Origin of the sequence: Lysobacter firmicutimachus (assembly GCF_037027445.1) — a bacterium.
Classification (GTDB): domain Bacteria; phylum Pseudomonadota; class Gammaproteobacteria; order Xanthomonadales; family Xanthomonadaceae; genus Lysobacter; species Lysobacter firmicutimachus.
On record NZ_JBANDL010000002.1, the window covers coordinates 2,640,824 to 2,695,382 of the forward strand.

Annotated in this window: 59 protein-coding genes (2 of these 59 cut by a window edge); 28 read left to right on the forward strand and 31 right to left on the reverse strand. The window is 67.6% G+C overall.

Annotation, left to right across the window (positions count from 1 at the left end; genetic code table 11):
* From V2J18_RS11590 to V2J18_RS11600, 3 genes are all read left to right on the forward strand, one after another.
* Window positions 1–2,085: the 3' portion of an eCIS core domain-containing protein gene (locus tag V2J18_RS11590; protein ID WP_141233579.1), read on the forward strand. It extends 1,644 nt beyond the left edge of the window; 2,085 of the gene's 3,729 nt are visible here — the last part of the coding sequence; the start codon falls outside the window, past its left edge; the stop codon is at window positions 2,083–2,085.
* 130 nt (window positions 2,086–2,215) lie between these two features.
* Window positions 2,216–3,619: an ATP-binding protein gene (locus V2J18_RS11595; RefSeq protein ID WP_079248330.1), complete on the forward strand. Its 1,404-nt coding sequence runs from the start codon at window positions 2,216–2,218 to the stop codon at window positions 3,617–3,619.
* A 266-nt stretch (window positions 3,620–3,885) separates the two neighbouring features.
* On the forward strand, window positions 3,886–4,296 hold the full coding sequence (locus tag V2J18_RS11600; RefSeq protein ID WP_075575269.1) for a DUF4124 domain-containing protein: 411 nt from the start codon (window positions 3,886–3,888) through the stop codon (window positions 4,294–4,296).
* Window positions 4,297–4,344: 48 nt separating this feature from the next.
* Here the strand turns inward: V2J18_RS11600 and V2J18_RS11605 are convergent, their stop codons facing one another.
* Window positions 4,345–5,130, reverse strand: a complete 786-nt coding sequence (locus V2J18_RS11605) for a DUF3693 domain-containing protein (RefSeq protein WP_336131854.1) — start codon at window positions 5,128–5,130, stop codon at window positions 4,345–4,347.
* 152 nt (window positions 5,131–5,282) lie between these two features.
* Here V2J18_RS11605 and V2J18_RS11610 point away from each other — a divergent pair, with 152 nt between their 5' ends.
* Window positions 5,283–5,543 (forward strand): hypothetical protein, encoded by a 261-nt coding sequence (locus V2J18_RS11610; RefSeq protein ID WP_336131855.1) that lies wholly within the window; start codon window positions 5,283–5,285, stop codon window positions 5,541–5,543.
* A gap of 35 nt (window positions 5,544–5,578) precedes the next feature.
* Here V2J18_RS11610 and V2J18_RS11615 read toward each other — a convergent pair whose 3' ends face one another.
* The gene (locus V2J18_RS11615) at window positions 5,579–5,875 is read right to left on the reverse strand and encodes a hypothetical protein (protein ID WP_336131856.1); all 297 of its coding nucleotides are present in this window, start codon (window positions 5,873–5,875) and stop codon (window positions 5,579–5,581) included.
* Window positions 5,876–5,911: 36 nt separating this feature from the next.
* Here V2J18_RS11615 and V2J18_RS11620 point away from each other — a divergent pair, with 36 nt between their 5' ends.
* From V2J18_RS11620 to V2J18_RS11650, 7 genes are all read left to right on the forward strand, one after another.
* On the forward strand, window positions 5,912–7,102 hold the full coding sequence (locus tag V2J18_RS11620; RefSeq protein ID WP_336131857.1) for a replication initiation factor domain-containing protein: 1,191 nt from the start codon (window positions 5,912–5,914) through the stop codon (window positions 7,100–7,102).
* 29 nt (window positions 7,103–7,131) lie between these two features.
* On the forward strand, window positions 7,132–7,401 hold the full coding sequence (locus V2J18_RS11625) for a single-stranded DNA-binding protein (protein ID WP_336131858.1): 270 nt from the start codon (window positions 7,132–7,134) through the stop codon (window positions 7,399–7,401).
* 3 nt (window positions 7,402–7,404) lie between these two features.
* Complete coding sequence (locus tag V2J18_RS11630) at window positions 7,405–7,611, forward strand: hypothetical protein (protein ID WP_336131859.1); 207 nt, start codon at window positions 7,405–7,407, stop codon at window positions 7,609–7,611.
* Between the two features lie 49 nt (window positions 7,612–7,660).
* Entirely contained in the window at window positions 7,661–7,867 is a 207-nt protein-coding gene (locus tag V2J18_RS11635) for a major capsid protein (protein ID WP_336131860.1), read from the forward strand.
* A gap of 128 nt (window positions 7,868–7,995) precedes the next feature.
* Complete coding sequence (locus tag V2J18_RS11640) at window positions 7,996–9,351, forward strand: virulence factor TspB C-terminal domain-related protein (RefSeq protein WP_336131861.1); 1,356 nt, start codon at window positions 7,996–7,998, stop codon at window positions 9,349–9,351.
* Window positions 9,352–9,396: 45 nt separating this feature from the next.
* Window positions 9,397–9,645 carry a hypothetical protein gene (locus tag V2J18_RS11645; RefSeq protein ID WP_336131862.1) on the forward strand — a complete coding sequence of 83 codons (249 nt, stop codon included), beginning with the start codon at window positions 9,397–9,399 and terminating at the stop codon, window positions 9,643–9,645.
* Window positions 9,646–9,647: 2 nt separating this feature from the next.
* Complete coding sequence (locus V2J18_RS11650; protein WP_336131863.1) at window positions 9,648–10,913, forward strand: zonular occludens toxin domain-containing protein; 1,266 nt, start codon at window positions 9,648–9,650, stop codon at window positions 10,911–10,913.
* A 599-nt stretch (window positions 10,914–11,512) separates the two neighbouring features.
* Here the strand turns inward: V2J18_RS11650 and V2J18_RS11655 are convergent.
* Entirely contained in the window at window positions 11,513–11,845 is a 333-nt protein-coding gene (locus tag V2J18_RS11655) for a DUF3653 domain-containing protein (protein ID WP_336131864.1), read from the reverse strand.
* Between the two features lie 205 nt (window positions 11,846–12,050).
* On the opposite strand from V2J18_RS11655, the gene V2J18_RS11660 reads away from it, so the two are divergent.
* The gene (locus V2J18_RS11660) at window positions 12,051–12,308 is read left to right on the forward strand and encodes a DUF3653 domain-containing protein (protein WP_336131865.1); all 258 of its coding nucleotides are present in this window, start codon (window positions 12,051–12,053) and stop codon (window positions 12,306–12,308) included.
* Window positions 12,309–12,389: 81 nt separating this feature from the next.
* The gene (locus tag V2J18_RS11665; RefSeq protein ID WP_336131866.1) at window positions 12,390–12,779 is read left to right on the forward strand and encodes a hypothetical protein; all 390 of its coding nucleotides are present in this window, start codon (window positions 12,390–12,392) and stop codon (window positions 12,777–12,779) included.
* A 224-nt stretch (window positions 12,780–13,003) separates the two neighbouring features.
* Here V2J18_RS11665 and V2J18_RS11670 read toward each other — a convergent pair whose 3' ends face one another.
* The 9 genes from V2J18_RS11670 to V2J18_RS11710 all read right to left on the reverse strand — a co-directional run bounded on the left by V2J18_RS11670 (window position 13,004) and on the right by V2J18_RS11710 (window position 18,335).
* The gene (locus V2J18_RS11670) at window positions 13,004–14,146 is read right to left on the reverse strand and encodes a zonular occludens toxin domain-containing protein (protein ID WP_336131867.1); all 1,143 of its coding nucleotides are present in this window, start codon (window positions 14,144–14,146) and stop codon (window positions 13,004–13,006) included.
* 6 nt (window positions 14,147–14,152) lie between these two features.
* A complete protein-coding gene (locus V2J18_RS11675) occupies window positions 14,153–14,437 on the reverse strand; it encodes a DUF2523 family protein (protein WP_336131868.1) in 285 nt (94 codons plus the stop codon).
* 2 nt (window positions 14,438–14,439) lie between these two features.
* Window positions 14,440–15,819, reverse strand: coding sequence for a hypothetical protein (locus V2J18_RS11680; RefSeq protein WP_336131869.1), 1,380 nt, complete (start codon window positions 15,817–15,819; stop codon window positions 14,440–14,442).
* A 112-nt stretch (window positions 15,820–15,931) separates the two neighbouring features.
* Entirely contained in the window at window positions 15,932–16,138 is a 207-nt protein-coding gene (locus V2J18_RS11685; RefSeq protein WP_336131870.1) for a hypothetical protein, read from the reverse strand.
* An 11-nt stretch (window positions 16,139–16,149) separates the two neighbouring features.
* A complete protein-coding gene (locus V2J18_RS11690) occupies window positions 16,150–16,365 on the reverse strand; it encodes a hypothetical protein (RefSeq protein WP_336131871.1) in 216 nt (71 codons plus the stop codon).
* A 54-nt stretch (window positions 16,366–16,419) separates the two neighbouring features.
* Window positions 16,420–16,689, reverse strand: a complete 270-nt coding sequence (locus V2J18_RS11695; RefSeq protein ID WP_336131872.1) for a single-stranded DNA-binding protein — start codon at window positions 16,687–16,689, stop codon at window positions 16,420–16,422.
* Window positions 16,690–16,719: 30 nt separating this feature from the next.
* Entirely contained in the window at window positions 16,720–17,910 is a 1,191-nt protein-coding gene (locus V2J18_RS11700; protein WP_336131873.1) for a replication initiation factor domain-containing protein, read from the reverse strand.
* Window positions 17,903–18,049: a hypothetical protein gene (locus V2J18_RS11705; RefSeq protein ID WP_336131874.1), complete on the reverse strand. Its 147-nt coding sequence runs from the start codon at window positions 18,047–18,049 to the stop codon at window positions 17,903–17,905. The genes V2J18_RS11700 and V2J18_RS11705 overlap by 8 nt, the downstream gene beginning before the upstream one ends.
* A complete protein-coding gene (locus tag V2J18_RS11710) occupies window positions 18,042–18,335 on the reverse strand; it encodes a hypothetical protein (RefSeq protein WP_336131875.1) in 294 nt (97 codons plus the stop codon). The genes V2J18_RS11705 and V2J18_RS11710 overlap by 8 nt, the downstream gene beginning before the upstream one ends.
* Window positions 18,336–18,505: 170 nt before the next feature.
* Between V2J18_RS11710 and V2J18_RS11715 the strand changes: the two genes are divergently transcribed.
* From V2J18_RS11715 to V2J18_RS11735, 5 genes are all read left to right on the forward strand, one after another.
* Complete coding sequence (locus tag V2J18_RS11715; RefSeq protein ID WP_336131876.1) at window positions 18,506–18,919, forward strand: DUF3693 domain-containing protein; 414 nt, start codon at window positions 18,506–18,508, stop codon at window positions 18,917–18,919.
* Window positions 18,920–19,651: 732 nt separating this feature from the next.
* Window positions 19,652–20,131 carry an OsmC family protein gene (locus V2J18_RS11720; RefSeq protein ID WP_336131877.1) on the forward strand — a complete coding sequence of 160 codons (480 nt, stop codon included), beginning with the start codon at window positions 19,652–19,654 and terminating at the stop codon, window positions 20,129–20,131.
* Window positions 20,128–20,580: a thioredoxin TrxC gene (trxC, locus tag V2J18_RS11725; RefSeq protein WP_064748333.1), complete on the forward strand. Its 453-nt coding sequence runs from the start codon at window positions 20,128–20,130 to the stop codon at window positions 20,578–20,580. The genes V2J18_RS11720 and trxC overlap by 4 nt, the downstream gene beginning before the upstream one ends.
* Before the next feature lie 204 nt (window positions 20,581–20,784).
* Window positions 20,785–21,036, forward strand: coding sequence for a DUF6868 family protein (locus V2J18_RS11730; protein ID WP_064748334.1), 252 nt, complete (start codon window positions 20,785–20,787; stop codon window positions 21,034–21,036).
* Window positions 21,037–21,145: 109 nt separating this feature from the next.
* On the forward strand, window positions 21,146–21,655 hold the full coding sequence (locus V2J18_RS11735) for a CDP-archaeol synthase (RefSeq protein WP_079248210.1): 510 nt from the start codon (window positions 21,146–21,148) through the stop codon (window positions 21,653–21,655).
* Between the two features lie 113 nt (window positions 21,656–21,768).
* Here V2J18_RS11735 and V2J18_RS11740 read toward each other — a convergent pair whose 3' ends face one another.
* On the reverse strand, window positions 21,769–22,323 hold the full coding sequence (locus V2J18_RS11740; RefSeq protein WP_064748337.1) for a GNAT family N-acetyltransferase: 555 nt from the start codon (window positions 22,321–22,323) through the stop codon (window positions 21,769–21,771).
* A gap of 192 nt (window positions 22,324–22,515) precedes the next feature.
* On the opposite strand from V2J18_RS11740, the gene V2J18_RS11745 reads away from it, so the two are divergent.
* Window positions 22,516–22,956, forward strand: a complete 441-nt coding sequence (locus V2J18_RS11745) for an Hsp20/alpha crystallin family protein (RefSeq protein ID WP_064748338.1) — start codon at window positions 22,516–22,518, stop codon at window positions 22,954–22,956.
* A 144-nt stretch (window positions 22,957–23,100) separates the two neighbouring features.
* Here V2J18_RS11745 and V2J18_RS11750 read toward each other — a convergent pair whose 3' ends face one another.
* Window positions 23,101–23,499 carry a hypothetical protein gene (locus tag V2J18_RS11750; protein WP_261370124.1) on the reverse strand — a complete coding sequence of 133 codons (399 nt, stop codon included), beginning with the start codon at window positions 23,497–23,499 and terminating at the stop codon, window positions 23,101–23,103.
* Window positions 23,500–23,591: 92 nt separating this feature from the next.
* Window positions 23,592–23,894: a hypothetical protein gene (locus V2J18_RS11755; RefSeq protein WP_064748340.1), complete on the reverse strand. Its 303-nt coding sequence runs from the start codon at window positions 23,892–23,894 to the stop codon at window positions 23,592–23,594.
* A gap of 194 nt (window positions 23,895–24,088) precedes the next feature.
* On the opposite strand from V2J18_RS11755, the gene V2J18_RS11760 reads away from it, so the two are divergent.
* Complete coding sequence (locus V2J18_RS11760) at window positions 24,089–25,675, forward strand: alkaline phosphatase D family protein (RefSeq protein ID WP_064748341.1); 1,587 nt, start codon at window positions 24,089–24,091, stop codon at window positions 25,673–25,675.
* Between the two features lie 126 nt (window positions 25,676–25,801).
* On the opposite strand, the gene V2J18_RS11765 is transcribed toward V2J18_RS11760, so the two are convergent.
* A complete protein-coding gene (locus V2J18_RS11765; protein ID WP_064748342.1) occupies window positions 25,802–26,302 on the reverse strand; it encodes a pyridoxamine 5'-phosphate oxidase family protein in 501 nt (166 codons plus the stop codon).
* A 60-nt stretch (window positions 26,303–26,362) separates the two neighbouring features.
* Window positions 26,363–26,704, reverse strand: a complete 342-nt coding sequence (locus V2J18_RS11770; RefSeq protein ID WP_064748343.1) for a cupin domain-containing protein — start codon at window positions 26,702–26,704, stop codon at window positions 26,363–26,365.
* A gap of 140 nt (window positions 26,705–26,844) precedes the next feature.
* Between V2J18_RS11770 and V2J18_RS11775 the strand changes: the two genes are divergently transcribed.
* On the forward strand, window positions 26,845–27,609 hold the full coding sequence (locus tag V2J18_RS11775; RefSeq protein ID WP_336131878.1) for a DUF72 domain-containing protein: 765 nt from the start codon (window positions 26,845–26,847) through the stop codon (window positions 27,607–27,609).
* Window positions 27,610–27,621: 12 nt separating this feature from the next.
* Here the strand turns inward: V2J18_RS11775 and V2J18_RS11780 are convergent, their stop codons facing one another.
* The 9 genes from V2J18_RS11780 to V2J18_RS11820 form a co-directional block, all read right to left on the reverse strand.
* Window positions 27,622–29,211: an ATP-dependent DNA ligase gene (locus V2J18_RS11780; RefSeq protein WP_336131879.1), complete on the reverse strand. Its 1,590-nt coding sequence runs from the start codon at window positions 29,209–29,211 to the stop codon at window positions 27,622–27,624.
* Window positions 29,208–30,221 (reverse strand): ligase-associated DNA damage response exonuclease, encoded by a 1,014-nt coding sequence (locus V2J18_RS11785; protein ID WP_336131880.1) that lies wholly within the window; start codon window positions 30,219–30,221, stop codon window positions 29,208–29,210. Before V2J18_RS11785 ends, V2J18_RS11780 begins: the two co-directional genes overlap by 4 nt.
* Before the next feature lie 186 nt (window positions 30,222–30,407).
* Window positions 30,408–31,214 carry a 2,3-dihydro-2,3-dihydroxybenzoate dehydrogenase gene (locus V2J18_RS11790; protein WP_336131881.1) on the reverse strand — a complete coding sequence of 269 codons (807 nt, stop codon included), beginning with the start codon at window positions 31,212–31,214 and terminating at the stop codon, window positions 30,408–30,410.
* Window positions 31,211–32,038: a siderophore-interacting protein gene (locus V2J18_RS11795; RefSeq protein WP_336131882.1), complete on the reverse strand. Its 828-nt coding sequence runs from the start codon at window positions 32,036–32,038 to the stop codon at window positions 31,211–31,213. Before V2J18_RS11795 ends, V2J18_RS11790 begins: the two co-directional genes overlap by 4 nt.
* The gene (locus V2J18_RS11800) at window positions 32,035–33,357 is read right to left on the reverse strand and encodes a condensation domain-containing protein (RefSeq protein WP_064748237.1); all 1,323 of its coding nucleotides are present in this window, start codon (window positions 33,355–33,357) and stop codon (window positions 32,035–32,037) included. The genes V2J18_RS11795 and V2J18_RS11800 overlap by 4 nt, the downstream gene beginning before the upstream one ends.
* Complete coding sequence (locus V2J18_RS11805) at window positions 33,357–34,235, reverse strand: isochorismatase (RefSeq protein WP_186442588.1); 879 nt, start codon at window positions 34,233–34,235, stop codon at window positions 33,357–33,359. The genes V2J18_RS11800 and V2J18_RS11805 overlap by 1 nt, the downstream gene beginning before the upstream one ends.
* Entirely contained in the window at window positions 34,232–35,935 is a 1,704-nt protein-coding gene (locus tag V2J18_RS11810; protein WP_064748239.1) for a (2,3-dihydroxybenzoyl)adenylate synthase, read from the reverse strand. The genes V2J18_RS11805 and V2J18_RS11810 overlap by 4 nt, the downstream gene beginning before the upstream one ends.
* Window positions 35,932–37,182 (reverse strand): isochorismate synthase, encoded by a 1,251-nt coding sequence (locus V2J18_RS11815; RefSeq protein ID WP_075575138.1) that lies wholly within the window; start codon window positions 37,180–37,182, stop codon window positions 35,932–35,934. Before V2J18_RS11815 ends, V2J18_RS11810 begins: the two co-directional genes overlap by 4 nt.
* Window positions 37,183–37,508: 326 nt before the next feature.
* Complete coding sequence (locus V2J18_RS11820; protein WP_064748241.1) at window positions 37,509–38,858, reverse strand: glycoside hydrolase family 16 protein; 1,350 nt, start codon at window positions 38,856–38,858, stop codon at window positions 37,509–37,511.
* 263 nt (window positions 38,859–39,121) lie between these two features.
* On the opposite strand from V2J18_RS11820, the gene V2J18_RS11825 reads away from it, so the two are divergent.
* From V2J18_RS11825 to V2J18_RS11855, 7 genes are all read left to right on the forward strand, one after another.
* A complete protein-coding gene (locus V2J18_RS11825) occupies window positions 39,122–40,618 on the forward strand; it encodes an MBL fold metallo-hydrolase (RefSeq protein WP_064748242.1) in 1,497 nt (498 codons plus the stop codon).
* Between the two features lie 157 nt (window positions 40,619–40,775).
* Entirely contained in the window at window positions 40,776–41,174 is a 399-nt protein-coding gene (locus V2J18_RS11830) for a CopL family metal-binding regulatory protein (protein WP_261370123.1), read from the forward strand.
* A 164-nt stretch (window positions 41,175–41,338) separates the two neighbouring features.
* Window positions 41,339–43,162, forward strand: coding sequence for a copper resistance system multicopper oxidase (locus V2J18_RS11835; RefSeq protein WP_064748244.1), 1,824 nt, complete (start codon window positions 41,339–41,341; stop codon window positions 43,160–43,162).
* A complete protein-coding gene (locus V2J18_RS11840; protein WP_064748245.1) occupies window positions 43,159–44,172 on the forward strand; it encodes a copper resistance protein B in 1,014 nt (337 codons plus the stop codon). The genes V2J18_RS11835 and V2J18_RS11840 overlap by 4 nt, the downstream gene beginning before the upstream one ends.
* A 10-nt stretch (window positions 44,173–44,182) precedes the next feature.
* On the forward strand, window positions 44,183–45,094 hold the full coding sequence (locus tag V2J18_RS11845) for a c-type cytochrome (RefSeq protein ID WP_064748246.1): 912 nt from the start codon (window positions 44,183–44,185) through the stop codon (window positions 45,092–45,094).
* Between the two features lie 141 nt (window positions 45,095–45,235).
* Window positions 45,236–45,664, forward strand: a complete 429-nt coding sequence (locus tag V2J18_RS11850) for a hypothetical protein (protein ID WP_064748247.1) — start codon at window positions 45,236–45,238, stop codon at window positions 45,662–45,664.
* 103 nt (window positions 45,665–45,767) lie between these two features.
* Complete coding sequence (locus V2J18_RS11855) at window positions 45,768–46,979, forward strand: NAD(P)/FAD-dependent oxidoreductase (protein WP_064748291.1); 1,212 nt, start codon at window positions 45,768–45,770, stop codon at window positions 46,977–46,979.
* Window positions 46,980–47,590: 611 nt separating this feature from the next.
* Here V2J18_RS11855 and V2J18_RS11860 read toward each other — a convergent pair.
* The 5 genes from V2J18_RS11860 to alr form a co-directional block, all read right to left on the reverse strand.
* Complete coding sequence (locus V2J18_RS11860; protein WP_064748248.1) at window positions 47,591–48,328, reverse strand: YiaD family glycine zipper/OmpA-like lipoprotein; 738 nt, start codon at window positions 48,326–48,328, stop codon at window positions 47,591–47,593.
* A 126-nt stretch (window positions 48,329–48,454) separates the two neighbouring features.
* On the reverse strand, window positions 48,455–49,876 hold the full coding sequence (locus V2J18_RS11865; protein WP_186442590.1) for a WS/DGAT/MGAT family O-acyltransferase: 1,422 nt from the start codon (window positions 49,874–49,876) through the stop codon (window positions 48,455–48,457).
* 206 nt (window positions 49,877–50,082) lie between these two features.
* Window positions 50,083–51,513, reverse strand: coding sequence for a cryptochrome/photolyase family protein (locus V2J18_RS11870; RefSeq protein ID WP_064748250.1), 1,431 nt, complete (start codon window positions 51,511–51,513; stop codon window positions 50,083–50,085).
* 204 nt (window positions 51,514–51,717) lie between these two features.
* Window positions 51,718–53,283, reverse strand: coding sequence for a S8 family serine peptidase (locus V2J18_RS11875; RefSeq protein WP_064748251.1), 1,566 nt, complete (start codon window positions 53,281–53,283; stop codon window positions 51,718–51,720).
* A 502-nt stretch (window positions 53,284–53,785) separates the two neighbouring features.
* On the reverse strand, window positions 53,786–54,559 hold the 3' portion of the coding sequence (gene alr / locus V2J18_RS11880) for an alanine racemase (RefSeq protein WP_064748252.1). The gene runs 318 nt beyond the window's last position; only the last 774 of its 1,092 coding nucleotides appear in the window; its start codon lies off the right edge, out of view — the gene reads right to left on this strand; the stop codon is at window positions 53,786–53,788.

Here is a 54,559-nt window from a genome sequence, read left to right on the forward strand (position 1 = left end):
CCCGCTCCGGTCGTCTCGCGTGCGCCATCGGGTGCCGCCACGCGGCATATCCAGCGCCACACCAAGGACCGGCCCGATAGCTACTGGAAAGAGCGCGGGGCGGCCTGGGAGAAGAAGCGCGGCGCCTGGGGCGGCGACTTCCGGAAGTTCTTGGATTCCAAGCTCTCCGGCCATCGCGACAAGGTCAAGTTCGAAAAGCGCATAGGCAAGGCGGGCGGCAAGCTTTCCGGCACGGGCGAAAAGGAGGTCAGGGAATACAAGCAACTGATGTTCTGGAGCGGTCGCGCGGGGAAGTACCTCGGAAAAGTGCGATTCATGCTGGGAAGTGCGTGGGACAAGGTGATCGGCGTCTTCGAGCGCAAGAAGAAGCCCATGGAAGACGTGCGCACCAAGGTCCAGGGAGTCAAGGCGGGCGGCATGACCAAGATCGGTTGGGCCAGCAAGCTGCTGACTGTTGTCGTGAGCGCGTGCAAAGTAGCATTCACAGCGTTCATCACGGAGAGCTTCAACTTCTTCGCGGATTGCTTCCACAGCGCAATGGACAAGCTTGTCGAGAGGTTCAATGAAGAACTCAACGAAAGCTTCGGCGACGAGATCTGCCGCGCCCGCAAGTCGTTCGAGGAGAGCAAGGAGAAGCTCGAGACCGAATGGGGCGATGTGATCAGGCAGCTCGAAGCGCTCGTCACCGCCGTCCAGGACGCCAAGCGCTGGATGGATATCGCGACCACAGCGGTCGACCTCATCCGCATCGGCGTTCAGATAGTTTCCTGCGTCTCTCCGCCGGCGCTGGGCTGCCTGTGGGGCCTCGTTGCCCAACTGGGCATCGGCGCCATGGTGAGCATCGTCATCGGCACGGATTGGTTCAATCGGGAAATCGTTACGCCGAATGTCCGCGAGCTGCTACGCACCCACATCGCTCCCACCTACCAGAAGCTCATCAATAACGTGCTGGGCCCCAATCTGTCCAAATATCACTGCCACATCGCCGACGACGCGATTCCCGCCATGAAGTTCGAGGCCAAGGGCGGAATCGCCGACAATTCGGATGCGATGCGCGCCCATCGCGACCAGTGGGAGAAGGAATTCGAGCCGCAGATCCTGAAGGACCTTCAGACCGTATTCGGAAAACCGGGCGGCAAAGCGGTCACCAAGGAGGAAATGCTGGACTTGCTCAAGCGCATCAAGGATAGCGGGCTCTCGATGCAAGAGTTCAAGGACCGGCAGACAGCGAGGGCGCTGCTCGAACAGGCGCGCGAAAGCAAGACGGGAAAGCTCAATCTCGAGGACGCCAAGCGGGAGGCCGTCAAGAAGGACCCTCCCTCTCCGAAGCCAGAAGTCGAGAGAAAGATCGACTACCCGCATGCTCGCGAGCAGAACGTCGTCTACAAGAAGATTCGCGGGTGGGAGCCGACATTGTTCATCGCGAAACCCGGCATCAAGGCGGATTCGGATGAATTCGCGAACGCAATCTATGACATGCAGGGAAAACTGGGCATGAAGCAGGACGGCATCGCCGGTGATGCCACCCTGCTGGCGTTCTACGACAAGAATGGAAAGAAGAAGGATTTCTTCTATAAAGAAACCGTCGCAGCCCTGGAGAAACAGAAGGCCGACCGGGAAAAGGCGGCCAAGGAAAGAGCAGCGAAGGAAAAGGCTGCACAGGACAAGGTCGACGCGGACAAGCAGTACGCCCAAGCCACCAAGGGGCTGGACCCGTCGGTCAAGGTCGTGAAAGCGCACGAAGTCGTTCCCGCCAACAAGGACTGGATCGTCCCCAAGGGCATCGGCGTCCAGATCGTCAACTTCTGGTCGTACATCGAGTGGTCGAAGAACCCGCTCAACTTCGACGTTCCGAAGCCGCCTGCCTTCGTCGATCTGGATATCGTGGTCGACGGCAAGCACGTGTACCGGGTATTGAATGTCGCAGTGAATAGACTCTATGTAACGAAAGGATTTGGCGTTGGACTTTGCCGTTGGAACGCCAACCTGGAACTGCTCGACGGCATCCGCCTCGACACGAGCAATGGCGTTGTGCAGCTGTACCATACGCTGTGGTGCCTTAGCGATGACTACAGTGTTCCGTGACCAATCAACGATAAGCGCAGGGAGCTGAGCCGGGCACCGACGGATTAGCTGCCTTCCGGGAATATCACACGTCTCTGCCCACCATCACGCCGGACGCCGACATGCAAGCCATGGCGCAGAAGGAGACTCAATGAACGCTGGAGCCGGCACCTTAGCAAGACACATCGAGCCCTTGCGGATTCCGACAAAGGCGCGCGACACAGAGGGGCGCGCCTATCTTCACCGGGCGTTCGAACAATTCGAGGCGTTGCTCGAGCGTCATCTGCGCGCGCACCTTCAGCGAGACATCGACTGCGTCCTGATGCCGACCGTGATCGACCCGCCCGATCCCGATGATGATGCGCCCTATGCCCGCCTGGTGAGGGAGCAGCGCCTCGATAGCGAGTCGCAGGCCCTGCTGTTGCTTGCACTCGCCCCATTGGTCAGGTCGGACTTTCTCGATCGCCTGGTCCAGAATCTCGCACCCGGCGCGGGGGATTACCCGCTCCTCGGCGGCATCCGCGGCAAACAACACCGCGGTTTTTTGCCAACGGGCGACACGGCGTTATTCGTCATGGCGGGCGACGACCTGGGCGAGCGACTACGCTGGCAGAAGTTACTGGGTGGCGATCACCCGCTGATACAGAGGCGCATCGTCTATCTCGAAGAGTCGGTCGACGGCGATCCGCCGATGAGTGGCCGTTTGTTGGTCGATGAGGAAACCGCGGATCGCATCATCAACGGCAAGCCGCGCCCGCCGCGATCTTCATCCAAGTTTCCCGCGCAGAAGCTGTCCACGGACATGGAGTGGGACGATCTGGTTCTCCAGCCGCGTACGCTCGCCGAAATCCGCGACCTCGAGACCTGGGTGCGTCACGGGCAGGTGCTGCTCGACGACTGGCAGATGCGCCGCAAGTTGCGCCCGGGCTGCCGCGCACTGTTCCACGGCCCGCCAGGCACGGGCAAGACGGTCACGGCGATGCTGTTGGGAAAAGTCACGGGACGCGAGGTTTATCGCGTCGATCTTTCCATGGTGGTGTCCAAGTACATCGGCGAAACCGAGAAGAACCTGGCCGGACTGTTCGACCGAGCGGAGCGCAAGGATTGGATCCTGTTCTTCGACGAAGCCGATGCGCTGTTCGGAAAGCGCACGCAGGTTCGCGATGCACATGATCGCTACGCCAACCAGGAAGTCTCGTTCCTGCTGCAGCGGATCGAGACCTTCGAAGGCCTGGCCATTCTCGCCTCGAATCTCGCGGGGAATGTCGACGAAGCCTTCGCGCGCCGCTTCGAACACATCGTCAACTTTCCGATGCCGCGCCAAGGCGAGCGCCTGCTCATCTGGCAGAAAGGGCTGCCGCCCGCCGCCTCGCTGGAGCCCGGCATTGACCTTGCGCGCATCGCCACTCGTTATGAGCTGAGCGGCGGAATGATCATGAACGTCATTCGCTACGTTTCGATGCAGGCCATTTCCCGTGATGAGCGCGTGCTGCGCCTGCAGGATTTCCTTGACGGCATTCGCCGCGAATACGCAAAAGAGAACAAACTCGAATGAAAGTTTCTTTTGGCGCCGTAGCCCGAAGCATCGCCAAGATGGCCCGCCACCTCACCCGGGGCGTAGGGCAGGGGACCGCATTCGGCGATATAACCGGTGTCCACGATTAAACCGGTCGGTAATTCCAGTCAAACGCATCACCCGCGCCTGCTCCGGCATTGCGTGGAACGCCAAGCGGACCACTCGCGCCAGGTCAAACCAGGCGCGCTACCACTCCCGCTGACCCGCTTTTCCCGGCTATTCTTTCCGTACAGGGAGGAACCGTCATGAAGACATGGATTTGCTATGCCGTACTGCTGTTGTCGCCCGCTGCGTCCGCACAGATGGTGTACAAATGCATAGGCAAGGGCGGGGCGGTCTCGTACCAAAGCGACCCCTGCGCGGGTACCAAAACTGCCAAGTCCTGGACGGCCACACCCGAAGCGCCTCCTACGAACGAAGAGCTTTGGCGGCGACATCGAGCCCAAAAGAAGGCCGATGCTGACTCGCGCTATTTGTCTCGGATCGCCGGCCGATCTCGGTCGGGGGCAGCCGCCGGGGCAGCCGTCACCACAGGTTCGTTTGGCACTAGCCAATGCGAAAACATGAAACGCATGCGCGATGCCAACGTTACCAATGACACCGGTTATGACGGTCGCCGGGCTTGGGCCGATCAGGTTTACGACGCCTGCAAATGAAAAAGGCCCCTGACAGGGCCTCGTTCATTTCTGGCGATCGCCAGTGTCTCAGCCGGCAGTGACGCCGCCGACCCGGAAGTCGGCCAACTCGATCACTACGACCTTGACCGGCTGACGGCCTCGGGCGGCCGGGGTGGCTTCCCGGCGGTTCCGGGCAGAGCTGGCCCGATCTGTACCGGCCTCGCGCCACAACAGCCCACGCAAGCGCTCAGGGCTCACGCGTTCGCCGCCGGGGCCGACCAGATCACGCCCGCGCAAGCGCCAGCCGGACCAGGGCCCGGTGAGGTTGAAGTGGTTGTGGGCCTGTTGCTGCAGCAACGCGGCGGCGCAGTCGTTCGGGCATTTCTGGCCCTCAGACCAGCACGGGGGACGAGTCGTCACGGTGACCTCCTGTCGGTGTGAGTACCGCCAGGAGGCCACGCAGGAAGCGCAGGAGCCGCGACCACGTACGGCACCCATAATTTCGCATAATGCATAGCCCGTGCCGCGCTCCACGCCCTGGGAGGCGGCCTTAGCAGGGGCGGGCAGCGACAGCACGCACAGCACTAGCGCGAACGCCGCCGCAGCCCCAAGTTGGCGCGCCAGGGCGGCCCATACCTTCCGATCCTCGTTGGATCGCGCACGCTCCGACTCGATCAGAGCCAGCCACCCGCCAGGTTCTTGCCCGATGGCTTTCGCCATTGCCGCGATCACATGAGCTTCCGCCTGTTTGCCTTGCTTCCGCCAGCCACTTACGGTTGCGCGGTGGATGCCCAGCGCGATCGCCGCAGCGTTGTCTGACGGGATTCCGCGCGCCTCGCGGTACTTGTCGAGTAGTTTCAGGGTTGCGCTCATGTCTCCGCCCGGTTGACAGTCGATGTCTCCGGGGAATATACATGCCTCCGATGTCTCCGCGATGGAGACGGACGGGCGCCAGCGGGGACGGCCGCTCGGCCTCCCCCTAGACCCGGGGCGGCCGTCCCCGCAACTAGGGAGGGGTAGGGGACATGGCACAGCACATCAGCACCACGCTCGCCGAGCTGGCTTGGGATCAATACGAGGTCGCTAGCGCCGCAGCATCGCGCTACCTCAAGGGCGATCAACTCGACTTCATCACCACCACCGACGAACGCGCGGTGTGTGCCTTCTGGTTCGACACCTTCGTAGCGTGCGAGCGCGAGTCGCTTGCGCACGTCGCGACCACCGCGACGCCGATGCGCAAAGCTCGCTGCACTGGTAACGCCAAGGACGGCATGCGCCATGACTGAAAACGTCATCTACGTAGATTTCCGCCGGCAGGCAGCTACGGCACAGACTCGGGTGTCTTCTCGCTTTCTGCTATCTCCGGCCACGCTACGCGAAGTGCATGAGCGATTTCAGCACGCCACGCCTCACGAAATTGATGCGTGGCTCCGGAGCCTTCTGACAGAAGGGTGTCACTCATGAGATGCATGGCCGACACCACACCTTTGCGCGTCTCCGCGCTATCGCGGCTGGCATATAGCAGCCCGAGAACCAGTGTTTCCAGGGCAAGGATTCTGGCCTCGATTTCTTTTTGGTACGACAGCGGCTTTTCCGGCTTGGGGCTATTGCTGCGCATCGTGCTTGCTCCGGTCAGTGTTGCGGGGATTGTGGCATGACGGTGACTACTAACCTTGTCGGGGTCAGCAATGACTACTGCTGGCGCTGCGGCATGGCGTCCGATCACTATTTCGGTGACGGCTGCTGTTGGGCGTGTACCGAATATGCCCCCAGCGACCGGGGGGCGAAAAGCCCGTGTAGTAACACGGGCCAAAATGCACTGATCCCCAAGCGCCGAGGAAGCCTCACGAAGCCGAGGCGTTCTATTCCCAAGGGCGATCCCGGTGTCGGCGCCTTGGTGGACTACCTGTCGTTGACCCTGAGCGACGCAACGGGCTTGCTTGAGCTGGTCGGCGAAGAGGATTTTGCCGCGAAGCTGATCGCGATGCTGTTCGGCCGTGCCTGCGGCTTGACCGCCACCGAGCTTTCGGGCGCAGGTTTCCAGGGCTACACGAACAGTGCCCTTGTGATCGGGCCTGGCGGCGAAGTCGCCGGCAAAGTCGGCATCGGCGGGAACAACGACACGGCACACGTGTCGTTGACCGGTGCAGGCACCGCATGCATTACCGACTGGCAACGCGCCGTGCACGGCCTGCTGCAACTGGGGGCGCGCATCACGCGCTGCGACCTGGCGTTCGATGACTACCTCGGCCAGTACTTCGATCCGCGCGACATGCACGAAGCCGTACAAGCCGGCGAACTGGTCGTGCGCGCCAACGGACCAGGGAAACCGCCAAAAACCCGCTACCTCACCGACCACGGCAGCGGGGCGGGGTGCACGTTCTACGCCGGCCAAAAGGGGCACAAAGAGCTGTGCGTCTACCACAAGGGCAGGGAGCAGGGCGACCCCGATAGCCCGTGGGTTCGCGTTGAAGTGCGCTTCTACTCCAAGCGTCAGCAGCTTCCGCCCGAGATGCTCTTGCAGCCGCTCGCGTACCTGCGCGCTGCTTACAACGTGTGCGAAGCGATTCCGGCTGACGTGACCGAACGGCTGCGCACTGTGCGCGCGAAGGTCGAGGCGACGGCGGTCGCGTGGGCGCGCTTCATCAAGAACCAGGTGGGCCGCTCGCTGGCCCTGGTGCACCAAGTCTTCGGCGACGACGCGGACGCCTATATCCGCGAAGCCCTCTGCCGACCGGGTGTTCCCGGCAGATTCAAGGGATTCAGCAGCGAACACCTCATGCAGTACCTACGAGAAGGGCTCGGTCATGTTGACCGCCGCGATCCGGTGGGCGCTCTGGCTTGAGCGCAACCGCCCCAACCAGGAGAAAAGCCATGCACGTTGAATTCAAGAGCAAGACCAGCGCCAACCATCGCGAATACAAGAACAAGTGGTACGGCGAACAGCAGGCGGCACTGCACGTTGCCGGCGCGGACTACCCGCTGCCGTTCAAGGTCAACGTCGAGCGCGGCCATGAGTACGAACCGGGCCAGTACAACCTTGCCGGGGACAGCTTCGGCACCGATCAGCACGGCAATCTGCGGTTGAACCGTGTCCGCATTGGCTCGCGCATCAGCGCGCCGCCGTCGCTGCCGAAGGGCTAACCCATGCCCGAGACCGTGCTGATCCAGGCCTGCAAGGCCTCCGATTTCGATGCCGCCACGCAGACGTGCGCGCATCCGATTTGGGCCACCTATGAGCCTTCGCCGTTCCCGGCGCTCTCGGTGGAAGAGGGCGCGGTCATCGGTGCCGCCATCGTCGCCTGCTGGGCGGTTGGTGCCGGCTTCAAAGCGATTTACCGCGTCGTGCGTTGAACGAGGCAACGCGCCACGCCACCTCCCCAACCTCGTAGGAGAAACCGCAATGCAGAAGATCACCGCCAAGACTACCGCTCTCGCCACTATCGCCGCCGCTTCGCTCGTCGCCTCGCCGGCCTTCGCCGCCATCGACGTGAGCGAGGCCAAGACCGCCATCGGCGAGGCCGCCGTTGCCGGCGCCGTGATCGGCCTCGCCGTGCTGGTGATGCTGGTCGGCATCAAGGTCTTCAAGTGGGTGCGCGGCGGCATGTAAGTGCCGCCCCGTATCGGACCGCAACCGAGACAGGGCAGGGCATTCCTGCCCTTTCTCGTTCCAGGGGAACGACATGGGTTACTTCGTCCTAATCGCGATTCTCGGCCTCGGGTGGCTGGCCCTCAACCATGACTAAGTTCACCGTCATCCTCGCTCTGCTGCTCGCCGCCATCGCGCCATCGGCACATGCAGAGACCGACGCGACTTGTTCGCGCTCGGCCGACGTCAACCCGGGCATCGGCTGCAAAGATCAAGGCATGGCGACGACAGCAGCACTCGCGGCATTGCAGGACAGCATTAAGCGCTATCCGAGCCCGAGCTATCCGGACATGGTGGCGTGCGGCATATCGCCCGACAACGAGCAGCCGCCGAACGGTGTGCGCGTCCAGGCCTGCGCATCGGGGTCCAATCCGCTGCCGGTCCGCACCTATATTCGCTATTACGATCAGTCGTGCGCGACGCGTCCGAACCTGTATCAGGGCGGCGACGTTGAAATCACCAGGGGCGACACCTTTTGTGGCAACGGCTGTGAGTACAAGATCGAGCCGACCAAGAAACAAACCCTCGACACGCCGGGCAAAGATGACGTTGTTTTCGCTCGCGGCACGCTCAAGCCGAGTGGCAAAGCCTGCGCGTCGCCGAACCCGCCACCGCTGACGCCGCCGAAGGGGCAGGTGTGCGTCGAAACGCTGGGCGGGCACACGGTGTGCTATCGCGATGACGGCAAGACCTGCGTGACCAGCGGTACGACCGGCCGCACTTACTGCGCGCCAGACGGGCACGGAACCAACGCGACCAATCCGAACCGTACCGAGAACGTGACCATTTCGCCGCCGGTGCCCGGGCAGACGCCGCCGCCTGCAAAGCCACCGACCCCGCGCCCCGGCGAGGACTGGAAGCCCAATGGCACGGCCAACATCACCAATCACACCGGCGGCAACGTCAGCAACATCACGATCAACAACAACGCCGGCACGCCAAACACGAATCCGAACGACGGCAACCCGGACGACGGTTCCGGCAATCCTGGCTTACCGGGTGGCGGTGGCGGGACGGGGACCAGTCAGGGCGACGGAGACGGTGGTCTCAAGCCGAATTCCGTTGGCGGCGGCGGTTCGTGCGGCTCTGGCTACTCTTGCAGCGGCGGCGATCAAGCGCTGTGCGCGATCTTGCGCGAACAGCATCAAGCACGCTGCAACGCCGAGAAGGGCGCAGGCGAGGGTGACTTGGGCGGCGCTGAGGGCGGCATGGGCGAGGGCATCGGCAAGCTCTTCGGCGGCGAAGGCCCTTCCACCAGCGTTCTCGACGTCCTGGGTAACTACATCGGCTCGCAGCCCGGTTGCCCGAGCAATCCGCAGGTCGATGCCGGCTCCTGGGGCTCGTTCGAACTGCCGCTCGACAAGATTTGCCCGCACTTGAAGCTGCTCGGCACGCTGCTGCTCGGCTTTGCTTACCTGCTCGCCGTCAAAATCATGTTGGAGTGACCGACCATGTTTAGTGTTCTACGTGATGCAGTGTTGGCCGGTGGGATGACCCTCATCGGCAAGTTCGTCGCCAAGATCGCGCTTGCGCTGGGCGGCTCGTTCGTGATCGCGGAATACGTGCTGACCCCGGTCTATACCGCCATCATGGCGGCGATCACGTCCGCCGGCTCCGGTGGCGACATGGCCGCATGGTTGGAGCTGGCTCGTATTCCCGACGTCGTATCGGTGCTTTTCGCCGCCTACGGCGTGCGCAGCGCGCAGAAATTCGTGTTCCGTCGCGGCGCGGGGGGCTGACGATGCCAATCAAGGCCATCACCGGCACACCGGGTGCCGGTAAAACGCTCTCCATGCTGGAAGAGCTGTGCAAGGCGGTCGGCATCGACCCGCGCAAGTTCCGCACGTCGGATGAGTTGATCGACGCGCTGCGCAACCGCAGCGACCCACGCTTGATCTTCGTCTGCAACGTCGAAGGCTTGCAGCCCGGCATCTTCGAAACGCTCGATGATCCGCTCGACTGGGAGAACTGCCCGGATGGTTCGCTGATCGCGATCGATGAGGTTTGGCAGTTCCTTGGCTCGCATCTGCCGGCCGCCAAGAACGATTCGCGCGTGCTGAATCTGGCTAAGCACCGTCATCGCGGCTTCGACTTCATTTTCACCATGCAACAGCCGGGGCAGCTGTCGTCGTTCGTGCGTGGCCTGGTCGGCGAACACGTCCACGTGTCGCGCCGCTTCGGCACGCAGATCACTGAGCGCTTTCAGTGGCCGGCGATGTGCGACGACCCGAACAGCGTGCAGCAGCGCAAGCGCGGCAGCGGCGGCATCCCCTGGACGTATCCGCCGACCGTGATGGGCCTGTATCAGTCCGCCACGGTGCACACGGTCAAGCGCAAGCTGCCGCTGCGCGTGGTCGCGCTTCCGCTGCTGGCGTTGGCGTTCGTCGCATTGATGGGCCTGGGTGCGTGGAAGGTCTACAAGATGGTGACGCCGAAAGAGGCGGCGCCGGCGGCCGCAGCGCAGCGGAGCGAGCAGGGGGCGCCGGCGGTGCCGACCTCGCCGCAACCGCAATCGACTCCCAAGCTCACAGCGGCGGAATGGGCCGAACGCCAGACACCACGCGTTGCGGAAATGCCGTGGTCCGCGCCGATCTTCGACGGCCGCCAGGCGCACGCCGAGCCCCGCTTGCTGTGCTACATCAGCTACCGGGACAGCGACGACGGCGAGTGCAAATGCTTCACCGAGCAGGCGACGCGCTACTACATCGCCGACGAGTCGTGCCGGCGAGTGGCCCGCGACGGCGAGCCCTACAACCCGTACCGCCGACCAGGTCGAATCCTGACGACCGACTCCGGCCAGCCGGCGGAGAACATCGGCGGCTCGCCTGGCCTACGCCGCACCCGGGAGCCGAGCGGTCGACCTGGCGCCGTGGACGCCGCAGCCACGCCAGGCGCCGTCATCGCCGGCGACCAGGTCACCGCCTACGGTGATATCGGCGTGGGCGCCACAGCGCGGCCCACCGCGCCAGAGAGCTACGCAGGGAGCGGGGAGGGGGATTCCAGCTAAACGCCCCACCCGCGCCTGCGCCGGCATTGCACAAAACGCCAGGCGGACCACCCGCGCAAGGCCGACGCCAGGCGCGCCACAGCTCCCGCTGACCCCGCTTTTGCTGTTAGCCTCCGCGCATCTCGACAAGGATGTTGTTATGCGCCACCTACCTTTGCTGCTCTGCTTGGCCGGTTTTAACGCGTCGGCGCAGGACATTCACAAGTGCGTGAACGGCAAGGAAATCACCTATCAGTCAGAGCCGTGCGGCCCTGATCAAACCTATGTCAAGACGTGGGGGACGGAGGGCAGCAGCAGCCCTGCTTACGGAAAGGTGCGGTCTTTGCCGCCGCCCGCCGTTGACTCTGGATACCTCGCAAGGCAGGCCAGGCGGGCGCGGAACGGAGCAGGGCCAGGCACGGTGATCCGACCGACTGGCAGCTCACAAACGAGCTGCGAGGATATGAAGCGCATGCGGGACGCCTATCTCGAAAGCGACTATGGCAGGAATACGGGGTACGACGGCCGTCGAGCTTGGCAGGATCGGGTCTACGACGCCTGTAAATAAATGAAAAAGGCCCCTCGCGGGGCCTCGTTCATTTCTGGCGATCGCCAGCGTCTCAGCCGACAGTGACGCCGCCGACCCGGAAGTCGGCCAACTCGATCACCACGACCTTCACCGGCTGACGGCCTCGGGCGGCCTGGGCGGCTTCCCGGCGGTTCCGGGCAGAGCTGGCCCGATCCGTACCGGCTTCCCGCCACAACAGCCCGCGCAAGCGCTCCGGGCTCACGCGTTCGCCACCGGGCCCGACCAGATCACGGCCACGTAAGCGCCAACCGGACCAGGGGCCAGTGAGGTTGAAATGGTTGTGGGCCTGTTGCTGCAGCAACGCGGCGGCGCAGTCGTTCGGGCATTTCTGGCCCTCAGACCAGCACGGGGGACGATTCGTCACGGTGACCTCCTGTCGGTGTGAGTACCGCCAGGAGAGCACGCAGGAAACGCACCAATCGCGACCAGATGCCCAGGCATCTAATTTCGCATAATGCATATTATGTTCTCGTGCGTTGCGATCCTGGGCCGCTTCTTTGCTGGTCTCGTTCCGTGCGTCTTTCGCGCGCTACCGTTGGCAACACAGGCAACCACAAGGAGTGTGACGCGTGAACCATGACTTCACGGACGAATGGTACGGATGGCGGCTGCGAGGTCGCCATCTCGTTTCAGAGGACGGCCAACGCATGACGGTCGAGCGCCTGCGCGGTCTGATGTGGCGCGATCAGATGGAACTGCGGCTAGCGGGCTTTGCCTCGCGGAACGCGGCTGAGCGCGCCAAGCGTGCGCCGGGCCGGGGCTTCAAGGTCAAGGTCGTCGTGATCGAGCTGGCCGACTTCCGTGTAGGCGGCGTCACGGCCGGCTGAGACGCTGGCGATCGCCAGAAATGAACGAGGCCCCCAACCGGGGGCCTTTTTCTTATCCTAGCTTCGACTACCGGGGGGCTTATGGAAGAGAGACGACACATCATCAGAAGCGATGAAGCCACAAAATGGGGCTGGCTTGGCCCCGGCCTGACCGTCTTTGTATTGATCGGGCTGGTCGGAACCGCAATAGCGACCGCTTACATCATCGGAAAGCAGCAGGCAGCCGCCAAGGACAGACAGGCCGCCCTACTGGCTTCACGTGCCCTGGCGGAAAAGCAAGGTGTCCGAAAGCAGTTCGACGCACTACGAGCCGAGCGCGACACGCTTCGCGCTGACGTAGCTCGACTCTACGCCGAGCTGGAAAAGCTTAGGCGGCAGCAACAGCCCGAGCCTAGCGCCGCCTCCCGATGCATCAACGGCCAACGGCTGATAAAGCGCGGCGCCGAATGGTCCGATAGCGGCCCCTGCTAGACACGACGAAAAGGCCTCCAATCGGGGGCCTTCTCGTTGGTGTTGTCGATCGGCGACCCTCGGAAAGCATTACGGGGCAAGGCTTTCAGCGGACCACTCCCCGCGGTCGAGCTCTCGGCGCCGAAAAGCGGGTCAGCGGGAGCGGTGGCGCGCCTGGTGCCGCACTGACGCGGGTGGTCCGTCTGGCGTTTCGTGCAATGCCGGCGCAGGCGCGGGTGAGGCGTTTAGCTGGAATTCCCGGCCGGCTCCGACGCGGGCACGGCAAGGTCGCCATACGTGCTGATCTGCCCTGCCCTCAGAACGGCGCCCGCGCTCGCCTGGGGCGCGTTCGGCGCTGACGGTGGCGACGGTGCGGGCTCATCCTGCCGCGCAGCCTGGGGCGCGGCGGCGAGCTGCCTGTAAGGGTTATAGACCGGGCCATCCCGAGCGATGCGCCGGCACTCGCCCTGACTAATGTCGTAGCGCGTGCCCTGCTCCGTCAGGCAGGTGCAACTCGCGTCGCGGTGGCCGCCGTCCGCATCGGTGCCGGCCTCCGCGGACATGCAGAGCAACTGAGGATCGGCCGTGGGCTGGCGCTGGTCAAAAACGGGCGCGGTCCAGGGCATGGTGGCGAAACGCGGAAGATGCGCCTTGGCGTAGTCGCCGGGGGTGTCGTAGTGGACGCCGGCCGCGTCCGGCGCGCCCCCACGCGTGCCGCGCGGAGCCGCGCCAGCCACGCCCGCCGAGGCGGACTTATTCTCGGCGGCGAACTTCTCGATCTTCGACTCATAGCTGTGCTTGAGGTAGAGCGAGCCGCAGAGCAGCAGAAAGAGCAGAACTGCAATCCAGCGCAGCCACATCGGCACGTGCAGCCGGCTCGTATTGAGAACCGTAGACGTGTAGTACTGAAAAACATCGTTGGGGCGAATCCACTGCGACTCATCGGAGCAGGCCGCCTTAACGTTCCCCTGGTACGAACTCCAGCGCTTGAGCGTGGTGGCCTTCCCGAAGCGGCGCTTAACGTGCACGTGTTCTTCGTAGAGGCCACGGAGGAACGGATCGAGCTGCAAGCCCTGTTGCGCGATCAGGATGAAGTCGAAGCCGCGATGACGATGCCGCGCCATCGCATCCACGTGACCGGGGACCTTCGATCCCGCATTTCGGTTCGGAAACGTCCCATAGCACTCGTCCAGCACGACGACAGAGCCATCGGGCAAAGACTGCCAGTCCTGCGGGTTGTCGATCGGCTTGAAGCCAAGCTGATCATAGGCAAGGTCTTTGATGCCGTGCGCGTAGACCTCACGCCCTTCCTTCTTGAGCTTCATCGCGCGCCAAAGCGCATAAGCCGTTTTTCCGTGGCCCGGCTGGCCGGTGACGAGCATCAGCATGTTCTGTTACCCCAGCTTGGCAAGCATGACTTTTTGCGTGGCCTTGGCCGCCATCGCCGAGAGAATCAGCGTAATGGCGATATCGAGTTTCAAGGCGCCGAAATAGGCGATTAGTAGCGAAGGCAGCGTGCCAACCTTGACTTGAATCAGGCCGATCAAGGCGGGGAACGCAATCTCTTTGACCGCCGCGCCGATGCCGATAGCGAGAAGGACGCGGCCAACGATTCCAGGCAGATAGGTTCGAAGTGCGTTGAGTAGCGCGGAGACGAGCGCGCCGATAATCAAAGGCATGGTCAGGGCCTCGCGAGAATGAAAATGGCGGTGACGAGCGCAAATACGTTGAACACGATTCCGGCCCAGCTAATGAGGGTGCACCACGACGCAGGAGGCGACGCCAGTTCACTCATGAATCCGCCAGTGAGAGCGCTACCGCCCGACGTAACGCCGAAGCCCGGACAAGTGCCGCCACCACCGACGAAGCCGGATGCATTAAGGCCACTCCCGTCGAGGCGCTGAGAAGGCGCCCATATATTCGTGTCGCCGGGTGCGCCGCCGGCGCCGGGGTCTTGGCTCATGCCTGGAACTTTCGTCCAGTCGGGTTGCTGCCCTGCACCGCCAACTGTGCCGCCCGCGTTGGCCTCCATCCGCTCAAGCGCGCAGCGCATGCGCCACGTTTGCAGGAGGCTGGCGTATTCCATTGCGTTGCACTTTTCACCCGTGCAAACCGGCATCGCATTGCAGGCGCCGCCTGTGATGTTCTCGTTTCGCCGCGTGTTGCAGTCTATGCGCCATTGGATGCGCGCCTGACCGCAGAGGATGTTGTCGCCGGAACACTGCGGCGGGTTCTTACAATCGTCGCCGCCAGAGAACTTGCCGTCGTCCTCGCCGGGGTCGGGATCGCCGTCGCCGTCGCCGTCTTTCTTGCAACTGCCGTCCTGGCCGCGCACCTGTCCGGCCGGGCATTTGCCGTCATCGACGCAACTTCCGTCCGGCCCCTTGGTCTGGCCGGCGGGACACTCTTCTTTGTTCGGGGTGCACTTGCCTTGAGAGTCCATATGCTGGCCGTTCGGGCACTGCTGGTCCGGAACGCACTTGCCTTCCTCCAGCCTCGTACCTGTAGGACACTCGGGCGGGCCGTCCGGCAAACAGTTCACGGACATGAGAGAGGACGCAACGCCACCGCCGGGCACGTAGCCGGGCGGACACTTATAGTCCCACACGTCGCACGACCGACCGGTCGCAACTTTCTTTGGTGGATTTTTTCCATCGTTGAAAAAGCGATGCTCGCACCCCGCGTCGCACCTCATGGTGCCGTTGATCGCGACGCTGTTAGATAGCCTTTCACCCAGCGACGAGCAGGTGTTGTTGTAGTAACGGGTATACGCGGCAACGCCAGTGCTATTAGTAGGCGATAGGCAAATCTTGACCGCAACAGCGGACGGCGGAGGATCATTGGTGAGGCCGCAAACCACCCAGTCGGGATAGCTCGGGTTCCCGGCATCCACGCGTCCACGCGCGGCGGCGAACGCCGCCGCTGCGGCATCGCCTTCATTTGCGCAACCGTCATCCACGCTCAATGAATACGACTTAGAACAGGTTCCGGTGGTCGCGAATGCGGCAGGCGCAGCGAGAACGGAAAGAAGGGCGAGAAAGATCAGGAGCGCTTGGCGCATGACTAGCCCTCAAATGCGAGCCAAGCGAATCCGAGAAGCGCGAGCATCACGAAATAGCCTGCGTATTCCATAACGAACACAGGGGCGGTTGCCCGCCCCTGCCCTATGTCGATTAGTTGGCGACTCGCTTGCCGGAGCGAACCATGAGGACGATGCCGGCGATGCCGAGGACAATGCCGCCGATCAGCAGCAGCTCGGGCTTATCGACGCCGGAACTGACGGCCTCGGCCATTGCGCCGGCGTTGGCGGCGGCGGCGAAAGCGGTCAGGGACAGCGCGGTCAGGCCCTGCTTGACGCGGGTGGCGATCTTGGTGTGCATGGTGGTATCTCCTAAACATTGGCAGTGCGACGAGCCTGCTTGATGTAGAACCCGATAGCCCAAGCGCCGATGATCACAGCGGACACTTGGATGCCTTCGACAACGTCGAGCGCAGGCGGAAAACTCGACGCAGGACCGTAGAAGGGCGCTGCGCACTCACCGGTTGCGGCGTTGTAGTCCGCTGCCTTGCAGTACTGGACTAGGAACTGTGCGGGTTGCTCTTCCATGATCGTTCTCGGTATCAGGCCGCCCGCCGCGAGCGACGGTCGGCCTACTGGCGGTTACTTGGTGGTCGGGACCGGCGGCGGCGTATCGACGCGCTTGCCGAGGCGAACGCGGGAAAGGATCAGGTTGCCGTGCTTGTCGTTGCCGAACGAATCGCCAGCCAGCTCATAACGACCCGGCTGGAATTCCTTGCCGACCTCGACATTAAGCTTGAACGGGCGCGGATAGTCGGACCCGGTATCGAGCGCGGCCTGCTGATCTCCGTACATGCGATCGCGGTACGGCCGCTGGTTGGTAACGGTGGTGCTCTTCACGACGACGTGCATGGCTTTATCTCCTGGTTGTGGCGGTTGCGCTCAAGCCAGAGCGCCCACCGGATCGCGGCGGTCAACATGACCGAGCCCTTCTCGTAGGTATTGCATGAGGTGTTCACTACCGAATCCCTTGAATATGCCGGGAACACCTGGGCGGCAGAGGGCTTCGCGGATGTAGGCGTCCGCGTCATCGCCAAAGACTTGGTGCACCAGGGTCAACGACCGACCCACCTGATTTTTGATAAAGCGCACCCAAGCGACCGCCGTCGCCTCGACCTTCGCGCGCACAGTGCGTAGTCGTTCGGTCACGTCAGCAGGAATCGCTTCGCACACGTTGTACGCAGCGCGCAGGTACGCGAGCGGCTGCAAGAGCATCTCGGGCGGAAGCTGCTGACGCTTGGAGTAGAAGCGCACTTCCACGCGAACCCACGGGCTATCGGGGTCGCCCTGCTCCCTGCCCTTGTGGTAAACGCAAAGCTCTTTGTGCCCCTTCTGGCCGGCGTAGAACGTGCACCCTGCTCCGCTGCCGTGGTCAGTGAGGTAACGGGTTTTGGGTGGTTTCCCTGGCCCATTGGCGCGCACGACCAGTTCGCCGGCTTGCACGGCCTCATGCATATCGCGCGGGTCGAAGTACTGGCCGAGGTAGTCATCGAACGCTAGATCGCAACGCGTGATGCGCGCGCCCAGTTGCAGCAGGCCGTGCACGGCGCGCTGCCAGTCGGTGATGCACGCGGTGCCCGCACCGGTCAACGACACGTGCGCGGTGTCGTTGTTGCCGCCGATGCCAACCTTGCCGGCGACTTCGCCACCAGGGCCGATGACCAGGGCGCTGTTGGTGTAGCCCTGGAAGCCTGCGCCGGAAAGCTCTGTAGCGGTCAGGCCACAGGCACGCCCGAACAGCATGGCGATCAGCTTCGCGGCGAATTCCTCTTCGCCGACCAACTCAAGCAGTCCCGTTGCGTCGCTTAGCGTCAACGACAGGTAGTCCACCAAAGCGCCGACACCGGGATCACCCTTGGGAATAGAACGCCTCGGCTTCGTGAGGCTGCCTCGGCGCTTGGGGATCAGTGCATTTTGGCCCGTGTTACTACACGGGCTTTTCGCCCCCCGGTCGCTGGGGGCATATTCGGTACACGCCCAACAGCAGCCGTCGCCGAAGTAGTGGTCGGCAGTCATGCCGCAGCGCCAGCAATAGTCATTGCTCACCGCAACGAGCCCCGAGCCGTCAGCCATGACGAATCTTCCCGTTACAGCGGTGCAGGCGGTCGCCGCAGCGATAACAGATGACACCGGGGACCCGGCCGGCGTCGGACGCATCGCCGTAGTGATGGCCGAACAGCTCGCAGAGAACTCGGCGGAACAGGTTACGCATGGCGCTTGCCCTCCTTGGCGCTACCAGTGCGGTGAGCATTGCGCATCGGCGTCGCGGCGGTCGCGACGTGCACGAGCGACTCGCGCTCGCAGGCGATGAACGTGTCGCGCCAGAAGTCGCGCAATGCGCGCTCATCGGCGACGGTGACGAAGTCGAGTTGGTCGCCCTTGAGGTAGCGCGATGCTGCGGCGCTAGCGACCTCGTATTGATCCCACGCCAGCTCGGCGAGCGTGGTGCTGATGTGCTGCATCCCGTTCGCGGGATAGCCATTGCGCGAAAAGATCATCTCCCCTGCCCCTCCATAGAGGCAGGAACGGCGGCACCGACTGGGGAGGGCGCCGGGCCCCGTCCCTGCCGGCAGCCCATTTAGCTACGGGTGTAGACGCTAGCCGGCTACAGCCGTAGCCGTCAACGGGTGTAGGCTACGGCCGTCATCTCACTCGCGGAGACAGTCTTATGGATTGGGTCGCTTTTTTTGAGGCCACCAGAGTGGCCGCTCGCGTGAAGAACTTCGCCGAACTGGCTCCGCTCCTGGGGATCAGCGATGGGGCTATTTCCCACTATCGCACCGGCAAAAGGCTACCAACGGCCTGGATCATCGCCGATTGCCTGAGAATCCAAGGGCATTCCTCCCCCGAAAAAGAGGCGGCCAAAATCCTCAAAGTGGCCGCGCACACATCGGAAGAGCGTGCCTTTTGGCGGCGTCTATCAGCGACGGCGGCGGCCCTGATGCTATGCGCAATGCCGTTCTCCGCCCCGACCTCTACTATCAATCACTTAGCGTCGGCGGCGTCCGAGCAATGCATATTATGTTATCAGGCCCGGCACCACCCAGACTTCGCTCGATTTACCCAACCACCCCGGACATGAGCTGCCCAGCTCGCCGTCTTGCGGCCACGGGAAACGGTGCCCCCCCCCAGCTACGCGGCCTGCGTCGGCACCTCCAACGTCAACGGCAACATCCAGAACGCCATCGACCGTCGACCCGACTCGGTCACCCAGGCAGCACAGTCGACTTCTAGGCCCCAGCGCGCCGGCGCAGCGCGGAATCTCGATCTGGTCGGTGCGCCGGGCTGCGCTCACGCATAACCGTACCCAAAGGTCCGCACTCGGACTCACCATCCCGATGATTTCGCCCCGAACGTCAACGGCAACATCCAGAACGCCATCGACCGTCGACCCGACTCGGTCACCCAGGCAGCACAGTCGACTTCTAGGCCCCAGCGCGCCGGCGCAGCGCGGAATCTCGATCTGGTCGGTGCGCCGGGCTGCGCTCACGCATGACCGTACCCAAAGGTCCGCACTCGGACTCACCATCCCGATGATTTCGCCCCGAATGCGTTCGCCCCGAATGCACGGGCGACACGCCTTTAACTGGCGATGGATCGCCGGGTGGCCGGCCGATCACTCCAGGCTCCGCAGGCAGCGGATACCGATTCGTTACGCGTCACGGCCCGTGCCGATCCTTACCCTCCGCATTGCCAACGCCGAACAAAACTTCGCATAATGTTTCCAGGTCGACCGCGTTGATGGCGAGCATCCGGCCTAGGTTGCAGCACCATCGGCGACTGCCGCAGCACGATCAGCAGACAGGGTGACGATATGACCGGAGAACACCCGATCCGGGTCCGACTCGAGCAGGACGAGGACTATGCTTTCCGTGTGGAGTTCGACGAGGCCGGGCTGGATGCCCTGCTCGTCGACGAACAACCCCCGCTCGGCGAAGGACGCGGCCCCAACCCTGCCCACCTGTTGCTCACCGGCATCGCCCATTGCCTCGCCGCAAGCCTGCTGTTCTCGCTGCGCAAGTACGGCAATGGGCCAGACAAGTTGCGCGGGGAAATCAGCGCCACCCTGATCCGAAACGCCCAAGGGCGCTGGCGTATCCCCCGCATTTCGGCGGAACTCTATTTGCCGGATGGCAACGAGCAGTACCTCCATCTCGAACGGATTCTGCAGCAGTTCGAGGAGTTCTGCATCGTCACTCAAAGCGTTCGCCAAGGCATCAACGTCGACGTCACCGTGTACGATGCGCATCGTCATCGCCTGCTCGGCGACAAGAGTTTCGAGGCCGGCTCATGAGCGACGCTGCGACGATCGCCTGTCCGCATTGCCACGCGCTGAACCGCGTTCCGCGTTCGCGTCTGCGCGACGCGCCCGGGTGCGGCCGCTGCCATAAACCGCTGTTCGCAGGCCAACCGGTCGCGCTCGATCCGCACAGTTTCGCCGTGCACGCGGAGCGGAGCGATTTGCCCTTGCTGGTCGACTTTTGGGCCCCGTGGTGCGGCCCGTGCCGGGCAATGGCGCCCCAGTTCGAGGCCGCTGCGGCGCAGCTCGAGCCCATGCTGCGCCTGGCCAAGATCGACACCGAGGCGCAGCCGGGCCTCGGTGCGAGCCACGCGGTGCGCAGCATCCCTACCCTGGCGCTGTTCCACCATGGAAAGGAACTTGCCCGGCGCTCGGGCGCGGTGTCGACCGCCGACATCGTACGCTGGGCGAGCGCCGAACTCGCCCGCGGCATGTCGCGATGAAGACCGACGCCGGAAAGGGCCGCGTGCGCTGCATTGGCGGACGCATGCTTGAGACACGCATGCTTGAGAACAGCCCGGCGCGCTGACGAACGGCCTCCCGAACGAATCCCTACCGGCTGGAGCGATCTTCGCCTGCGTTGACCCGGATCAATTCGCCCGCGCCGAGAAAACGGCACGATCGCAGCGACGACGGGAGGTGCATCGATGATGACACTGCCGCAACTGCAATCCTTCCTGCTGCTCGGTGCCTCGCTCAACTACGCGATATTGCTGCTCGGCTTCTTGGCCTGGGTGCTGATCGGCGACGCCCTTTGCCGCTTGCACGCGCGTTGGTTCACACTGGATCGCGCCCAGATTCATCAGGCGGCCTATTTGCTCTTCGGCGCATACAAGCTGGCGATCTGGCTGTTCTTCATCGTCCCTTGGCTGACCTTGTACCTGCTGCGCCAGGGCTGAGGTTCGCCCGCCTCGACCGGCGGTCTGATTTGTCCCAGCCGCCCGCCACCGCGAACGTTGAGGCCTCCTGCAGAGTCGGTACCGCTGCGAATCGCCGATGGCGACCTTTATGTCCGAACTCATCGATCGCGCACTGCAACTGCTCTACTTCATGGCCCCGGCCTATGTCGCCAACATGGCGCCGCCTTTCGTGCGCTACTGGCGGGGCTGGAATCGACCGATCCACGCGCCGAGCCTGGGCGAGCACAAGACCGTGCTCGGCTTCGCGTTCGGGGTACTGGCCGCGGTACCCATCGCGGCCGTGCAGAAAGCGCTCGCCCTTCCCGCTCCTCTCGTCGACTACACGCACTGGCCCTGGATCGGACTGGGCTTCGGTATCGGCGCGATGATCGGGGACTGCGTCAAGAGCTATTTCAAGCGGCGACGGAAGATCGCTCCCGGTGCGCCTTGGATACCGTTCGACCAGTTGGACTTCGTGCTGGGATCGCTGTTGCTGGTCGGCCCGTTCGCCGCATTGTCGGTCGCAGACGCGGTCTTCCTTCTGGCGATCTCGCTGATCGGCGACATTCTCGTCAACCGGATCGCTTTTCGGTTGGGCATCAAGACCAGTCCCTGGTGAACCGCGCCAGAAACTGGACGAAGCGGAACCGGGACAGGTCCGAGATGCCTACTTTGGCAGAGCCCTTTCCCGGCCCGCGGGTTTTCGCCGCTGGGGACGCGGCGCTCCGCCCGCTACAGGGACAGTTCGTAGATCACCTGGCTGGCGTCGTCGGGATCGACCCGGCTCTGGAAACCCAAATAGCGCGCCAGATCCCGCATCTGCACATTCTCGGCGGAATCGATCGAGCTCATGCGTCGGATTCCGCGAGCGCGGGCGACCTCGATCAAGTGGCGCATCAGCAGTGTGCCCAACCCCTTGTGCTGCCATGCGTCGCTGACTGTCACCGCGCATTCGCATTGCGTGCCTTCCTGATCGGTGCTGTAGCGGCTGACGCCGACGATGCGGTCGTGGCCGTCTTCGGCGACCACCGCAACGAAAGCGACTTCGTGCACGTAATCGACGTGGGTAAACCGCTCGAGCATCGCGTCGCTGGGGCATTTGACCTGCCCCAGAAAACGATAGCGCCTGGCCTCGGCGGACAATCCCTCGATGAACGCGCGCTCGGCCTCCTTGTCCTGCGGCAGGATCGGACGGATCAGAACATGGCTGCGATCGCGCAGCGTCTCCGACCAACGCGGATACTCCGGCCCGGCGGAAGGGGTGAACAGCAAAGGACCATGGCTCATGACGATTCTCCTGCGGTCGTGTCCGTCAAGCTAGACCCGGTGTTTCGCCGGCCGCTTGATCCAGGTCAAGCAGCGACCGGTCGGTTGCCGCCGCGCCTTGACCCGGGTCAAGCTCCACATCGATCGCCGATCCACACTGACGTCGCCGCCGGCGATTCGCGCCGGCCGGCATCGCCAATCAGGAGACGCGCCATGGCACTGCCCACCACTTGGAATCCGGTCGGCCCGCTCGCCCGGATCGATCCCTTCTTCGACGAATGGCTCAACGGACTCGGCGTCCGTCCCGCCCTGGCCAAGGAGTACGAGCGGGCGATGGAAATGCGCCTGGACGTGCGCGAGGACGAGGACCATTACAGCGTCCTCATCGACCTGCCCGGCGTCAAGAAAACCGACATCGACGTGTCCGTCGAAGGCCACCAGGTCAGCATCCGGGCGGAAGTGAACCGCGACAAGTCGGACAAAAAGGGCAAGCAGATCCATAGCGAGCGCTTCAGCGGCCAAGCGTATCGCTCGTTCCGACTGCCGCTGGAAATCGACGGCGAAAAGGCGACGGCGGCCTACGACGGCGGCGTGCTGAGCCTCAATCTGCCCAAGAAGAACGCAGCGTCCGGCAAGCGGATCTCGGTCGGCTGAACGCCGGATGCCGACGGGCCAAGCCGGGGGCGGCGAGCGCAACGCCGCTGCCGGCCCGGCGCCCGCACCGATGCGAACGGACCCGCCGCCGAGCCTGCCGTATCGCCGGATCCGTTCTGCAACGGCGCGATTTCGCTCCTGCGCCTAAAGGTCGCGGCAACGCTGATAGCGCCCCTCGCGATCGCGCAGTTGTTCCCAGCCGTTGTCGAGCCGCTTCATGGCCAACTGGCCGATGCAGGCCAGGCCGTACTGCCGCGCCGGCGCCGAGCCGTGCGCCGGCAGGCCGATCACGCTCGGCGACGGATGCGGCCGTCCCAGGCCGCGGGCCAGCACCATCGAGGCGTTGTAGTCGGTGTTCTCGCAAACCTGGCGCAGCCACGGCTGTGCCGGGTGGTGTTCGGTCAAGCGCTTGCAGTCCACCGGCCGGTAGCTGACCGTGATGGCGCGTGCCGGCGCCGCGGGACGCGGTTTCGGCGCGGACACGTGCAATTGCGCCGTCGCCAGCGCCGGCCACAAGGCCAAGACCAAGATCGGAATTCGCATCCCTGCCCCCTCAGGCGTTCTCCATCGGACCTACCGTTCCGGCGCGAGCATCCAGCCTACGACGGCGCTCGCATCTCACCGGTGCCGCGCCGTCAACGGCATTCGGCCTTGCCCGGCTGAATGCGGAATTTCTGCGGCCCCGGCATGGTCGACTTCTCGTAGATCACCTTCACCAGCACCGAACAGGTCTGCGACGACACGCGATAGCCGCCCTGGGCCCGCTCGATGCGCTCGATCGGCGCCTGCTTCAACGCTGCGGCCACGTCCTGGCTGCCGGTGACGGCCTGGATTTCGCGGCTGCTTTGCCAAAACGGCGGCAGCGCGGCCCAGGCCGGCACCGCCGAGGCCAGCAGTAGGGTCGCGATCGCCAGGCGATGAATCGTCGTGCTGCGCATGGCCCTGTCCCTCCGCCGGGCGTCGTCGTGCGCCCTCGCCCGCCGATCCTAGCGCGCTTGCGCACGCTTTGCTGCGCGCACCGCGATCCAGGATGAGCAATCGGTCGCATTCGGTCCGGCCCCGACGCAACGAGGCTGCCACATCGGCTCGCTACGGTGACGTTTCCCCCAGCCCTACGTGCCGAGCCGCCGCCATGCACGATCGCGACGATACCGCCCTGCCCCGCCGCCGTTTTCTAGGTCAAAGCGCCGCTGCCCTCGGGTGGGGCGCCGCTCGTCTCGCCCTGCCCACCCTGGCCGCGCCGGCGGTGATCGCATCGGAGACAGCGCGGCCGCGCCTGGATTACGGCATCCAATTCGGCGATGTCGGCGCACAAGGAGCCACTGTCTGGGCACGCAGCGACCGTGTTTCGCGCATGTGGGTGGAGATCGACCGCGACGAACGCTTCCGCCGCCCACTGCGCCTGTGCGGTCCTTGGGCCACCGCGGGCAGCGACTTCACCGCCCGCCTGGACCTGCCCTTGCGGCCCGACGGTGCCGCACGCCATGTGCGGGTCGCGTTCGAGGACGCCGATAGCGGCTTGCGCAGCGCATGGAGCGAAGGCCGTTTGCGCGCCGCGCCGGATCGTTCGCGGCCGGTGCGATTCGTATGGGGCGGCGACGTCGCCGGCCAGGGCTGGGGCATCAATCCGGAGATCGGCGGCATGCGCATCTTCGAGGCCATGCGCCGGCGGGACCCCGACTTCTTCCTGCACTCCGGCGACAGCGTCTATGCCGACGGGCCGATCGCCGCCGAGCAGGCCGCCGAAGACGGGCGGATCTGGCGCAACCTGGTCGCCGAAGGCGTGCATAAGGTCGCCGAAACCTTGGACGAGTACCGCGGCCGCTACCGTTACAACCTGCGCGATGCGCACCTGCGCCGATTCGCCGCGCAGGTGCCGCAGCTGTGGCAGTGGGACGATCACGAAGTGGTCAACAACTGGTCGCCGGGCAAGGATCTGAACGCCGATCCGCGTTATGCGGTGAAGGATGTCGACCTGCTGGTGCGGCGTGCGCGCCAGGCCTTTCTCGAGTACTCGCCGCAGCGTCGGCTGCGCGATGCTGCGGCGACGCGGATCGACCGGGTCGTGCACTACGGCCCGCTGCTGGACGTGTTCATGCTCGACATGCGCAGCTATCGCGGCCCCAATACGCACAATCTGCAGACTGCGCCGGATGCCGATACCGTCTTCCTCGGCCGTCGCCAACTGCGCGAACTGATCCACAACCTGCGCCGCTCGCGCGCGACCTGGAAGATCGTCGCCGCCGATATGCCGCTGGGCCTGCAGGTGCCGGACGGCAGCGACACCGCCGGTCGCAAGCGCTGGGAAGCGGTCGCCAATGCCGATCCGGGTCTGCCGCGCGGGCGCGAGCTGGAGTTCGCCGAATTGCTGCGGGCGATCCGCGACGTACCCAACGTGGTCTGGCTGACCGCCGACGTGCATTACTGCGCCGCGCACTATTACGACCCGAACCGGGCGGCATTCCAGGATTTCGCGCCGTTCTGGGAGTTCGTCGCCGGGCCGCTCAATGCCGGTTCGTTCGGGCCGAACGCGTTGGATGCGACTTTCGGCCCGCAGGTGGTGTTCCAGAAGGCGCCGCCGCATGCCAACGCCTCGCCGCTGGCGGGCTATCAGTTCTTCGGCGAGGTCAATATCGATCCGTTGACCCGCGAGTTGCGGGTGGACTTGCGCGATCTCGACGGGCGCAGCGTGTATGCCAAGAGCTTGGCGGCGGCTTGAGGGTTAGCGGCTTGGGGAACTGGCGGCGCAACGGCCGCTGGGTTGCAGGTCGCGGCGTAGCGACCGGGACGGGACGCGGTCGCGGCTCGTGCCGCTCCTACTCCCTGAAACCGGATTCGCTGGGGCTCAATGCTTGAGATCCAGCCTGGCGGTCTTGTCGCGGTAGCTGCGCTTGGGATCGGCGCCGAGCAGCAGCTTCACCCCGGCCAGCAGGCTGTTCTCGTTGAGCCAGACTTCGGCCTGGTCCGGATCAAACCGCAGCAGGGCGAGCTTGGGATCGTCCTTGCCGCCCTCGTACCAGGCGGCGATGAAGGGATTCCACAGCCGCTCGATCACCGCACGGTCGAGCCGGCGATGCAGTTGACCGGTCACGGTCGCGAACAGTGCATGGTCTTTCGAGGCCAGGGTCATCACCGCCGCAGCCGAGTCGCCGTCCTGGGCCTGCACCAGCCCGTTGTCGGTCGCGGTGAAAAACCATATCGGCCCGTGCGCGTGCTCGTACAGCGCGGTCATCGGCCGCGGCAAACCGAGGCGGCCGCCTGCGCTCTCCAAGCCCAGCATCACGGTGCGGTCGGACTCCAGTGCCTTCCAGAATTTCTGCTCGAGTTCCTGCGGGGTATGCGACATGTACGGTCTCCTGAACGCTGGGTCGAAGTCGAGCGATCGATAGCCGGTGGGCCGGGCAGCTCAACGTTTGCCGGCCGGGAGCGGGTCTTGGTCCGGGTCGTAAGCCGGCGGCGTATAGAAATTGACGGTCTTGAGCAGACTGCGGCCGGTATTGCGGATTTCGTGGCGCTCGCCGCGTTCGATCGCGATCAGGCTGCCGGCGCGCAAGGTCCGCCGCACGCCCTCGACGATCGCCACGCCGGTGCCGGACACGACGTACAGCCATTGGTCGGCGCCGCGATGGCGATTGTCCGGACCGCCCTCGCTGTCGCCGGGCGCGATCACCATCTCGGCGGCCTGGGCGCGGCGCAACGTGAACGCGACCCGAAACCCTTTGCCGAAGCGAAAATGCTTGTATTGCATCTGGGTTCTCCCTTGCGATGGCCACAGCCTCGCGGTTGCGGCGTTAAGCGCGCACAGCGGCGGCGTGAAGAAACCCGCATTCACGCCGCGACAACGAAGCGAGCCCAAGCATCGACCCACCCTCTACCCGGAATCGCAGCTTGCCTACCGCGCATCGATCCGCCGCCTCGCCCCAGCGCCTGCGCATCGGCTGCGCAGGCTGGTCGCTGCCGGCCGCATCCCGATCGCACTTCGGCGCCGGCGACAGCGTCCTGCAGCGCTACGCCAGCCGTTTCGATGCGGTCGAGATCAACTCCTCGTTCTATCGCCCGCACCGGCGTGCGACCTACGAACGCTGGGCGGCCAGCGTGCCCGACGGCTTCCGCTTCAGCGTGAAGCTGCCGCGCAGCATCACCCACGAGGCCGGCTTGCGCAGCGTCGGCGAACCGCTCGCCGAGTTCGTCGGCCAGGTCGAAGGGCTAGGCGCCAAGCTCGGCGTGCTGCTGGTGCAGTTGCCGCCGCGGCTGGCCTTCGATGCCGCGGTCGCGGCGCACTTCTTCGCCATGCTCGGCCGGCGCAGCGCTGCGCCGGCGGTGTGCGAGCCACGCCACCGCAGTTGGTTCGAACCGGCCGCGCAGGCGCTGCTGCAGCGGCACCGGATCGGCCGCGCCGGGGTAGATCCGGCGCTACCGCTCGCCGCCGCCGCGACGCCTGGCGCCGCTGGCGGCGTGCGCTACTGGCGCTGGCACGGCTCGCCGCAGGTCTACTACAGCGCCTACGGGTCGCAGCGCCTGCGGGCGATGGCGCAGGCGGCGCTGGCATCGTCCGGCGATGCCGAGGCCTGGTGCATCTTCGACAATACCGCGGCCGGACATGCGGTCGAGGACGCGCTCGCCCTGCAGGCGCTGTGTGCGGATGCGGACTGAGACGCGCGGGATCTAGGGCGCCAGCGCCCGCAGCGTGTCCAACCGGTCGGCTTCCGCCGCGGGTTTGTCGTGGCGCCAGCGCAGGATGCGCGGAAAGCGCACCGCAACGCCCGATTTGTGCCGGCCGGAACGATTGACGGCTTCGAAAGCGAGCTCGAACACCTGCTGCGGCTCGACCGACCGCACCGGCCCGAATCGCTCCAGGGTGTGGGCGCGAATCCATCGGTCCAGCGCTAGGATCTCGGTATCGTCCAATCCCGAGTACGCCTTGGCCACCGGCACCAGCGCGCCCTCGTCCCACAGCGCGAAGGTGTAATCGGTGTAAAGACTGCTGCGCCGGCCGTGGCCGGACTGGGCATAGACCAGCACCGCATCGATGCTCAGCGGATCGATCTTCCATTTCCACCAGTCGCCGCGACGGCGGCCGCGCTGGTAAGTCGATTCGCGGCGCTTGAGCATCAGTCCTTCGACTCCGCGTTCGCGCGCCTGCTCGCGGCAGGCCGCCGCTTGCTGCCAACTCCGCGCCGGCACCTGCGGCGATACGGCGATGCACGGCTCGCCGATCTGCTGCAGCAACTCGGCCAGGGCGGCGCGGCGCAGCGACAGCGGGCGCGCGCGCCAGTCTTCGCCGTCGAGTTCGAGCAGATCGTAGGCCAGCACCCGCGCCGGCGCTTCGGCCAGGGTCTTGGCGCCGGGCTTGCGACGCTGGATCCGAGTCTGCAGCGCGGCGAACGGCCGCGGCGTCTCGTCGCCCTCGCGCCAGACCAGCAGCTCGCCGTCGATCACGCAGTCGCGGCGCAGCCGTTGCGCCGCCGCCTCGATCTCGGGGAAACGCCCGTCCAGACGTTCCTCGCCGCGCGACCACAGCACCGCCTCGCCGCGCCGGCGCAACAACTGCAATCGGATGCCGTCCCATTTCCATTCCAGCAGCCAGTCCTCGACCGCGCCGAGGCGCTCGACCGGCGTCTCCAGCGGCGAGGCGAGGAAGAACGGGTACGGCTGCTGCCGGTCCTCGACCCGCGCCTGCGGCTCGAGCAGGCCGGCGACGAACTGCGGCGACGGCGCCCAGTCGCCGAGCATGCGCTGGGCGATCAGGGCGATGTCGACCCGCGACCATTCCGCCAACGCCTGCTGTACGAGTTTCTGCGACACGCCGACCCGCAGCGCGCCGGTCAACAGCTTGTTGAACACGAAACGCTGCGCGAACGGCAGCGAACGCCAACCGGCGACCACGGCTTCGCGACGAGTGATCGGGTCGGCGCCTGCACACGGCGCCAGCCGCTGATCGATCCATACATGCAGCGGCAGGTCCAGATTGCGTTCGGGGTCGTCCAGCAGCAGGGTCAAGGTTTCGGCCAGGTCGCCGACCTGGTCGTAGCTCTCGTCGACCAGCCACACCGGCAAAGCCGCCTCGGCGGCGATCCATTCGCGCAATTCGCGGGTATTGGCGATGCGCGCCAGCTTGGCGCCGGACAGCAGCCACAGGGCCCAGGCCAGGTCCTGCGTCGACGCCTGTTCGAAATAGGCGCGCAGGGCGGCGCGTTTGTCGCCGGTCGCGGTGCTGCGGTCGAGCTGCTGGTACAGGGCGGCGAGGCGCTTCATGTCGCCGGGCTTTCGAATTCGGCGCTGCGCCACGCCTCGGTGCGCAGGCCGCGTTCGGCCAGGCTACGCAGCAGCGCGTCGCTGCGCCCGTGCGTCGCGATCACGCGACCGGCACCGCTGTCCTCGACGCTGCGCAACAACGCCGGCCAGTCGGCGTGGTCGGAAACCACAAAGCCGCGGTCGATGTTGCGCCGGCGGCGATTGCCGCGCACTCGCATCCAACCCGAGGCGAAGCCGGTCTGGACCCGGCGGAACCGGCGCATCCAGGCCGAGCCGGCCGCCGAGGGCGGCGCCAGCACCAGTTCGCCCGCGTAGTCGTCGCGTCCGCCCTGCTCGGCCACGTGCGCGGTCTCGACCATGGCGATGCCGGCCCGGCGATAGACCTCGACTCCCGCGGCGATCGCGCCGTGCAGCCAGACCCTGCGCGGATCGATCCGAGCCAGTTCGGCCAGCAGGCGCTGCGCTTTGCCCAACGCATAGCAGAACAGCACCGCGGCCTCGCCGCGCGCCGCGCAGTCGAGACGCCATTGCACGATCTCGGCCACCACCTCGGCGGTGTCGGGCCAGCGGTAGACCGGCAGGGCGAAGGTCGACTCGGTGACGAAGACGTCGCAGCGCTGCGGCCGGAACGGTGCGCAGGTCGGGTCGTGCTGGCGCTTGTAGTCGCCCGACACCACCCAGACCCGGCCGCCGGCCTCGATCCGCACCTGCGCCGAACCGAGCACATGCCCGGCCGGATGCAGCGACACGCTCGCGTCGCCGAGCGCGAAGACCTCGGCGTAGTCGTAGCTGCGATAGTCCTGTTCGCCCAGGCGCCAGCGTAGGATCGGCAAACCGTCGCGAGTGCCGTGGTACTCCCCCATGCCGTGCCGCGCATGATCGCCATGGCCGTGAGTGATGACCGCCCGCGGCACCGGCCGCCACGGGTCGACGTAGAACTTCCCGTGCGGGCAGTACAGCCCTTCCGGGCGAACCACGATCAGATCGTCGCGGGCGGCGTCGGCGCTCATGCGGGCAGCCTAGCGCGGCGCCCCGGCGCCACGCTTCACACCGTTTAGACCGCGCCGCTGCAGCATTCTGCCCCGCACCGCCCGGACCGCGTGGTGTCGGGCTTCGCGCTATGCGGGCGGCGGCGCGCCCTGGCGGCGCTCGGCATCTTGCGGGCGACCGTCGTGCGCAGGGTTTCGACCGTGCGCTCAGGCGTCGAGGGTCGCGCCGCCGTCGATGCGCAGATCGTGCAGGGTGATGTGGCGGGCGCGGTCGGACAGCAGGAAGCAGACCGCTTCGGCGATGTCGTCGGGTTCGGCGATGCGCCGCAGCGGGATGCCGAGCCGATAGGACGCCGGCACGCCGTAGAGGATGTCGCGCCGCGCCTGCTCGTCGGCGGCGAAGGCGCGCTGCATCGCGGTGTCGGTCGAGCCGGGCGAGACGATATTGCAGCGGATGCCGAACGGCGCCAGCTCCAGCGCCAGACAGCGCAGGTACTGGTGCGCGGCGGCCTTGGAGGCGGCATAGGCGGCCATGCCGATCCGCGGCGCGGCGGCGGCGTTGGAGCCGACGGCGACGATGCTGCCGCGGCCGCGTTCGCGCATGCGCCGGGCGACCGCGCGGGTGGTCGCGAACACCGCCCGTGCGTTGACCGCCATGCAGGCGTCCCAGTCTTCGAGATCGAGCTCCAGGCTGGCGCCGACGCGCAGGATGCCGGCGACATGGGCCAGGTGCTCGATCGGGCCGCGCTCGCGCTCGATCGCCGCGACCACCGAATCCACCGCTGCGGCGTCGGCCAGGTCGAGCGCGGTCGCGCCGACTTCGGCGCCGCAGTCGCGCAACCTCGCGGCGGTCGCCGCGAGCGTGTCGCCGTCGCGATCGATCAGCGCCAGCCGCGCCCCCTCGCCCGCCAAGCGCTCCGCGGTGGCGGCGCCGATGCCCCGGGCGGCGCCCGTGACCAGCACCAAGCGGCCGGCGAATTCGCCGGCGCTCGCGCTCGCAGCGCCGGCGTTCATGCCGCCGCTTCCTCGAACGCATCCATGATCCGATGCCGCTCTTCGTGATACCGGTCCTCATCCCAAGTTTCTTTCCAGTACGGCACGGCGTACATCATCGAGCGCGGCACCTCGCGCTCGCGGGCGAGGAAGTCGCGGATCGCCACCACTTGAGCGGTTTCGCCGGCCAAGGTCACCGACAGCCTCTGCCCGGTCGGCCATGGCATGGCCCGCAGCGCATCCAGCAGCCGCCGGCTCGGCGCCGCCGGCGCCCCGTCGCGCGAGAACCAGCGCGCATGCAGGCACGGGTGCGGCGGCAGGTCGAGTATCTCGCCGGCATCGGGCACTTCCAGCAACGCGTCCACCCGGGCCTGCGCCGGCAGTTGCGCGATCACTGCGCACAGCAATGCGTAACTGCTCGGGTCGCCGATCAGCACAAAGCGTTCGGCTTGCGGCTGGAACAACGGCGGACCGGCCGGACCGGCCAGGCCGAGCGGGTCGCCCGGGCGTGCAGTCGCCGCCCAGCGCGAGGCCGGACCGTCGTCGCCGTGCAGGACGATATCGACATCCAGCTCGCAGGCCTGCGGGTCGTGGCGCGCCACGGTGTAGGTGCGCACGTGCGGACGCGGCGCATCGGCCGGCCACACCGGCCCGCGCTCGCCCATGCCGGGCAGCGCCGGCGCCTCGCCGGCCACGGCCGGGAACAACAGTTTGATGTGGGCGCCCTCGCAACCGCCCGGAAACCCGGCCAGGTCCGCGCCCGACAAAGTAATGCGGCGCATCTGCGGACTGCGTTGGACGATGCGCGCGACCCGCAGCAACCGCGGCCGCGACGGCGCGCTCATGCGGCCTCCGCGGCGGTGCCGCCGCAGTGCGCCGCCAGCGTCGCCAGACTGGTGTCCGGGCGGGCGATGACCGCATCGAGCAAGTTCAGCAGGGCCGCTTGGTGCGCTTCCAGCACCTCAGCCGGATAGGCCTGCGGGTTCGCCTCCAGGTCCAGGCGCAGGCCGTCGGGCAAAGGCGAGACGGTGATATCGAGGTCTTCGACCGAGCCGACCGAAATCGGATGGGCGCGGCTGCGCAAGCCGTCGAAGACGAAGCCGCGGTCGAACGGCATCAGGTTCAGCACCGGCCCATACAATTGCGCGTGGCTGTCGGCCAGGCCGAGGTCGCCGCGCAGCCACTCGTAGTTGTAGCGTTGGTGCGGGCGCAGGGCGCGCAGTTCGCTGGCGACCTCGCGCACCAGCGCATCGAAGCTCTGGCCCGGGTCGAGCGCGATCCGCAGCGGCACCACGTTCATCGCCATGCATGGGACGCCCAGCGCGGCGCTGCCCAGCCGGTTCATGACCAGCAGACCGAGCGCGATCTCGCGCGCACCGCTGCGGGCATGCATCCAGGCCGCGATCGCTGCGACCAGCCAGCTCGCCCAATCCGCACCCGCCGCCCTCGCGGCGGCTTGCCAGGCCGGGTACTGCGCCGACGGCAGCAAGTGGCGCAACGAATGCGCAGCGGCGTCGGGCGCGCACTTGCGCCCCAGCGTGACCGGCTCGCCCGCGCCCTGGAAACGCCCGAGCCAGAACGCGCGGTCTTCTGCACAGCGCGCCGAGCGCCGGTAAGCGGCGTCTTCGGCCACCACCGGCGCCAACGACCAGTCGCGCGCCGCCGACGCCGCGGGCCCGCCGACGGCGGCGCTGTACAGTTCGGCGACGCGATGGATCAGCAGCAAATAGGCGAAGCCGTCCAGCGCGATGTGGTGGACGCGCAGATACCACAGATGCCGTCGCGGCCCGAGCCGGAGCAGCGCGCTGGCGAACAACGGCCCCTGCGTCAGATCGGCGCGGCGCGCGAGGTCCTTGTGCATCCAGCCCAGCGCCTCGCTCCATGGATCGGCGGCGGTGGAGAAATCGATCGACGGCCATTCGACGCAGCGAGCCGGGTCCAACGCCTGGATCAGACCGCTTGCACCGTCGCGGTAGCGCATATGCAGCGCATCGCAGGCACGCAGGGTCTGCGTCACCGCCGCCTGCAGGGCCTCCACATCGAGTTCGCCCTCCAGTTCCACCGCTTCGGCGGTCCACAGCGACGGGCTGTCGGGGTCGAGTTGCTGCGCGGCCCACATGCCGTATTGCGGCCCGGTCAGGCCCAAAACCTCCGGTCCGCTCATCAGGCTGCCCGGCGCGAATCGATCAACCGCCACCAGTCGGCGACGCTGGCGCGTTCGGCCAACTCGACCAGGCCGATGCGCTCGCCGCCGGCCGACCAGCGTTCCAGCAAGCTCATCAACCGGATCGAATCCAGGCCGATCTCGAACGGATTGTCGTCGGCGCCGACTTCATCCAAGGGCAATTCGACGATCTGCGCCAGTTCGCTGCGCAGCTGCACCAGGCTGCGCGGCAGTCCCAGGCCCGCGCTCAGCGCCGCCTCGCAGCCGGCGCGGTCGATCACCACGCCGCAGCGGCGCGAGACGTAATCCAGCGCCATCGCATGTTCCTGGGCGGAAAAATCCGCGACCGCGTCGCCGACCAGGAACGGCTGAATGTCGTGCATGAAGGCGTCGGCCACGGTCATCATGCAGCCGATATGGGCGTAGATGCCGCACACGATCAGTTGATCGCGGCCTTGCGCGCGCATGCGCTCGCCCAGGTCGCTGGAGACGAACGCGCTGTAGCGCCACTTCGTCAGCACCGTGTCCTGCGGCCGCGGCGCGATCTGCGCCGCGACCGGGGTCAGCTCCGGCTTGGCGGTGATGCCCGGCCCCCACCACGGCTGCAGCAGCCCGCGCTGGGCCGCGCTCTGTGCGCCGGGCTGGGCGGTGTAGACCACCGGCACGCCGGCGCCGTCGCAGGCTTCGCGCAAGGCGCGGATATTGTCGATCAGCGCCGGCACCGGCGCCTGGCTGCGGTCGTAGAAGCCGAGGAAATAGTCCTGCATGTCGTGGATCAAGAGCACGGCCCGCGCCGGCTCGGGTCGCCAGTCGACGCGGTTGGCAGGCAGGCGCTCGGCGCCCGGCATGGGGTAACTGGCAATAGTCGGGATCGTCATGAAGGGTCTGCGATAACGGTAGGGAAAGCCGCCGCGGTCGGCGCGGCGGCGGAAACGGGGGCGCCCGGGGCGAGGCGCGCGCGCAAGGCCTTCTTGTCGATCTTGCCGACCGCGGTCCGCGGCAGCTGCGCGACCACTTCGATCCGGTCGGGCACCTTGTAGGCGGCCACGCCACGCTCGCGCACGAAACGTTGCAGCTCGCGCGGCGCCGGCGCCGGCTCGCGCAACACCACGAACGCGCAGCTCTTCTCGCCCAGCCAGCGGTCCGGCATCGCCACCAGGGCGGCGTCGAACACCGCCGGATGGGCGAGCAAATGGCTTTCGACTTCTTCCGCGGCGATCTTTTCGCCGCCGCGGTTGACCAGGTCCTTGGCCCGCCCCTCCACCACCAGATGACCGCTCGGCAGGCGGCGCACGCGGTCGCCGGTGCGATAGAAGCCGTCGACGGTGAAAGCGCGCGCGTTATGCGCCTCGGCCTTGTAGTAACCGCGGATGGTGTAAGGGCCGCGGGTCAGCAAATGCCCGACTTCGCCCTCGGCGACCTCGACGTCTTCGTCGTCGACGATGCGGATCTCGTCGTCGTCGCTGATCGGCCGGCCCTGGCTGCCCAACACCAGCTCCGCCGGATCGTCGTCGCGGGTGTAGTTGACCAGCCCCTCGGCCATGCCGAATACCTGCTGCAGGCGGCAGCCGAAGGCCTCCGGCACGCGCCGGGCGACCTCGCCGGCCAGATGCGCGCCGCCGATCTGGATGGTGCGCAGGCTGGACAGGTCGTAGCGGCGGCGCGCGGCCGACTCCAGCCAGGCCAGCGCCAGCGCCGGCACCACCGCGGTAAGGGTGACCCGCTCGCGCTGGATCAGTTCGAAACAGGCGTCCGCCTCGGGGCGTCGCGCCAGCACCACGCAGCCGCCGGCATCGAACACGCCCAGGGCGCCGGGCGAACTCATCGGGAAGTTATGCGCGGCCGGAAGAGCGCACAGATAAACGCAATGCGGGTCCAGGCCGCAGATCCGGGCACTGGCGCGGACGCTGTACAGATAGTCGTCGTGAGTGCGCGGGATCAGCTTGGGCACGCCGGTGCTGCCGCCGGACAGTTGCAGAAACGCGACCTCGCCCGCATCCGGGCCATCGACCGGCTCCCCGGCCGGCAGCGGTTCGTCGTAGAGCGCGTCGAACGCGTGGAATTCCTGCGCGTCGCCGACCACGATCGCCGACTCCAGGCAAGCGTGCTCGGCCTGCAGTTCGCGCAGCATCGCCCGATAGTCGAAACCGGCTTCGCGGTCGGCGACGATCGCCGCACGGGCCTGGGCGTGGCCGACGAAGTACCCGATCTCCGCGCGCCGGTGCGCCGGCAACGCGAACACCGGCAGCGCGCCGACCCGGAACAGCGCGTAGCAAGCGACGTAATGCTCGGCCAGATTCGGCAGCTGCAACACCACCCGGTCCCGCGCCGCGATCCCCACGCGGCGCAATCCGGCGGCGAAGGCGCGCACGCGCCTGTCGAACTCCGCATACGACCAGCGGCGATCGCCGCAGACCAGCGCTGTGCGCCCGGAATGCTGCGCGGCGAGCTGCGCCAGCCGCGTGTACAGGCCGATGCCGGCCCAGTGGCCGCGTTCGCGGTAGCGTCGGGCGAATTCCGCCGGCCAGGGCACGAAGCCGTCCAGGCGATCGGGCCCATTCTCCGATGCGGCGCTCATGCCCCGCCCTCCCCCATTGCCGGCTCCACGGCGTGCGCCAGCCCCATCGCTCCCAGCATGGTCCTCAGCTTGGCGCTGGTTTCGGTCAGCTCGGCCTCCGGCTCGGACCCCGCGACGATGCCGGCGCCGGCAAACACCGTTGTCCGCTGCTCTTCGACCAGGGCGCAACGGATGGTCACCGCCCATTCGCCGTCGCCGTCGGCATCGCACCAACCGACCAGGCCGGTGAACAGTCCGCGGTCGTAGCCTTCCAGTTCGCGGATCGCGTCGCGCGCGCGCTCGGTCGGCGCGCCGCACACCGCCGGGGTCGGGTGCAGCGCCAACGCCAGGCGCAGGGAGCCGGTCGCCGGGTCTTTCAGCACGCCGTCGACCCGGGTCGACAGGTGCCACATGGTCGGCGTCGCCAGCAACGACGGCATCGGCGGCACTCGCAACTCGCGGCAATACGGCGCCAGATTCGCCGCCACCGCCTCGACCACCAGGGCGTGCTCGTGCAGGTCCTTGGCCGATTCCAGCAAACCGCGGGCACGGCGCGCATCTTCGTCGGGATCGGCGGCGCGCGGAATCGACCCGGCCAACGGATTGGACACGATGCGCGCCCCGCGCTTGGCCAGCAGCAACTCCGGGCTCGAGCCGATCAGGCAAGCCGGCGCCCCTTGCAACGCGGCCAGGTCCATGGCGAAGGTGTACGCCGAAGGCGCACGCGCCAGCAGTTGCGCCAACAACTGCGGTACGTCCACTCGCGCGCCGATGCGCAGGCTGCGCGACATCACCACCTTGCGCAACGCGCCGTCGCGGATCTGCGCCAGCGAGCGTTCGACGTTGCGCTTGAACTGGGCCGGCGCCGGCACCGGCTCGATCGCCGGCCGCGCGCGCGCTTCGCCGCCGGGCACGGCGCTGAGCGCCGCTCCGCGATGGCGCGCGCGTCCGGCCGCGAACACCGCCTGGGTCGGCAACCACAACCGCGCGCCCTGGCTGCGGTCGAACGGCACCGCGCCGAGCAAAGGCAAACGGCCGTGTTCGATCGCGATGTCGGCCAGCAGGCCTTCGGCGGCGCCGGCGAGATCCTCGTCGATGGCGCGGCCGAGCGGCGCGAGCAGGCCGCGCGCGTGCAGTTGTTGCTGCGACGAGGAAAACAGCGAGTCCTGCGCCTGATAGCCGGACAACAACGGTGGCGCAGCGACGGTCGCTTGCGCCGAAACGGGAGCGGAATCCTGACGCGCCAGTCCATTGGCTTCGCCGATCATGGCGCGCCTCCGCAGGCGGCGGCGACAAGGTGGGACGTGTGCGGCCGCGGAAGCGCGCGCGCAAGGACACGGACTGGCGCGATATGCGCGCCGCGAGAGGATTTCACGGAAGCACCTGCAAGCTCTGGGAGAGGGGCGAGCTTGCGGGCGCGGGCGCCGGCTGGCTGAGAGACGGCCGCAACAGCGCCGTCGAGTGCCGGATAAAGTAAGCGCAGCGGGCGGCGTTGGCAAGGCGAAGCGCGCGCGCTTCGCTGCGAGTTGTGTGCTGCGCCGCACGGTCCGGAACGACCGTGCGGCATCGCATTGCGTGCGATCGTGCGCGGCGATCAGTAGTCCTGGTAGTAGACGTTGTCGACGAAGACGTCGACGTTGCTGCCCGGCGGATCGGCCGCGAGCATGAACATCTGCTTCAAGGCGCGCAGATCCAGATCATGGAAAGCGCTGAATGGAATACTGACCTCGTGCCAGCGGCCGTCGCGCACCAGCCCGTACTGCTGGCCGCCCGGAGCGAACACGATCCAACTGTCGCCGAAGGAGCTGTTGAGGCCGATCTTGAAGCTGTTCGTCGCGGTGGTGCGCATATGGAACTTGAGCCGGCCGTTGCCGAAACGGCTCAGGTTGCGATAGCCGGTATACACCCCGAGGCCGTACCAGGCGCCGGCGTTGGCGCGGAACGCCATCGACTGGCTGCCCTCGTAGGCCGGCGCGGCGATCGGCGTCAGGTTGTTCCACAGATACAGTTCCGCGTCGCGGCCGTAGTTCAGACGCGCGTTCATATCGCCGCGCTCGGTGTACACGCCGAATTTGCCCGCCGGCGCTTCGGCGCCGGTGTAGAGCTCGCTGCCCGGGTTCTGGTACAGGCGGATGTAGTCGATTTCCATCCTGCCCGGCAGCGGCGCGCTGATGCCGGCATTGGACAGGATGCCGGTATAGCTGCCGCCGACGGCCAGGTTCAACAGCAGAAAGTGCTGTTGGTGAAACTCGTGCAGCGACGCACCTTCGATGTCGGAAATCGCGAATTCGAAGAACTGCCGGCCGTCGACCGACACGCGGATGAACTGCGGGTCCCAGGTCATGCGGTACACGTGGAAACCGCCGGCGAGGTCCGACGCGCTGTCGTAGTCGCGGCCGTAATCGGCCTGCGAACCGCGGTAGTCCCAATGCACCGCCGCGCCGACACGGCGATTGGTCAAGCCGGCGCCGATCGCCGCGGCCGAGCCCATCTCCATCAGGTCGATTTCGCCGCGCGCCGGCCAGTTGCCGACCGTGCCCAGCATCCAGTACGCCGGCCACAGGCCGTTGCGCAGGTCCGGCACCTTGATCCGCGCCTCCAACGTGCCGTATTTGAAGTGCAGGCGACCTTCGGTCTTGAGTCGCGCCGACGTGAAACCGCGGCTGCCGAAGGCCTCCCGCCGCGCTTCGATCACCAGGCGACCGTTCTCGATCCGCGCATTCTCCGGCCGGCTGGTGTAGTACTGCAGCTCGCTGTTGCCCCAGCCGCACAGGCCGATCTGGCAGCCGTCGCCGACGTCGTAGGTCCAGCGGTTGCGGTCGATGGCCGGGCCGTTGAATTCGTCCTGCCAGACCAGGGTCTGCGCGGCGGCCGGCGACGGTGCGCAGACGGCGCCGAACAGCGATGCCAGCAAGGCCGAAGATGCGAAGCGTACGAGGTTCATGGGCGGACTCTCCTGCAGCCAGTGGGGGCGTCTGCCGCGGCAGACCGGCCGAATGTCCTCGCTATGACAGCGCTGTCAACGGCTGAGGCCGCTTACCGCGGCGCGGATGCGCCGGATTGCCGGCCGGGTTCACGCTTCCGGTGTGGCCGGCGTGCGGCTGCGCTGCTCCGCGTGCTGCAGGACAGCACCCGCCGGCGTCGCGCCGGGCTCGCGGATCGGACGCGGACGGCGATAATCGGGCTTTGCTTCCGGTCCCGGCCCGCATGCCCCTGTCGCGCCTGCTGCTACGTACGCTCCTGCCCGCCGTCTTGCTGTGCGCCGCCCTGCCCGGCCGCGCCTTGGACCTGCCGCAGCGCTGGGTCCATGGCGCCGCCGGCGAACCCACCCTGCAAGTACAGGCCGCCGCACCGGGGCTATGGGTGCTGCGCCAGTCCAAGCGCTCCAATTTCGAGGCGCCGTTCCTGTATCTGATCGCCGGCGAACGCCGCGCCCTGCTGCTGGACAGCGGCGCCGAACCCGTCGCCGGCAGCGATCTCCCGTTGCGTGCCACCGTCGACGCATTGCTCGCTCAATGGCAGCGCGAACACGGCCGCGGCGAAACCTTGCCGCTGGTCGTCGCGCACACCCATTCGCATCGCGACCACACGCACGGCGACGCCGCTTTCCGCGATCGCCCGCAAACCCATGTCGTCGGCCGTTCCGTCGAGGAAGTCGCCGCGTTCTTCGGCCTGACGCGTTGGCCCGAAGGCGAGGCCGGGTTCGACCTCGGCGGCCGCGAACTGCGCGTGCTGCCGCTGCCGGGGCACGACCCGGCGCATATCGCGGTCTACGATCCGCCCACCCGCAGCCTGTTCAGCGGCGACAGCCTGTATCCGGGACTGCTGACCGTGCGCGATCTGAACGCCTACCGCGCCAGCGCGGCGCGCCTGGAGGCATTCGCCCGCCGCCGGCCGGTCGCGCAGGTCCTGGGCGCGCACGTCGAGATGAGCGCCCGCCCCGGCGAGTTGTATCCGATCGGCACGGCATTGCAGCCGGACGAGCACGGCCTGGCGCTGGACGGTGCGGTCCTGCGCCGCTGGCGGGCCGATGTCGAGGGGCTCGGCGATTTCCTCCACCAGGACACGCGCGCTCAGTACGCCTTCGCCCGCGTGCCCCACGCCGGCGAGTTCGCCGATGCGCCCAACACCCACGGCATGCTGGTGGCCGGGGTCGATACGGTCTATCTCTCGCATCTGCCGATGCTGCATTCGCCGCACGACTACCAGTTGATCTTCGAGGCCGAACTGCCGGCGCAAGCGCTGGCGTCGTACCGCGACGACGCCGGCCGCCACCCGCAGGACTACTACACCCTGGCGCCGAGCGAGCGCTGGGCGCTGGTGCAGACGATCAAGCCCGAAGCGCGCTTCCGCGCCGACCTCTATCGCGGCCATTTCGAACGCGACGGGACGCCGATCGCGCGCGAGGTGGAAGTGACGGTGCGCCGGATCGTGCATTTCCGCCGCTTCGAACCCGGCCGCAGGCCCGACCCCGGCGCCTGGATCGCCTTTGGCCGCGGCCGCGAACGCTTCCTGGCCCATCGCATCGAAGGCGCTCCGGACATGGACCAGATCGTCCGCATCGACGGCGATGCGGCGCCGGAAGGCCAGACGCTACGCCGTCCGCAGGCGCGCGGCAGCGGCGAGTTGCGGGTCGGCGACGGCATCGGCCGGGGCCGGGTCGAGCGCGTGCTGTACACCGAATACGGCGATCTGGCGCGGTGAGGGGCGCGACCCGCGGCTTGACCTTCCCACGTGGGAAGGTTGCATGCTGCATCGCGCGGACCCATCGGCAGCGGCTTGAAACCCGGCGGCCGCTGCACCATTCTGTGCCCCGCCCTCCTGTCGGCGTTTCATGACTCTGTATTCGCTCCTGTTGCGCGTGCTGCTGGTCGTCGCCCTGAGCCTGAACGGCTATGCGGCGGCGGCCATGTCCGTGAGCGGAGCGCATGCCATGCATGCCGCCCCCGACCGCGCCGTCGCGCTGGCCGCGACCGGATCGGCGGCGGACGACGCTTCAAGCGATTGCCATGGCCGCGAACGGGCGACCGATTCCGCACCGGCCCTCGCCCCCGAATCGCCGGCGCCCGACCGCGGCCCGCCGACCGACGACTGTTGCGGCAAAGCCTTGTGCCAGTGCGACTGCCTGCAAGCCGCCGCGATCGTCCGCATCGCTCTGCCCCTGCCGGCGCCGCTGGCCGCCGCGCGCCCGGCGCCGGCGCCGGACACGGTTGCGCCCGACGCCGGCTCGAACCGCCTGATCCGACCTCCCATCGCCTGAGTCCTTCGCCGGAGCTCGCGCTCCGCTGACCGGCATCGCCGCGCGCCTCCCGCGTGCGCGCCTGCCGCGACTGTCCGTGGCCGCTGCGCCCCTTGCGCGTGCCGCTTGCCCGGACCCGAACGCTTCGCGACACTGCTCGCGACGCTTCCCGCAAGGAAGGTCTCATGAACCGATATCCCCGTCTCGGCGGCAACGACGCCGCGCATCCGCCCGACGCCAGCCGGCGCCGCTTCGTCACCGGCCTCGCCGTCGGCGGCCTCGTCGCCGGCAGCGGCTTGTGGCGCCACGCCGCGGCCGCGCCGCTGGCCGGCGCGCCGCAGGTGCTCAGCGGCACCGAATTCGACCTGTCGATCGGCGCCGCGCCGGTCGATTTCACCGGCCGCGTGCGCAGCGCGATCACCGTCAACGGCAGCCTGCCGGCGCCGCTGCTGCGCTGGCGCGAAGGCGACACCGTGACCCTGCGCGTCGCCAACCGCCTGCGCGAGGGCATGACCTCGATCCATTGGCACGGGCTGATCCTGCCGGCCAACATGGACGGCGTGCCAGGACTCAGCTTCGACGGCATCCGCCCGGGCGAGAGCTATGTCTACCGGTTCAAGGTCGGCCAATCCGGCACCTACTGGTACCACAGCCATTCCCTGTTCCAGGAACAGGCCGGCCTGTACGGCGCGATCGTGATCGACCCGCGCGAACCGGCGCCGTTCCGCTACGACCGCGAGCACGTGCTGCTGTTGTCGGACTGGACCGACCTGGACCCGGCGGCGCTGTTCCGCCGGCTCAAGAAGATGTCGAGCTACGACAACTACTACAAGCGCACCGTCGGCGATTTTCTCCGCGACGCGGGCGAGCGCGGTCTGCGCGAGACCCTGCGCGACCGCGGCGAATGGGGACGGATGCGCATGACCCCGACCGACCTGTCCGATGTCAACGGCCACACCTACACCTATCTGCTCAACGGCCGCACGCCGGCCGGCAACTGGACCGGCCTGTTCCGGCCCGGCGAGAAGGTGCTGCTGCGTTTCGTCAACGGCTCGGCGATGACCTACTTCGACGTGCGCATTCCGGGGCTGAAGATGACCGTGGTCGCCGCCGACGGCCAGTACATCCACCCGGTCACGGTCGACGAATTCCGCATCGCCGTGGCCGAGACCTTCGACGTGCTGGTCGAACCCAGCGGCCAGGACGCCTACACCATCTTCTGCCAGGACAACGCCCGCACCGGTTATGTACGCGGCACCCTGGCGGTGCGCGAGGGCCTGCAGGCCGAAGTGCCGCGCAACGATCCACGGCCGTTGCTGACCATGGACGACATGGGCCACGGCGGCATGGGTCACGGCGGCCACGACATGGGCGGCATGAAGGGCATGGAAGGCGGTTGCGGCGCCAACATGGGCCACGGCGGAGGGACCAAGGGCATGGAAGGCGGCTGCGGCGCGAACATGGGCGGCGGCGCTCACGCCCAGCACGGCGCCGCGGCGGCGCCCCAGGGCGACCCGCGCCTGATCGACATGCGTGCGATGAGCGTGGCGCCCAAGCTCGACGACCCCGGCATCGGCCTGCGCGGCAACGGCCGCAAGGTGCTGACCTATGCCGACATGCGCAGCCTGTTCGACGATCCCGACGGGCGCGAGCCCGGCCGCGAGATCGAGCTGCACCTGACCGGCCACATGGAAAAGTTCGCCTGGTCCTTCGACGGGCAGAAGTTCGAAGGCGCCGAGCCGATCCGCATGACCTACGGCGAGCGCCTGCGGGTGGTGCTGGTCAACGACACCATGATGACTCACCCGATCCACCTGCACGGCCTGTGGAGCGACCTGGAGAACGAGCGCGGCGAATTCCACCTGCGCAAACACACCATCGACATGCCGCCCGGCACGCGCCGCAGTTACCGCGTGCGCGCCGATGCGCTCGGCCGCTGGGCCTACCACTGCCACCTGCTCTACCACATGGAAGCCGGGATGATGCGCGAAGTGAGGGTCGAAGAATGAGCCGTCGTCGTTCGCGTATTTCCGCACTGAGCCTGGCGCTGTGCGCCGCCGGCCTGGCACCCGGCCTGGCCGCGGCGCAATCGGCGCACGCCGGGCACGCTCCGCAACAGACTGACGCGCCCGCTGCGCAATCGGCCGAAGTCGATCATTCGAAGATGGATCATTCGAAGATGGGCCACGGCGAAGGCGACCCTTCGCAGACGGATCACTCGAAGATGGGTCACGGCGAGGCCGATCATTCGAAGATGGGCCACGGCGTAGCCGATGGCTCGCCCGCCGCGGCCGCGGTTGCCGGCGAACCGCGCGAGCCGATTCCGGTGCCGACCGAGGCCGACCGCGCCGCGGCGTTTCCGCCGCTGCAGCACCACATGCAGCACGCGCCCGCGGTCAATCACTATCTGTTGTTCAACCGGCTCGAATCGGTCGAGGCCGAGCACGGCGGCGCCCAGGCCTGGGAAGCGCAGGGCTGGATCGGCACCGACACCGATCGGCTGTGGCTGCGCAGCGAAGGCGAGCGCGAGCACGGCAGCACCGAATCGGCCGATCTGGAAGTGCTGTACGGCCGCGCGATCTCGCCATGGTGGGATGCGGTAGTCGGCATCAAGCACGACTTCCGCCCCGAGTCGTCGCAGAGCTGGGCCGCGTTCGGCGTGCAGGGCTTGTCGCCGTACAAGTTCGAAGTGGCCGCGACCGCCTATGTCGGCGAATCCGGACGCACCGCGCTCAACCTGGAAGCCGAGTACGAACTGCTGTTGACCAATCGGCTGATCCTGCAGCCGCTGATCGAGGTCGACCTGAACGGCAAGGACGACGCGCGGCGCGGGGTCGGCCGCGGGCTGAGCACGGTCGAAGCCGGCCTGCGCCTGCGCTACGAGTTCAGCCGCCGCTTCGCGCCGTACATCGGCCTGAGCCGCGAGCGCGCCTTCGGCGACACCGCCGATTACCGGCGCGCCGACGGCGAGGACGTGGACGACACCCGATTCGTCGCCGGCATCCGGCTCTGGTTCTGACGAGGACGCCATGAACAACACGCTACGCAATACGCTGCGGCTCGGCGCCGCGGCGACGGCCGCGCTCGGCCTCGGCGCGGCAGCGCTATGGGCCGGGCTGTACGACGTCGGCGCCGACGCGCCGCACACGCGCCCGGTCTACGCCCTGCTGGACTACGCACGCGAACGTTCGGTCGCCGTGCGCGCTCGCGAACTGTCGGTCCCGACGCTGGACGACGCCGAACGCATCCGCCAGGGCGCCGGCAACTACGAGGCCATGTGCGCAGGCTGCCACCTCGCTCCCGGCCGCGGTCCGACCGAACTCTCGCGCGGGCTGTATCCGGCGCCGCCGAACCTGAGCCGGCATTCGGTCGACCCGGCCCAGGCGTTCTGGACCATCCGCCACGGCATCAAGGCTTCGGGCATGCCGGCCTGGGGCGCGAGCATGGACGAGGCGCACCTGTGGAATCTGGTCGCATTCGTGCGCCGCATGCCGCGCATGGACGCGGCCGAGTATCGCGACTGGATCGAGCGCAGCGACGGGCATTCGCACGGCGGCGGCGAAACCGCCGGCGCGGGTTCCGGCCACGCCGGTCCCGGACATGCCTACCCGGCGCACGCCCACTCGGAGCAGGCCGACGCCAGGAGGGGCGATTCCGCGAGCGCCGACCCGGCGGGCCACGCCGCCATGACGCATCCCGCAGCGAAACCGCGCCGGCCGGCGACGGCGGCTTCGCCGCAGGCCGCACCGGCGGCACCGCCGCCGCCCTCGCCCTCCGATACCGCCGCCGCGAGCGCACACGGACACGACGGACACGGCGGAAACCCTGCTCATCCTCCCAAGCCCGCGCCGGCTCGCTCTGGCCCGACGCCCTCAACGCAGCCCCCGAGCGATGTCGAAACCACGCCCGCCGACCATGAAGCACACTCGCATCGGCACTGAATGCGCCCTCCGGTCTGTGTAACGCCCCCGGCCGCGGCGATCCGGCATCGCCGCGGCCGACCGGCGCCGATCTTTGGGGCGACGAGGCCGACAGGCTATGATCCCCCGCAGGACGATCCGGCCCGAGTCGAGGAGCACGCCATGTCGATCACCTCCAAGGCCCGCCGCGACGCCAAGAAGCGCAAGCTGGCCAAGGCGCGCAGCGCGCCGCCGCCGGGCCCCGGCATCGAACCCCATGCCGAGCTGCGCGACGACGCCGGCCGCCTGCTCGGCGGCATCGTGCGTCGTGAAGGCGAATGGACCCTGGGCCTGGGCGGCCGCATCGTCGGCGGCTCGGAAAGCGCCGCGCGCGTGCTGGCCCTGCTCGAGCGTGCCGCCAGCCTGCACCGCCGCGAAGGCCGCGAAGTCAGCCTGGGCTGCTCGCCGGCGCTGCGCCGCGCCGCCGACAGCGAAGTCGCCGAACGCGGAATCAGCTTCGAACAATTCCGCGCCGAACTCGAACGCGAACTGGCGCTGGAACCCGACCCGCAACACGGCGGGCTCGGCGCCGCCGACGGCGTGCGCCACTGATCCGCTGCGGCGCGCTTGCGCCGCGCCCCGCCGCCGCAATCACTCCGCGCTGACGCCGCAGCGGTTTTGCTGGGCGCATGCCCCGGATGCAGCGCCGGTCATGATGGACCTCAAGAGCGGCACCCCGTACTGGGCGATCCGCAACGGCCTGATGCACGCGTTTCCGCCGCTGCGGCAGGACCTGCGCTGCGAGGTCGCGGTGATCGGGGGCGGCATCAGCGGCGCCCTGATCGCCGACGAACTGGCCGCGCACGGCATCGAAACCGCGCTGTTCGAGCAGCGCGACATCGGTTGGGGCAGCACCGCCGCCAGCACCGCCCTGCTCCAGTACGAAATCGACACGCCCTTGCTCGAGCTGTGCCGGCGCTACGGACAAGACGCGGCGGTCGCCGCGTACCGCGCCTGCGCCGACGCCATCCCGGCCCTGCAATCGGTCGCGCACGGCCTGCGCGACGTCGATTTCGCCCGCTGCGACAGCCTGTACTACGCCAGCAAGCCGCGCCATTGCAATGCCTTGCGCGATGAGGCCGCGTTACGGCTGCGCCACGGCCTGAAGCTGCGCTGGCTCGACGCCGGCGAACTCGCCGCCGGTTACGGCCTGCGCGCGCCCGGCGCCATCCTCAGCGCCTGCGCCGCGCGGGTCGACCCGTATCGGATGACCCTGCGCCTGCTGGCCCGCCTGCAACGGCGCGGCATCGCCGTGCACGACCGCACCCGCCTGGAGCTCGTGCGCGCGGGATCGCGGTCGGTCGAACTGCGCAGTCAGGACGGCTTGCGCGTGCGGGCCGGTCATGCGGTGATCGCCGCCGGTTATGCCGGCCAGCATTGGATCCGTCAGCGCCTGGCGCGCAACCGCAGCAGCTACGCCTTCGTCACCGATCCGCTCGACGAGGCCATGCTCGACGGCCTGCGCGACACCCTGGTCTGGGAAACCGCGCGGCCGTACCTGTACCTGCGCTCCACCGGCGACGGTCGCCTGCTGGTCGGCGGCGCGGACGATGCGGTCGACCGGCCCGCCCGCCGCGACCGGCGGGTGCCGGACAAAGCGAAAAAACTGGTCGAAGCGGTCGCGCATCGCTTCCCGCGGCTGGCCCTGCAGCCGGTCTTCGCCTGGGGCGGCACTTTCGCCGAAACCGCCGACGGCCTGCCCTGGTTCGGCGCGCACCCGCAGCACGGCCCGCGGGTCTTGTTCGCGATGGCCTACGGCGGCAACGGCATCACCTACAGCATGATCGGCGCCGGCCTGCTGCGCGCGGCGATCGAACGCCGCGCGCATCCGCTGGCGCAGTTGTTCTCGTTCGAACGATCGCGTTGAGGCGGTAACGGCGCGCTCGCGCCGGCCCCTGCCCGGATCAGCGTTCGGCCGGCGCGAACTCGGCGAAGGCCGGATGGCCCTCGGCGGCCGCGTGCACCTGGGCGGCGGCCGTCGGTCTCCACGGTCGCGCCGCCCGCGATGCGCTGGCGGCGGATCTGCGCAGGCGGCACCGAGGCCAGGAGGGTGAAATTCACCCGGCCAGTGGATCCACTCCAGCGAGCTCGCGGCTACGTCCAGCGATCGCAGCGCGATCCGGCTCGCGCCGATGCGGGGGGCGGCATCGCCGGCGAACACCGGGACCGCGTCGTCGGTGCCGGCGCCAGGCGAGCCGGCGCTGGGGGCCTTGAGCAGCGCGTTCGCGCTCGTGCGAGGGTTTCAGCCACGCCACCTGGCAGCAGGCGTTTTCGTCATCTCGGGCCACCGGGGTGGGCATGGCGCGCACGAACACGCGATCGGCGTCGCGTTCCGCCGCACGGTTCGCAATCGCGGCCGAGACGACGACGGGCCGCTTGCGCGGCCCGTCGTGTACTTCGCATCGCGTTGATCCCGCCGGTCGCGGACGCGGACGCGGCGGTCGGGCTCCGTGGATCAACTCAGCACGGTTCGCTCGCTCAGGAACGCACCGGCACCAGGGTGATTTCGACCCGGCGGTTCTGCGCCCGGCCGGCCTCGGTGTCGTTGCTGGCGATCGGCCGGGTCTTGCCGGCACCGGTAAGGATGAAGCGATCGCGCATCAGGCCCTTGGACATCAGGTAATTGCCGACGCTGGCGGCGCGCTGTTCGGACAGGCGCTGATTGACCGCGTCGGTGCCGATGCTGTCGGTGTGGCCGGCGACCTCGACGATGGTCTGGTTGTACTCGGTCAGGGTGCCGGCGACGTTGTCGAGCACCGGATAGAACTGCGGGTCGAGGTTGGCGCTGTTGAAGGCGAAGGTGATGTTGCTCGGCATGTTCAGGGTGATGTTGTCGCCGTTGCGGACCACGTCGACGCCGGTGCCGGCCATGCGTTCGCGCAGCGCACGCTCCTGGCGGTCCTGGTAGTTGCCGATCGCGCCGCCGGCCAGGCCGCCGACGCCGGCGCCGATCAGGGCGCGCTGGCGACGCTCGGTGGCGTCGTCGCCGCTGAGCAGACCGGCAGCGACGCCGGCCAGGGCGCCGATCAACGCGCCCTTCTGGGTCTTGCTCATGCCGCCCTGCTGCTGCGGCGGCGGGTTTTGATTCGGATAGCTCTGATTCGGATAGGGCTGCTGCGGCTGTCCGCCGTAGTAACCGCCTCCGCCGGTCGCGCAGCCGGCGAGCATCGCAGTCATGGTGGCGGCGGCCAGGGCGAGCTTGATCTGGGTTTTCATGGACGTTCCTCGGGCGGTGGCTGCGTTACGTGCGCGCTCAAACTAATCACGCCGCCGTCGCGGGCGGGTGACGAGCGCGCGCGGCGCTGCGCCGCGATTCAGCTTGCGAGGAGGCGTACCGACCGCTCAGGCGACGACCGGCTCCGGCATCAGGGCATCGGCGCCGGCTGCGTCCAGGGTCACGTCCCAATTGCCCATCAGCGCCAGGTACAGCAGCTTGTCGAATTCGCTGCCGAAACGCTGGATCACCGCGTCCGGGTCGGGGATCAGCTTGCCGTCGGCGATCAGGCCGAAATGAACCTTGCCGTTGTAGCTGAGGATCGAGATGCCGACGCCGATCGAGCCGGTCTGCGGCACCCAGAACATCATCCCGTCGAGCCGGCAACCGGCCAGGTACAGCGGCTGCTGCGGCCCGGGCACGTTGGTCGCCACGGCGGTGGCCTTGCGGCTGAACAGCTCCAGCGCCAGCCCCTGCACCTGCGACGGCGCCATGCCGAGCGCCGCCAAAAGGCCAAATGCAACAATGGCTTGGCGTGAGTTCTTGAGGTTATTCATACACTCGGCGACCCGCTCGACCCGGCGGATCGGGTTGTCCTCGCCGACCGGCAGGTCGAGGAATACCAGGCCGAAATGGTTGCCGAGCTTGCGCGCGTGCTCGAGCGGACGCAGGTTGACCGGCACGGTGGCGCGCAGGGTCAGGCCGTCGACCTGGTCGCCGCGTTCGATCATGTAGCTGCGCAGGGCGCCGGCCGCGGTCGCCATCAGCACGTCGTTGACCGTGCAGTCGCAGGCGCGCCCGACCGCCTTGACCTCTTCCAGGTCCAGCGGCTCGGCCCAGGCCACTCGCTTGCTGACCCCGAGCTTGCCGCGCAGCAGCGACGGCGGATCGTCCGACAGCGACAGAGCGTGCAGCAGTTCGCGCGCGATCTCGCCGCCCTCCTTGGCCAGCATCGCCGCCAGGGTCGGGTCGCGGTACATCTCCATGCCCTTCTCGACCACCTTGCTGCCGAGCTTCATGTAGCGGTCGACCGCACCGACCCGGCGGGCGACATCGACGCCGTCCTGCTTGAGCCAGGCCTGGGCCAGATCGCTGCCCTTGGCCGGCTGCGCGGTGGTGTCGGTCAGCGACAACAGCACCTGCACCAGGGCGATGCCGTCGGCGTAACTGTGATGGATGCGGGCGACCAGGGCCGAGCCGCCGTTGTATCGCTCGACCAGATGGAACTGCCACAGCGGCCGGCTGCCGTCGAGCGGACTGGACGCGAGCTGGCTGACGAAGCGCTCCAGCGCGCGCTTGCCGCCGCGCCCCGGCAGCGCGGTGTGCTGCACGTGCCAGTCGATATCGAAATCGTCGTCGGTCTGCCAATACGCGCCGGCGGCGGTGTCGACCGCCTTCTGCCGGAACCGGGTATAGGCCAGGAAGCGCTGCTTGACCACGCGCTTGAGCGCCTCGACCGACATCGGCTCGGCGAACATCAGCACGCCGGTGATCATCATCGGGTTGGTCGGGCGCTCCATCCGCAGCCAGGCCGTATCGACCCGCGACATCGGTTCGCGCCGAGCGCGCTTGCGCGATTGCGTCGCCGATCCCGATCCCGCCTCTGCCTTGGCCATGCGTCCTCCCCGGATGTCCGGCGAGTGAATCATGCGGTCGCGGGAGCGGTCAACGCGCTTGCTCGGGATTAGAGATTCGGGATTCGGGATTGGCTAAAGCGGGATCGTCTGCTCTTGCTCGACGAATCCCAAATCCCCAATCACGAATCCCGGCCCCGATAGGCCTGCAACGCCGCATCCCGCCCCGCGGCCAGGTCGACCAGGGGCTGCGGCGGGTAGTCGGGGGCGACGCGGCGCAGGCGGGCGGGGTCTTGCCAGGGGGCGAAGCGCAACGGCAGCGGCAGCGGCGCCAGTTCCGGCAGCCAGCGCGCGATGTAGGCGCCGTCGGGGTCGAACTTCTCGGCCTGGGTCACCGGGTTGAAGATGCGGAAGTACGGTGCGGCGTCGGCGCCGGTGCCGGCGACCCACTGCCAGCCCAGGGTGTTGTTGGCCAGGTCGGCGTCGACCAGGGTGTCCCAGAACCAGCGCGCGCCGTGGCGCCAGTGGTAGCGCAGATGCTTGGTCAGATAGCTGGCGACGATCATGCGCACGCGGTTGTGCATCCAGCCGGTGGCCCACAGCTCGCGCAGGCCGGCGTCGACGATCGGCACGCCGGTGCGGCCCTGTTGCCAGGCTTCCAGCTTGAGCGGCGACAACCGCGCCCAGGCGAAGTCGTTGAAGCGCGGATTGAAGTTCTGCTCCGGGGTGTCCGGGAAGTGATGCAGCAGGTGGTGGGCGAACTCGCGCCAGCCCAGCTCGCGGATCGCCGCGTCGACGTCGCCCGCGTTGCCGGCGTTGCGTTCGGCCTGCAGCGCCGCGACCGCGCGCCAGGGCGCGATCTCGCCGAAGTGCAGATGCGGCGACAGGCGCGAGGTGCCGACCCGGTCGGGCCGGTCGCGTTGCTGCGCGTAACCGCGCAGTGCGCCTTCGACGAAGGTATCCAGCGCCGCCTGCGCCCCGCCCTCGCCCGGCGTCCAGTGCGGCCAGAACGAGGCGTCCCAGTCCAACGCCGGCGCCAGCTTGAGCGCCGCCAGCGGCACGCCCTCCGGCCCCTCGGCAACGTCCGGCAGCGACGCCGGCGCCGGCCAGCAGGCCGCATCTCGCCAGTCCGCCAGCGCGGCGCGCCAGAACGGGGTGAACACCTTGAACGGCCCGCCCTGCTTGGTGCGCAACGTCCACGGCTCGAACAACAACGCGCTGTTGTGGCTTTCGGCCCGCACGCCCATGCGCCGCAGCGCCTGCTTGATGCGGGTGTCGCGACGCTCGATGTACGGCTCGTAGCGCCGGTTCCAGAACACCGCGCGCGCGCCCATCGCCAGCACCAGCGACTGCAGGGTCGCCAGACTGGGGCCGAAGAAATGCCGCAGGTGCGAACCGCGCTTGCGCAAGTCCGCGTCCAGCGCGGCCAGTGCGCGATGGCGCCAGGCGTCGGAGGCCGCCCCGGGACGCCAACTGCCGTGCTCGTCGGGAGCATGGATATAGACCGGCACCGGCGCATAGCCGGCCTCGAGCGCGGCGCGCAAGGCCGGGTTGTCGGCCAGGCGCAGGTCGTTGCGGAACCACACCAGGGCGACGGGCGGAGCGTCGGGCATGCGGCGGCGAGCGGCGTCAGGGACCGGCAGTATGCATGAGCGAGGAAAAAGTGGAGAGGAGCGGAAACGAAACAGGGACGGAGGGGGCAAGCGATGCTTGATCCCCTCCGCCCCCGGCACGTCCCCTAACCCATCGACGCCAGGAACGAGCGTGGCGTAGCCGCCGGTTCCTCCGAGGCGGCGCAGCCGCCGCCTCGTTTCAGCTTACTGCGCCTGCAGCTCGGCGATGGCCGCCTGGGTCTGGACCAGGCCCCAGCCGGTGTTGTCGTCGCGGCCCGGCGCGTCCAGATCGATCGCGGTCACCGCCAGCGCATCGCGCACCTGCTGCGCGGTCGCGGTCGGCTTGGCGCTCCACGCCACCGCGGCCACGCCGGACACATGCGGGGTCGCCATCGAGGTGCCGTCCATGTCGACGTAAGCCGTGTTGCTGGCCTGCGGCACGGTGTCGACGGTCGCGCTCTGGCCGGACAGGCCGGCGATGATCGCCTCGCCGTCGGCCTTGGCGATGCCGACCGCCGGGATGGTGCTGTGATTGGCCGCACCGGTCGCGGTGACGCCGAGGGTGGCGTGCAGAGCGCCGTCGACGTTGTTGTAGATCACCACGCCGACGCCGCGGCCCTTCTGCACCGCCTGCACCTTCTCCAGGAAGCTGTTGGTGCCGCGCTGGCACAGCACGACCTTGTTGCGCCAGGTCGAGCTGGACGCCGTGCATAGGCCGCCGTTGACCCAGCCCGCACTGGCGGTGGCCTGCTTGGAACCGTCGATCGGGTTCATCGCGAAGCTGCTGTTGCCGACCTTGAGCGGGTCGTCGACCAACGGGAACGTGCTGTGCACGCCGACGCCCGGCGCGGACAGCTCGACCTCGCTGTTGTACTGGGAGAAATCGGCCTTGGCGTTGTTCGCGTCGACCGCGGCCACCGAGACCACGCTCGGATACGAGGCCGGGTAGCTCAGCGTCGCGTTGCCGTCGTTGCCGGCCGCGGCGATGTTGAGGATGCCCTGGTCGGCCAGGCTCTGGAACGCGTTGCGCTCGGTGGTCGAGCTGCCGCTGCCGCCCAGGCTCATGCTGATGATCTTGGCGCCGGCGGTAGCGCAGCGGTTGGCCGCGTCGACCAGGGTCGAGCTGTACGTCCAGGAGCACTGGCCCTCGCCGGAATAGCCGTTGGTGCCGAACACTTTGATGATGTGCAACGAGACCTTGCCCGGGCTGACGCCGACCACGCCGGTGGCGTTGTTGGCCGCAGCGATGGTGCCGGCGACATGGGTGCCGTGGCCGCAAGTGTCGTTGTTCCAGCCGGTCGGATAGCCGGTCATGGCGATGCCGGCGAAATCTTCATGGGCGGAATTGATGCCCGAGTCGATCACGCAGACCTTGATCCCGGCGCCGGTCGCGGCACCGGCATCGATCGTGCCGTCGCGGTTGGCGTCCCACACGTCGCGGGCCTGCACCTTGTCGATGCCGTAAGGCACGGATTGGGCCGAGGGATAACGCGGCAGGTCGGGCTCGATCGAGGCGATGTTCGGGTTGTTGCGCAGGGCTTGCTGCGCCTGCGGCGGCAGGGTCGCCACGAAAGCGTTGAGCTTGTCGAACTGGAAGTGGATCGCACCGCCGCCGGCCTGCAGCGCCTTGCGCACGTTCTCGCGCTCGGCCGACTGCTTGAACTTCACCCAGACGCGATTGGGATCCGGGCCTTGCGCCGCGGCCAGATTCGATACCGCCAGCATGGACAGACCCAGGCCCAGTGCGCACACCAACTTGCGTTGCTTCATTCGTGACTCCCCGAGATGAAAGGCGGCCCGGACGCGCCGGACCGATAGCGATACGTCGCGGTCTGGGCCGCGACGCACATCCGACGCTAGCCGCATCGGTGGCGGCACGGGAATGAGTGAAACCCCTCAGGGAACATATAATTTTGTGACTTTCGTCACAAATTTATTATGATGAATGCAGCGGTTCTGTCCGCTGTAGGGTGGACACGACGTTTATGCGTTTCGTTAGATCCAGTCGGGAAAACGCGCGACGCCAGCTCGGTCCACGGCTACGCACGCTCGAAGCCGGCAGGCGCCTTGGCTATCGCAAGGACCACCCGCGCCGGACGGTGACCGCCGGCTCAGCCCGGCGGCGCGCGAGTCGGTGGATCGGTCCGACGGAAGAATACCGACGCCCCCGGGACCGGCCTGCGGACGCCTCCCCTAGAGTGCAGGCCCGCCCCGCCTGCAGGCATCCGGGGAAGGGCCGCCGGACGGGGCCACACCGTCGGGTCCGCGCCGCTCAGCTTTCGACGAAGCGCACCCGGCGGGTGATCGAGCAGGTCAGCTCGTAGCCGATGGTCCCGCTGGCCCGGGCGATACGCTCGACCGGCAGCTCCGGCCCCCACAGCTCCACCGGGTCGCCGACCTTGGCTCCGGGCACGCCGCGCAGGTCGATGGTCATCAGGTCCATCGATACCCGGCCGATCACCTGGGTGTCGTGGCCTGCGACCCGCACCGGGGTGCCGGACGGCGCCGCGCGCGGATAGCCGTCGCCGTAGCCGATCGCGGCCACGCCGACCCACATGTCCTGCGGGCACTCCCAGGTCGCGGCATAGCCGATCTTCTCGCCCTTGCGCACGCGGTTGACCGCGATCAGCCGGGTCGACAGGGTCATCGCCGGGCGCAGGCCGAAGTCGGCGCCGCTGCGGCCCTCGACCACGCTGATCCCGTACAGCAGGCCGCCGGGGCGGATCCATTGCGCGTGCGCGTCCGGCCAGCCCAGCACCGCGGCCGAATTGGCCAGCGAACGCGGCCCGTCCAGGCCCTCGGTGGCGGCGGCGAATGCGCGCAACTGGGCGCGGGTCTGGCCGTAACCGGCCTGGGCCGGGTCGAGCTCGTCGGAACTGGCGAAGTGGTTCATCAGCACGATGCCGTCGGCGACCGCGGCGCTGGCGCGCAGGCGCGCGTGCGCTTCGCGCACCTGGTCGGGGGCGAAGCCGAGCCGGTGCATGCCGCTGTCGACCTTGAGCCAGCAGCGGATCGGTTCGCCGGGAGCGGCCTGTTCCAGCATCTC

Coding starts and splice junctions, on each gene's coding strand:
- V2J18_RS11595 (WP_079248330.1), top strand. CDS start 2,216: ATGAACGCTGGAGCCGGCACCTTAGCAAGACACATCGAGCCCTTGCGG.
- V2J18_RS11600 (WP_075575269.1), top strand. CDS start 3,886: ATGAAGACATGGATTTGCTATGCCGTACTGCTGTTGTCGCCCGCTGCG.
- V2J18_RS11605 (WP_336131854.1), bottom strand. CDS start 5,130: ATGAGCGCAACCCTGAAACTACTCGACAAGTACCGCGAGGCGCGCGGA.
- V2J18_RS11610 (WP_336131855.1), top strand. CDS start 5,283: ATGGCACAGCACATCAGCACCACGCTCGCCGAGCTGGCTTGGGATCAA.
- V2J18_RS11615 (WP_336131856.1), bottom strand. CDS start 5,875: ATGCGCAGCAATAGCCCCAAGCCGGAAAAGCCGCTGTCGTACCAAAAA.
- V2J18_RS11620 (WP_336131857.1), top strand. CDS start 5,912: ATGACGGTGACTACTAACCTTGTCGGGGTCAGCAATGACTACTGCTGG.
- V2J18_RS11625 (WP_336131858.1), top strand. CDS start 7,132: ATGCACGTTGAATTCAAGAGCAAGACCAGCGCCAACCATCGCGAATAC.
- V2J18_RS11630 (WP_336131859.1), top strand. CDS start 7,405: ATGCCCGAGACCGTGCTGATCCAGGCCTGCAAGGCCTCCGATTTCGAT.
- V2J18_RS11635 (WP_336131860.1), top strand. CDS start 7,661: ATGCAGAAGATCACCGCCAAGACTACCGCTCTCGCCACTATCGCCGCC.
- V2J18_RS11640 (WP_336131861.1), top strand. CDS start 7,996: ATGACTAAGTTCACCGTCATCCTCGCTCTGCTGCTCGCCGCCATCGCG.
- V2J18_RS11645 (WP_336131862.1), top strand. CDS start 9,397: ATGACCCTCATCGGCAAGTTCGTCGCCAAGATCGCGCTTGCGCTGGGC.
- V2J18_RS11650 (WP_336131863.1), top strand. CDS start 9,648: ATGCCAATCAAGGCCATCACCGGCACACCGGGTGCCGGTAAAACGCTC.
- V2J18_RS11665 (WP_336131866.1), top strand. CDS start 12,390: ATGGAAGAGAGACGACACATCATCAGAAGCGATGAAGCCACAAAATGG.
- V2J18_RS11670 (WP_336131867.1), bottom strand. CDS start 14,146: ATGCTGATGCTCGTCACCGGCCAGCCGGGCCACGGAAAAACGGCTTAT.
- V2J18_RS11675 (WP_336131868.1), bottom strand. CDS start 14,437: ATGCCTTTGATTATCGGCGCGCTCGTCTCCGCGCTACTCAACGCACTT.
- V2J18_RS11680 (WP_336131869.1), bottom strand. CDS start 15,819: ATGCGCCAAGCGCTCCTGATCTTTCTCGCCCTTCTTTCCGTTCTCGCT.
- V2J18_RS11685 (WP_336131870.1), bottom strand. CDS start 16,138: ATGCACACCAAGATCGCCACCCGCGTCAAGCAGGGCCTGACCGCGCTG.
- V2J18_RS11690 (WP_336131871.1), bottom strand. CDS start 16,365: ATGGAAGAGCAACCCGCACAGTTCCTAGTCCAGTACTGCAAGGCAGCG.
- V2J18_RS11695 (WP_336131872.1), bottom strand. CDS start 16,689: ATGCACGTCGTCGTGAAGAGCACCACCGTTACCAACCAGCGGCCGTAC.
- V2J18_RS11700 (WP_336131873.1), bottom strand. CDS start 17,910: ATGGCTGACGGCTCGGGGCTCGTTGCGGTGAGCAATGACTATTGCTGG.
- V2J18_RS11705 (WP_336131874.1), bottom strand. CDS start 18,049: ATGCGTAACCTGTTCCGCCGAGTTCTCTGCGAGCTGTTCGGCCATCAC.
- V2J18_RS11710 (WP_336131875.1), bottom strand. CDS start 18,335: ATGATCTTTTCGCGCAATGGCTATCCCGCGAACGGGATGCAGCACATC.
- V2J18_RS11715 (WP_336131876.1), top strand. CDS start 18,506: ATGGATTGGGTCGCTTTTTTTGAGGCCACCAGAGTGGCCGCTCGCGTG.
- V2J18_RS11720 (WP_336131877.1), top strand. CDS start 19,652: ATGACCGGAGAACACCCGATCCGGGTCCGACTCGAGCAGGACGAGGAC.
- trxC (WP_064748333.1), top strand. CDS start 20,128: ATGAGCGACGCTGCGACGATCGCCTGTCCGCATTGCCACGCGCTGAAC.
- V2J18_RS11730 (WP_064748334.1), top strand. CDS start 20,785: ATGATGACACTGCCGCAACTGCAATCCTTCCTGCTGCTCGGTGCCTCG.
- V2J18_RS11735 (WP_079248210.1), top strand. CDS start 21,146: ATGTCCGAACTCATCGATCGCGCACTGCAACTGCTCTACTTCATGGCC.
- V2J18_RS11740 (WP_064748337.1), bottom strand. CDS start 22,323: ATGAGCCATGGTCCTTTGCTGTTCACCCCTTCCGCCGGGCCGGAGTAT.
- V2J18_RS11745 (WP_064748338.1), top strand. CDS start 22,516: ATGGCACTGCCCACCACTTGGAATCCGGTCGGCCCGCTCGCCCGGATC.
- V2J18_RS11750 (WP_261370124.1), bottom strand. CDS start 23,499: ATGCGAATTCCGATCTTGGTCTTGGCCTTGTGGCCGGCGCTGGCGACG.
- V2J18_RS11755 (WP_064748340.1), bottom strand. CDS start 23,894: ATGCGCAGCACGACGATTCATCGCCTGGCGATCGCGACCCTACTGCTG.
- V2J18_RS11760 (WP_064748341.1), top strand. CDS start 24,089: ATGCACGATCGCGACGATACCGCCCTGCCCCGCCGCCGTTTTCTAGGT.
- V2J18_RS11765 (WP_064748342.1), bottom strand. CDS start 26,302: ATGTCGCATACCCCGCAGGAACTCGAGCAGAAATTCTGGAAGGCACTG.
- V2J18_RS11770 (WP_064748343.1), bottom strand. CDS start 26,704: ATGCAATACAAGCATTTTCGCTTCGGCAAAGGGTTTCGGGTCGCGTTC.
- V2J18_RS11780 (WP_336131879.1), bottom strand. CDS start 29,211: ATGAAGCGCCTCGCCGCCCTGTACCAGCAGCTCGACCGCAGCACCGCG.
- V2J18_RS11785 (WP_336131880.1), bottom strand. CDS start 30,221: ATGAGCGCCGACGCCGCCCGCGACGATCTGATCGTGGTTCGCCCGGAA.
- V2J18_RS11790 (WP_336131881.1), bottom strand. CDS start 31,214: ATGAACGCCGGCGCTGCGAGCGCGAGCGCCGGCGAATTCGCCGGCCGC.
- V2J18_RS11795 (WP_336131882.1), bottom strand. CDS start 32,038: ATGAGCGCGCCGTCGCGGCCGCGGTTGCTGCGGGTCGCGCGCATCGTC.
- V2J18_RS11800 (WP_064748237.1), bottom strand. CDS start 33,357: ATGAGCGGACCGGAGGTTTTGGGCCTGACCGGGCCGCAATACGGCATG.
- V2J18_RS11805 (WP_186442588.1), bottom strand. CDS start 34,235: ATGACGATCCCGACTATTGCCAGTTACCCCATGCCGGGCGCCGAGCGC.
- V2J18_RS11810 (WP_064748239.1), bottom strand. CDS start 35,935: ATGAGCGCCGCATCGGAGAATGGGCCCGATCGCCTGGACGGCTTCGTG.
- V2J18_RS11815 (WP_075575138.1), bottom strand. CDS start 37,182: ATGATCGGCGAAGCCAATGGACTGGCGCGTCAGGATTCCGCTCCCGTT.
- V2J18_RS11820 (WP_064748241.1), bottom strand. CDS start 38,858: ATGAACCTCGTACGCTTCGCATCTTCGGCCTTGCTGGCATCGCTGTTC.
- V2J18_RS11825 (WP_064748242.1), top strand. CDS start 39,122: ATGCCCCTGTCGCGCCTGCTGCTACGTACGCTCCTGCCCGCCGTCTTG.
- V2J18_RS11835 (WP_064748244.1), top strand. CDS start 41,339: ATGAACCGATATCCCCGTCTCGGCGGCAACGACGCCGCGCATCCGCCC.
- V2J18_RS11840 (WP_064748245.1), top strand. CDS start 43,159: ATGAGCCGTCGTCGTTCGCGTATTTCCGCACTGAGCCTGGCGCTGTGC.
- V2J18_RS11845 (WP_064748246.1), top strand. CDS start 44,183: ATGAACAACACGCTACGCAATACGCTGCGGCTCGGCGCCGCGGCGACG.
- V2J18_RS11850 (WP_064748247.1), top strand. CDS start 45,236: ATGTCGATCACCTCCAAGGCCCGCCGCGACGCCAAGAAGCGCAAGCTG.
- V2J18_RS11855 (WP_064748291.1), top strand. CDS start 45,768: ATGGACCTCAAGAGCGGCACCCCGTACTGGGCGATCCGCAACGGCCTG.
- V2J18_RS11860 (WP_064748248.1), bottom strand. CDS start 48,328: ATGAAAACCCAGATCAAGCTCGCCCTGGCCGCCGCCACCATGACTGCG.
- V2J18_RS11865 (WP_186442590.1), bottom strand. CDS start 49,876: ATGTCGCGGGTCGATACGGCCTGGCTGCGGATGGAGCGCCCGACCAAC.
- V2J18_RS11870 (WP_064748250.1), bottom strand. CDS start 51,513: ATGCCCGACGCTCCGCCCGTCGCCCTGGTGTGGTTCCGCAACGACCTG.
- V2J18_RS11875 (WP_064748251.1), bottom strand. CDS start 53,283: ATGAAGCAACGCAAGTTGGTGTGCGCACTGGGCCTGGGTCTGTCCATG.